The sequence below is a fragment of the Pseudomonas batumici genome (assembly GCF_000820515.1).
Lineage (GTDB): Bacteria > Pseudomonadota > Gammaproteobacteria > Pseudomonadales > Pseudomonadaceae > Aquipseudomonas > Aquipseudomonas batumici.
The window spans coordinates 1-57,485 of sequence record NZ_JXDG01000039.1; the positions used below are offsets into that span (position 1 = coordinate 1).

The 57,485-nt window shown below is 60.8% G+C and carries 51 protein-coding genes and 1 pseudogene (1 of these 52 running past the window's edge); 26 read left to right on the forward strand and 26 right to left on the reverse strand.

Translation table 11 applies throughout. From position 1 onward, the window contains the following. The 5 genes from UCMB321_RS14890 to UCMB321_RS14910 form a co-directional block, all read right to left on the reverse strand. The coding region (locus UCMB321_RS14890) for a methyl-accepting chemotaxis protein (RefSeq protein ID WP_040068084.1) at window positions 1–1,367 on the reverse strand (1,367 nt) is incomplete at its 3' end. Window positions 1,368–1,537: 170 nt separating this feature from the next. Beyond that, window positions 1,538–2,167, reverse strand: coding sequence for a response regulator (locus UCMB321_RS14895; protein ID WP_040068086.1), 630 nt, complete (start codon window positions 2,165–2,167; stop codon window positions 1,538–1,540). A gap of 59 nt (window positions 2,168–2,226) precedes the next feature. Further along, the gene (locus UCMB321_RS14900) at window positions 2,227–4,722 is read right to left on the reverse strand and encodes a sensor domain-containing protein (RefSeq protein ID WP_052451236.1); all 2,496 of its coding nucleotides are present in this window, start codon (window positions 4,720–4,722) and stop codon (window positions 2,227–2,229) included. 339 nt (window positions 4,723–5,061) lie between these two features. Further along, a complete protein-coding gene (locus UCMB321_RS14905) occupies window positions 5,062–5,694 on the reverse strand; it encodes a response regulator (protein WP_040068088.1) in 633 nt (210 codons plus the stop codon). A 30-nt stretch (window positions 5,695–5,724) separates the two neighbouring features. Further along, window positions 5,725–7,086 carry a cache domain-containing protein gene (locus UCMB321_RS14910; RefSeq protein WP_040068091.1) on the reverse strand — a complete coding sequence of 454 codons (1,362 nt, stop codon included), beginning with the start codon at window positions 7,084–7,086 and terminating at the stop codon, window positions 5,725–5,727. A 163-nt stretch (window positions 7,087–7,249) separates the two neighbouring features. Here UCMB321_RS14910 and UCMB321_RS14915 point away from each other — a divergent pair, with 163 nt between their 5' ends. Both UCMB321_RS14915 and UCMB321_RS14920 read left to right on the forward strand, forming a co-directional pair. Beyond that, complete coding sequence (locus UCMB321_RS14915) at window positions 7,250–9,307, forward strand: carbon starvation CstA family protein (RefSeq protein ID WP_040068092.1); 2,058 nt, start codon at window positions 7,250–7,252, stop codon at window positions 9,305–9,307. Between the two features lie 148 nt (window positions 9,308–9,455). Next, entirely contained in the window at window positions 9,456–10,274 is an 819-nt protein-coding gene (locus UCMB321_RS14920; RefSeq protein WP_040068093.1) for a DeoR/GlpR family DNA-binding transcription regulator, read from the forward strand. Window positions 10,275–10,320: 46 nt separating this feature from the next. Here UCMB321_RS14920 and otnI read toward each other — a convergent pair whose 3' ends face one another. From otnI to UCMB321_RS14955, 7 genes are all read right to left on the reverse strand, one after another. Continuing rightward, complete coding sequence (gene otnI, locus UCMB321_RS14925) at window positions 10,321–11,103, reverse strand: 2-oxo-tetronate isomerase (protein ID WP_040068094.1); 783 nt, start codon at window positions 11,101–11,103, stop codon at window positions 10,321–10,323. Window positions 11,104–11,124: 21 nt separating this feature from the next. Beyond that, complete coding sequence (locus tag UCMB321_RS14930) at window positions 11,125–12,585, reverse strand: GntT/GntP/DsdX family permease (protein WP_040068096.1); 1,461 nt, start codon at window positions 12,583–12,585, stop codon at window positions 11,125–11,127. A gap of 188 nt (window positions 12,586–12,773) precedes the next feature. Next, window positions 12,774–13,412, reverse strand: coding sequence for a 3-oxo-tetronate 4-phosphate decarboxylase (gene otnC / locus UCMB321_RS14935; RefSeq protein ID WP_040068098.1), 639 nt, complete (start codon window positions 13,410–13,412; stop codon window positions 12,774–12,776). Continuing rightward, window positions 13,409–14,698 carry a 3-oxo-tetronate kinase gene (gene otnK, locus UCMB321_RS14940; protein WP_040068100.1) on the reverse strand — a complete coding sequence of 430 codons (1,290 nt, stop codon included), beginning with the start codon at window positions 14,696–14,698 and terminating at the stop codon, window positions 13,409–13,411. The genes otnC and otnK overlap by 4 nt, the downstream gene beginning before the upstream one ends. 10 nt (window positions 14,699–14,708) lie before the next feature. Beyond that, entirely contained in the window at window positions 14,709–15,614 is a 906-nt protein-coding gene (ltnD, locus tag UCMB321_RS14945) for an L-threonate dehydrogenase (RefSeq protein ID WP_040068102.1), read from the reverse strand. Between the two features lie 288 nt (window positions 15,615–15,902). Next, the gene (locus UCMB321_RS14950) at window positions 15,903–17,522 is read right to left on the reverse strand and encodes a methyl-accepting chemotaxis protein (protein WP_040068103.1); all 1,620 of its coding nucleotides are present in this window, start codon (window positions 17,520–17,522) and stop codon (window positions 15,903–15,905) included. A gap of 94 nt (window positions 17,523–17,616) precedes the next feature. Continuing rightward, entirely contained in the window at window positions 17,617–18,057 is a 441-nt protein-coding gene (locus UCMB321_RS14955; protein WP_040068105.1) for a CBS domain-containing protein, read from the reverse strand. Window positions 18,058–18,500: 443 nt separating this feature from the next. Between UCMB321_RS14955 and UCMB321_RS14960 the strand changes: the two genes are divergently transcribed. From UCMB321_RS14960 to UCMB321_RS31775, 6 genes and pseudogenes are all read left to right on the forward strand, one after another. Beyond that, window positions 18,501–19,439 (forward strand): LysR substrate-binding domain-containing protein, encoded by a 939-nt coding sequence (locus UCMB321_RS14960; protein WP_040068107.1) that lies wholly within the window; start codon window positions 18,501–18,503, stop codon window positions 19,437–19,439. 303 nt (window positions 19,440–19,742) lie between these two features. Continuing rightward, the gene (locus UCMB321_RS14965) at window positions 19,743–21,053 is read left to right on the forward strand and encodes an MFS transporter (RefSeq protein WP_040068109.1); all 1,311 of its coding nucleotides are present in this window, start codon (window positions 19,743–19,745) and stop codon (window positions 21,051–21,053) included. A 98-nt stretch (window positions 21,054–21,151) separates the two neighbouring features. Beyond that, window positions 21,152–22,141 (forward strand): M14 family metallopeptidase, encoded by a 990-nt coding sequence (locus UCMB321_RS14970; RefSeq protein ID WP_040068111.1) that lies wholly within the window; start codon window positions 21,152–21,154, stop codon window positions 22,139–22,141. A gap of 62 nt (window positions 22,142–22,203) precedes the next feature. Then, the gene (locus UCMB321_RS14975) at window positions 22,204–23,550 is read left to right on the forward strand and encodes an OprD family porin (RefSeq protein ID WP_040068114.1); all 1,347 of its coding nucleotides are present in this window, start codon (window positions 22,204–22,206) and stop codon (window positions 23,548–23,550) included. A gap of 101 nt (window positions 23,551–23,651) precedes the next feature. Then, window positions 23,652–24,668: pseudogene (locus UCMB321_RS31770) on the forward strand (HAMP domain-containing protein); the annotation flags it as partial. A 105-nt stretch (window positions 24,669–24,773) separates the two neighbouring features. Next, window positions 24,774–25,538: a methyl-accepting chemotaxis protein gene (locus UCMB321_RS31775; protein ID WP_425338571.1), complete on the forward strand. Its 765-nt coding sequence runs from the start codon at window positions 24,774–24,776 to the stop codon at window positions 25,536–25,538. A gap of 48 nt (window positions 25,539–25,586) precedes the next feature. Here UCMB321_RS31775 and UCMB321_RS14985 read toward each other — a convergent pair whose 3' ends face one another. Both UCMB321_RS14985 and UCMB321_RS14990 read right to left on the reverse strand, forming a co-directional pair. Beyond that, window positions 25,587–26,756, reverse strand: a complete 1,170-nt coding sequence (locus UCMB321_RS14985) for a Gfo/Idh/MocA family protein (protein ID WP_040068119.1) — start codon at window positions 26,754–26,756, stop codon at window positions 25,587–25,589. Between the two features lie 25 nt (window positions 26,757–26,781). After that, complete coding sequence (locus UCMB321_RS14990) at window positions 26,782–27,705, reverse strand: sugar phosphate isomerase/epimerase family protein (protein WP_040068122.1); 924 nt, start codon at window positions 27,703–27,705, stop codon at window positions 26,782–26,784. 136 nt (window positions 27,706–27,841) lie between these two features. Between UCMB321_RS14990 and UCMB321_RS14995 the strand changes: the two genes are divergently transcribed. The 5 genes from UCMB321_RS14995 to UCMB321_RS15010 all read left to right on the forward strand — a co-directional run bounded on the left by UCMB321_RS14995 (window position 27,842) and on the right by UCMB321_RS15010 (window position 33,035). Then, window positions 27,842–28,903 (forward strand): LacI family DNA-binding transcriptional regulator, encoded by a 1,062-nt coding sequence (locus UCMB321_RS14995; RefSeq protein ID WP_157015956.1) that lies wholly within the window; start codon window positions 27,842–27,844, stop codon window positions 28,901–28,903. 164 nt (window positions 28,904–29,067) lie between these two features. Continuing rightward, window positions 29,068–29,541: a (2Fe-2S)-binding protein gene (locus UCMB321_RS15000; protein WP_040068126.1), complete on the forward strand. Its 474-nt coding sequence runs from the start codon at window positions 29,068–29,070 to the stop codon at window positions 29,539–29,541. A 12-nt stretch (window positions 29,542–29,553) separates the two neighbouring features. Further along, the gene (locus UCMB321_RS15005) at window positions 29,554–31,794 is read left to right on the forward strand and encodes a xanthine dehydrogenase family protein molybdopterin-binding subunit (protein WP_040068128.1); all 2,241 of its coding nucleotides are present in this window, start codon (window positions 29,554–29,556) and stop codon (window positions 31,792–31,794) included. 171 nt (window positions 31,795–31,965) lie between these two features. Next, the gene (locus UCMB321_RS30105; protein ID WP_084615039.1) at window positions 31,966–32,349 is read left to right on the forward strand and encodes a c-type cytochrome; all 384 of its coding nucleotides are present in this window, start codon (window positions 31,966–31,968) and stop codon (window positions 32,347–32,349) included. Window positions 32,350–32,534: 185 nt separating this feature from the next. Continuing rightward, a complete protein-coding gene (locus UCMB321_RS15010; RefSeq protein WP_040068131.1) occupies window positions 32,535–33,035 on the forward strand; it encodes a heme-degrading domain-containing protein in 501 nt (166 codons plus the stop codon). 26 nt (window positions 33,036–33,061) lie between these two features. Here UCMB321_RS15010 and UCMB321_RS15015 read toward each other — a convergent pair whose 3' ends face one another. Both UCMB321_RS15015 and UCMB321_RS15020 read right to left on the reverse strand, forming a co-directional pair. Then, window positions 33,062–34,060, reverse strand: coding sequence for an NADP-dependent oxidoreductase (locus UCMB321_RS15015; protein WP_040068134.1), 999 nt, complete (start codon window positions 34,058–34,060; stop codon window positions 33,062–33,064). A 24-nt stretch (window positions 34,061–34,084) separates the two neighbouring features. Beyond that, entirely contained in the window at window positions 34,085–34,954 is an 870-nt protein-coding gene (locus tag UCMB321_RS15020; protein WP_040068136.1) for an alpha/beta fold hydrolase, read from the reverse strand. Window positions 34,955–35,113: 159 nt separating this feature from the next. On the opposite strand from UCMB321_RS15020, the gene UCMB321_RS15025 reads away from it, so the two are divergent. Further along, window positions 35,114–35,704, forward strand: coding sequence for a TetR/AcrR family transcriptional regulator (locus tag UCMB321_RS15025; RefSeq protein WP_040068138.1), 591 nt, complete (start codon window positions 35,114–35,116; stop codon window positions 35,702–35,704). 78 nt (window positions 35,705–35,782) lie between these two features. On the opposite strand, the gene UCMB321_RS15030 is transcribed toward UCMB321_RS15025, so the two are convergent. Genes UCMB321_RS15030 through UCMB321_RS15050 form a run of 5 tightly spaced genes read right to left on the reverse strand, consistent with a single transcriptional unit; the run spans window position 35,783 to window position 40,635 of the window. Continuing rightward, complete coding sequence (locus UCMB321_RS15030; protein WP_040068142.1) at window positions 35,783–37,099, reverse strand: dicarboxylate/amino acid:cation symporter; 1,317 nt, start codon at window positions 37,097–37,099, stop codon at window positions 35,783–35,785. A gap of 31 nt (window positions 37,100–37,130) precedes the next feature. Further along, on the reverse strand, window positions 37,131–38,072 hold the full coding sequence (locus tag UCMB321_RS15035) for a D-2-hydroxyacid dehydrogenase (RefSeq protein ID WP_040068145.1): 942 nt from the start codon (window positions 38,070–38,072) through the stop codon (window positions 37,131–37,133). Continuing rightward, window positions 38,069–38,464, reverse strand: a complete 396-nt coding sequence (locus UCMB321_RS15040) for a VOC family protein (protein ID WP_040068148.1) — start codon at window positions 38,462–38,464, stop codon at window positions 38,069–38,071. Before UCMB321_RS15040 ends, UCMB321_RS15035 begins: the two co-directional genes overlap by 4 nt. Then, on the reverse strand, window positions 38,461–39,429 hold the full coding sequence (locus tag UCMB321_RS15045) for a hydroxymethylglutaryl-CoA lyase (RefSeq protein WP_040068150.1): 969 nt from the start codon (window positions 39,427–39,429) through the stop codon (window positions 38,461–38,463). The genes UCMB321_RS15040 and UCMB321_RS15045 overlap by 4 nt, the downstream gene beginning before the upstream one ends. A 15-nt stretch (window positions 39,430–39,444) precedes the next feature. Beyond that, window positions 39,445–40,635, reverse strand: a complete 1,191-nt coding sequence (locus UCMB321_RS15050) for a CaiB/BaiF CoA transferase family protein (RefSeq protein WP_040068151.1) — start codon at window positions 40,633–40,635, stop codon at window positions 39,445–39,447. Window positions 40,636–40,752: 117 nt separating this feature from the next. On the opposite strand from UCMB321_RS15050, the gene UCMB321_RS15055 reads away from it, so the two are divergent. The 3 genes from UCMB321_RS15055 (at window position 40,753) to UCMB321_RS15065 (ending at window position 43,643) form a co-directional block, all read left to right on the forward strand. After that, entirely contained in the window at window positions 40,753–41,655 is a 903-nt protein-coding gene (locus UCMB321_RS15055) for a LysR family transcriptional regulator (protein WP_040068153.1), read from the forward strand. A gap of 538 nt (window positions 41,656–42,193) precedes the next feature. Further along, entirely contained in the window at window positions 42,194–42,499 is a 306-nt protein-coding gene (locus UCMB321_RS15060; protein ID WP_040068155.1) for a metal-sensing transcriptional repressor, read from the forward strand. Between the two features lie 7 nt (window positions 42,500–42,506). Next, the gene (locus UCMB321_RS15065) at window positions 42,507–43,643 is read left to right on the forward strand and encodes a nickel/cobalt efflux protein RcnA (protein ID WP_040068157.1); all 1,137 of its coding nucleotides are present in this window, start codon (window positions 42,507–42,509) and stop codon (window positions 43,641–43,643) included. A 73-nt stretch (window positions 43,644–43,716) separates the two neighbouring features. On the opposite strand, the gene chrA is transcribed toward UCMB321_RS15065, so the two are convergent. The 4 genes from chrA to UCMB321_RS15085 form a co-directional block, all read right to left on the reverse strand. Continuing rightward, window positions 43,717–45,075: a chromate efflux transporter gene (gene chrA / locus UCMB321_RS15070; RefSeq protein WP_040068158.1), complete on the reverse strand. Its 1,359-nt coding sequence runs from the start codon at window positions 45,073–45,075 to the stop codon at window positions 43,717–43,719. After that, complete coding sequence (locus UCMB321_RS15075; protein WP_040068160.1) at window positions 45,068–46,012, reverse strand: chromate resistance protein ChrB domain-containing protein; 945 nt, start codon at window positions 46,010–46,012, stop codon at window positions 45,068–45,070. Before UCMB321_RS15075 ends, chrA begins: the two co-directional genes overlap by 8 nt. Window positions 46,013–46,140: 128 nt before the next feature. Continuing rightward, window positions 46,141–46,959 (reverse strand): alpha/beta fold hydrolase, encoded by an 819-nt coding sequence (locus tag UCMB321_RS15080; RefSeq protein ID WP_040068163.1) that lies wholly within the window; start codon window positions 46,957–46,959, stop codon window positions 46,141–46,143. Window positions 46,960–47,103: 144 nt separating this feature from the next. Further along, the gene (locus tag UCMB321_RS15085; protein WP_040068165.1) at window positions 47,104–47,997 is read right to left on the reverse strand and encodes a LysR family transcriptional regulator; all 894 of its coding nucleotides are present in this window, start codon (window positions 47,995–47,997) and stop codon (window positions 47,104–47,106) included. 105 nt (window positions 47,998–48,102) lie between these two features. Between UCMB321_RS15085 and UCMB321_RS15090 the strand changes: the two genes are divergently transcribed. From UCMB321_RS15090 to UCMB321_RS15120, 7 genes are all read left to right on the forward strand, one after another. Next, on the forward strand, window positions 48,103–48,771 hold the full coding sequence (locus UCMB321_RS15090; RefSeq protein WP_040068167.1) for an RraA family protein: 669 nt from the start codon (window positions 48,103–48,105) through the stop codon (window positions 48,769–48,771). Beyond that, complete coding sequence (locus UCMB321_RS15095) at window positions 48,768–49,430, forward strand: RraA family protein (RefSeq protein ID WP_040068170.1); 663 nt, start codon at window positions 48,768–48,770, stop codon at window positions 49,428–49,430. The genes UCMB321_RS15090 and UCMB321_RS15095 overlap by 4 nt, the downstream gene beginning before the upstream one ends. Continuing rightward, window positions 49,427–50,641 (forward strand): pyridoxal phosphate-dependent aminotransferase, encoded by a 1,215-nt coding sequence (locus UCMB321_RS15100; protein ID WP_040068172.1) that lies wholly within the window; start codon window positions 49,427–49,429, stop codon window positions 50,639–50,641. The genes UCMB321_RS15095 and UCMB321_RS15100 overlap by 4 nt, the downstream gene beginning before the upstream one ends. Before the next feature lie 111 nt (window positions 50,642–50,752). Next, window positions 50,753–51,649 carry a LysR family transcriptional regulator gene (locus UCMB321_RS15105; RefSeq protein WP_040068175.1) on the forward strand — a complete coding sequence of 299 codons (897 nt, stop codon included), beginning with the start codon at window positions 50,753–50,755 and terminating at the stop codon, window positions 51,647–51,649. Between the two features lie 125 nt (window positions 51,650–51,774). Continuing rightward, window positions 51,775–52,440 carry an RraA family protein gene (locus UCMB321_RS15110; protein WP_040068176.1) on the forward strand — a complete coding sequence of 222 codons (666 nt, stop codon included), beginning with the start codon at window positions 51,775–51,777 and terminating at the stop codon, window positions 52,438–52,440. 220 nt (window positions 52,441–52,660) lie between these two features. Next, the gene (locus tag UCMB321_RS15115) at window positions 52,661–54,010 is read left to right on the forward strand and encodes an MFS transporter (protein WP_245220803.1); all 1,350 of its coding nucleotides are present in this window, start codon (window positions 52,661–52,663) and stop codon (window positions 54,008–54,010) included. Between the two features lie 69 nt (window positions 54,011–54,079). Then, window positions 54,080–54,742: an RraA family protein gene (locus UCMB321_RS15120; protein WP_040068178.1), complete on the forward strand. Its 663-nt coding sequence runs from the start codon at window positions 54,080–54,082 to the stop codon at window positions 54,740–54,742. A 194-nt stretch (window positions 54,743–54,936) separates the two neighbouring features. On the opposite strand, the gene UCMB321_RS15125 is transcribed toward UCMB321_RS15120, so the two are convergent. Continuing rightward, window positions 54,937–56,241 (reverse strand): dicarboxylate/amino acid:cation symporter, encoded by a 1,305-nt coding sequence (locus tag UCMB321_RS15125; protein ID WP_040068179.1) that lies wholly within the window; start codon window positions 56,239–56,241, stop codon window positions 54,937–54,939. Between the two features lie 483 nt (window positions 56,242–56,724). On the opposite strand from UCMB321_RS15125, the gene UCMB321_RS15130 reads away from it, so the two are divergent. Together UCMB321_RS15130 and UCMB321_RS15135 are read left to right on the forward strand one after the other, a co-directional pair. After that, window positions 56,725–57,264, forward strand: coding sequence for a thiamine pyrophosphate-binding protein (locus UCMB321_RS15130; protein ID WP_040068180.1), 540 nt, complete (start codon window positions 56,725–56,727; stop codon window positions 57,262–57,264). Continuing rightward, a protein-coding gene (locus tag UCMB321_RS15135; RefSeq protein WP_040068184.1) for a thiamine pyrophosphate-dependent enzyme crosses the window boundary here: on the forward strand, window positions 57,252–57,485 show its start. It continues 363 nt past the right edge of the window; only the first 234 of its 597 coding nucleotides appear in the window; it begins with the start codon at window positions 57,252–57,254; its stop codon lies beyond the right edge, outside the window. Before UCMB321_RS15130 ends, UCMB321_RS15135 begins: the two co-directional genes overlap by 13 nt.

Genomic DNA, 57,485 nt, shown 5'->3' on the forward strand with positions numbered 1-57,485 from the left:
GAACGAGCGACTTCAGTGGCCAGGCGTTCGATCTGCGCAATGGCTTCGGCCACCACTTTGTCACCGGCGCGGGCCTCGCCGTCAGCATCGGCGGCGGCTTGCGAGGCTTGCTCGGCGTTACGCGCGACCTCCTGGACGGTGGCGGTCATCTGGTGCATGGCGGTGGCGACCTGATCGGTCTCGGTCTTCTGGTTGTTAACCCCGACGCTGGTTTGTTCGGTGACCGCCGACAACCCTTCGCCGGCGTTGGCGATTTGCGTAACGCCCTCGCGAACGCCGCTGATCAGGTCGCGCAAGGCCTCACTCATGTGCTGGATGCCTCGCTGCAGCACGCCCAGTTCATCGCGACGGGTGACCAGCAGGTTGCGGGTAAGGTCGCCCGCCGTAATGCATTCGACAACGTCCAGGGTTTCGCGGATCGGACGGGTGATCTGGCGACTGATGATGACGGCGGCCAGGATGCCCAACAGCAAGGCCAATAAGGTACTGCCCAACTGCAAGGTACGCGTCTGGGCGACTTCTCTGTCGCGGCTATCCAGTTGAATCTGGTAGATCGCATCGCTGCGCGTAAAGATCTCACTCCCTTGCTCGGTCAAGTCCTTGCGTATCAAGGCAGTGACGTTGATAGCCGTCTTGTAGGCCTGTAAGGCGGCGCGGTAGTTGCCCAGGGCCGTTTCCAGCTGGCGCAACGCATCCGACTGAGACGAGCTGAGATACTCGCCAAGCTGTCTCAGGCCATCGACGGTTTCATTTACCTGGTTGAAGGCCTTCTTCTCGGTATCCGGGGTGCTGTCAGCGCTGTAACCGCGAACCTCGAAACGACTCTGCAGGAACTGCTCCTTGACATGGCCGATGGCCTGGAGACGTTCGGAACGGCCCGCGTCGCCTGGATTCATTTGCAACGCGCTAGTGCGAATCTCGTCGATCAACTTGGAGGTCGATTCGCCGATGCCAGCGATAGTTTGTTGTGCACTGCGGCGAGTGTGATACGCATCGCGCAATTTATTCAGCGATTGCTGGTAGTTATTGATGATAACCGCTTGTTCTTTGGCCAGCTTGAGGCTTTCCGGATTTTTGAAACTACCCAGCAGTTTTTGCAACTGGGCGATGAACGTATCCATATGGGCCTGCATGTTCTGTGCGGCGGTTTCATCCCCGTTGCTCAACATGTATTCCAGGCGGCTCACCTTCAGGTTATACAGCGATGTACTTAACTGGGTAACCTCCCCCGTTCGGTTGCTGCGGAAGATCAGGTTGTCCATGCTGTTCCAACTGATCAGGGCCAGTAGGGTAGTCAAGAGCAGAACCAATCCGAATCCCAGGCCCAGTTTGAGGCTGACGCTGATATTGCCGAACACTTTATTCATTCAATCTCTCTCAGGGCACGCTTTCACCAAAAGACTGGCGACAGAACATTGGCACAATGCATTGTGCAAACCCTGTGAAGCACTATCCATCAGTGCATGCTGGTTCTTTACTAGGATTCCCCTTACCCCGTCTGCGCACGCCTTCGAGTTTGAGTGCCGCCAGGCCCTGTCTAGAGCAATCGTTGTGTCATGGCATAGCGAACGATATCGGCGGTGCTGGAAAATCCCATTTTTTCCATCAGGCGGCCTTTATGGGTACTGACGGTCTTGTGGCTGATCGCCAGGTCAGCGGCAATCCGCATGACGCTGAGTCCACCTGCGAGCAGGCGCATGATCTGCAATTCACGGTCGGTCAGGACATCGTGCTCACAGTGCGATTCCAGGCCGCCAGCGGCGAAGGCTATCTGTTCAGCTAGCCGACTATCGATATAGCGTCCGCCGGTGGCCACTCGGCGAATGGCCAGGAGCAGCGTTTCAGGGTCGCTGTCCTTGGTCAGGTAGCCTAATGCGCCCGTTCTGAGCGCGCGCAGGACGATGGGGACTTCGTTGTACATGCTCAATACCAGGATCGGCAGTAACGGATAGTGCGCGTGGATGCGAAACAGTAAATCCTCACCGCTGATGCCGGGCATGCTCATGTCGAGCAGCAGCAGGTCGATGCCGCCCTGGCGCAGTCGTTCGAGCAGCACCAGGCCGTTTTCCGCTTCGGCGACAACCTGCAGGTCGTCGTCCAGGGCGAACAGCCGCTTCAATCCTTCGCGCATGATGGCGTGATCATCGGCGATCATCAGTCGGATCATGGTGTTTCTCTACCTGTCTTAATGAGAGTGCGTACACGGGTACGTCGACCGGGGACAAGTCATCGGATACCGGCCTTGTAGAGCAGCAGTTGTTCGAAGTCTTCCCGCGGCATGGCCTTGCCGTACAGATAGCCCTGCGCGCTGTGGCAACCGGAGCCTTGCAGAAAGGCTTCCTGAGAGGGCTCTTCGACACCTTCGGCCACCAGCGCCATGCCCAGGGCATGGGCCATGGAGATAATGGCCTTGACCAACTCGACGCTCTCACGGTGGTGGTCGATACCACGGATAAAGGAGCGGTCAATCTTCAGGACTTCAACCGGAAAGCGACTCAGGTAACCGAGTGCCGAATAGCCAGTGCCAAAGTCGTCAATGGCGATGGTGAGTCCCATGGCGAACAGCCGCTCAAGGATCTCGCGCACGGCTATATTGTTGTCCAGCAACAGACCTTCGGTGATTTCCAGCGTCAACCATCCTGGCTCGCAGCCGGTGTCCTGCAAGATGACGCGGATCGAGTTGGCCAGATCGTTCATCCTGAACTGCCGAGGCGAGAGATTCACGGATACCTTCAGCGCCGGATGTCGGTCATCGCGATTCCAGGCTACCGCGACCTGGCAGGCTTTACGCAACACCCATTCACCGATACCGACGATCAGCCCGGTTTCCTCGGCGATCGGAATGAACGTGTCTGGAGGTACCGGCCCGTGCCGGGGGTGGTTCCATCGTAACAAGGCTTCGGCACCAATCAAACGCCCGCTGGCCAAGTCGACCTGCGGTTGGTAATGCACTTCCAACTCTCCGTTGGGCTGAGCATCGCGCAGGCTGGCCGCGAGCGCCATGCGCTCTGTCGTCGTTTGGATGAGCTGTGCCGAATAGACCTGTACGTTGTTACGCCCTTGCTCCTTGGCATGATACATCGCCGAGTCGGCGTACTGCAGCAGTTCACTGATCGTGCTGGCATCGCCTGGGTAGCAGGCAATACCGATACTACCGGAGATGAACAGCTCCCGCTCCCGGATCGGGTAGATCCCACTGATCGCCTGTAGCAGCTTGCCGGCCAAGGCGTTCAAGCTGACGCCTGTCGCCAGAGGCAGGATCAGGGCGAACTCGTCGCCGCCCAGGCGGGCGACCGTGTCGCTGTCGCGCACCGCACGCTGCAAGCGCCTGGCGGTTTCCTGCAGCAAATCATCGCCCGCACTGTGACCCAACGTGTCGTTGATCACTTTGAAATTGTCGAGATCGAGAATGGCTACCGCCACCTGGCGGTTGTATCGGCTCGCGTGGGTTATTGCTTGATGCAGTCGGTCCTTGAAGAGTTCGCGATTGGGCAGCGCGGTCAGAGAGTCGTAAAAGGCCATGGTATGCAACTGCTGCTGGTAGGCTTTGATCTCGCTGATGTCGCGCGCGATGGTCAATACGCTGGCGACTTGGCCGTGCGAGTCGAACTCAGGCACCGCCCGGACATGCTGGACGACCTGCTCGCCATTCGCCCTGGTCCAGGTGGCCTCCAGGGCGACGGGCCGGGCGCTCTGCATGACATCCATGATGCCCTTTTGGTAGCGGCTCGTCAGTTCCTCCGACAACGGGCCTCTGTGACTGATCGGTGTACCCACGACATCGCTGAGCGCAATACCATACAACTGCTCATAGGCGGGGTTGACGTAGACACGCCGGCCTTCGAGGTCATAGCGCACAATGACATCCGGCGAGTTCTCCACCAGCGTGCGGAATTCCTGCTCCTTGAGCCTCAGTGCCTGTTCGGCACGGCGCAGTCCGGTGATATCACGCCCCACCGCCAGCACGCTGGTCACCTCGCCGTCGGCCGCTCGTTCCGGCACGACGCGGATATGGCTGATGAGCTGCCGACCATCGAAGCCCTGCCAGACCAACTCGTGTTCGTCGGGATGCCCGCTACGCAGCACCCCCAACAGCGTTGCTTCATAGGCCAGTATCTCGGGAGTGTTGGAAGCGTGACTGGGTTTCTTGCCGAGTACCGCCGTCTCGGGCAACCCGATCATGTGCACGAATACGGGATTGGCATAGGTACGCAGGAGATTGCGGTCGTAGCGAGCGATGGTGTCGGGGGTATGCTCCGCCAGCGTGCGGAATGCCTGCTTGTCGCTCAGCAGTTGTTGCTCAGGGTGCCTGCTCTGCGTGATGTCTCGCACAAAGCACAGGAAGTTCGTGATGCGCCCGCTCGCATTGCGCAAGGGAATCAGGCTCTGCAAGAAGAGACGACGACCGATGGGCAGTTGGAGTTCGTATTCATCGTTCAATAAGCTGCCGGTGGCGATGCAGGCCTGGCTGCTGCTCGCTATTCGACTCGTGATAGCCTCAGGCAATCGCTCGTCTGGACACTGGCCGAGCAACTCGCTTTTGGACAGGCCCAATAGCCTCTCCATCGTAGGATTGACGTCGATAAAGCGCAGACGAGCGTCTTCACAGATGGCAAACAGCGCCAGGCAAGCGGTACTGTTCGCGAATGCCGTCTGATAGAGGTCGACGCAGGTAGAGGCCAGCTCCCCGGGTGGGCTGCAAAAAGGCAGCTTCTCGGTCATGCTCGCCACCTTGTCTTACACGTGCGGGAGTCACCATTTTTCATCGGCCTATCTCTGACTGAGGCGCCCGACCGGAGCCGGGATTTATCGCCGTGTGTGGGGAGCAGAGAGGATGGTCATGCTTCGCGCCTGCCAGTCATGCCCTCTAATACGCCGCAAGGCAAATGGCATCATGCCAGTACAGATAAATGATGCAGGTCATGTGGATTACCTGACCATCGGACCTTGCTGATTTTCAAGTAGGCATAATTGTCGACAAGGTAGGCATTCCCTTACCCCGCATTGCGTGGACGATCACTAACGCGCAACAGCATCCAAGGCGATCGGGCCAATCGAGCCTCAATGCGAAATGATTCCGTGGTCAATCGCGTACTTCACCAAGGCCGCGGGCTTGTCGATGTTGAGCTTGCGGCGGATGCTCAAACGATGGGTTTCCACCGTGCGCACGCTGATGTCCAGCTCGCGGGCCATTTCCTTGTTGTTCAGGCCCTCGACCATCTTGCGCAGCACCTGGCTCTCGCGCGGCGTCAGCTCGTTATCGGTGTTCTTGTCGGCGATCAGCCGCTGTGCGATCGCCGCACTGTAAAACGTCCCGCCGCTGGCGATGGCCTCAATGGCCGCAATGATTTCCCGCGAAGGTGAATTCTTCAGCACATAACCGCTGGCGCCGGAACGCACCGACTCACTCACATACTCATGGTTGTCGTACATGCTGAGCACCAGAATCTTGAGCAGCGGGTACTGCTTGCTCAACACGCGGGTCAACTCAAGTCCATTCATGTCCTTCAGCCCGATATCCACCAGCAGCAGATCCGGCTGGCAGCGCTTCACCATCTCCAGCGCTTCGGCGCCATTCTCGGCTTCGCCCACCACTTCCAGGGGGGGCATCACCGCCAGCAAGGCCTTGATCCCATCCCGGACCAGGGAGTGATCGTCGACCAGGGCGACGCGGATTGGATGGAGCAGATTCATCAGGGGCGTTCGCTCTTGTTGTGGGCTGAGTCAGGACTTTGCAGCGGCAATTTTAAGCGGCAGCAGAACATCCAGTACACTCCTTCCCGGCATGGAGGCCAGTTCGAGTCGTCCGCCAAAATGCTCGACACGCTCGCGGATATTGCGCAGGCCGATACCCGAGTGACGACGCTCGACCTGGGCGACGTTGAAACCGATACCGTCGTCGACCACCGTCAGGCGCACAAATTCTGCGGCCCCCTGCAGGGTAATCGAGACGTGGTGCGCCTGTGCATGCCGTTCGATATTGGTCAGACCTTCCTGCACAATCCGAAACAACGCGACTGGCAGCCCATCGACCAGCTCGCACTCGAACGCGTTGTTGTCGTAGGTCACCACCAGCCCGCTGCGCTGCTCGAACTCGGCAGCGAGCTGACCGATCGCCGCCGGCAGGCCCAGGGTGTCGAGCAGCGACGAGCGCAGATCGTGAGAGAGGCTGCGGACCTCGCCAATCGCTTCCCCCAGGCGCTCGATGGCTTCTCTTAAAATGCCCAGGCCCCTGTCCTGCCCTTTCTCCAGCACATGGCTGGCCAGCTCGAACTGAAACTTGATGGACACCAGGACCTGGCTGATACCGTCATGCAGCTCACGGGAAACCCGTGAGCGCTCTTCCTCCTGCAAGCTGACGATTCGCTGGGTCAAACGCTGGAGTTTCCTGTCGGCCAGGCGATGTTCGCTGACGTTCAGGGTCATGCCGCCGGCAAAGACCAGGAGCACCGCCACGAGGGCGACCCCGGCAATCGCCAGCATCGTCTTGCGGATGCCCAGGGCCACCTCGTCACGGGCCTGCTGTGTCGCGCGCTCGACGTCCTCGAGGTAGATGCCGGTACCGAGCATCCAACCCCAGCGGTCCAGCATGACCACATAGGCGAGCTTGTCGGTCACCTGGCCGGTCGAGGGTTTGTTCCAGGCGTAGCGTTGAAAGCCTTCCCCTGATTCGGCACTTTTCAGCAACGCCTGGATCACCGGCAGACCGTGGGGGTCCTTCATGTCCCACAGGTATTGGCCCACCAGTTCCGACTGGCGCGAGTGCATCAGGCTGCGGCCCTCGCGGTCGTAGACGAAGAAGTAGCCATTGACCCCGAAGCTGAGCTTGCGCAGTTCTTCCAGCACCTGTTGCTGGGCGTGCTCGTCACCCTTGCCGTCGTCGTAGAGCGGCGCGATCAGGCTTTGCGCCATGGCGACGTAGTTTTTCAGCTCGGCGCGCTTGCTGGCCAGAATGCTGTCTTCGATCAGTTGCGCCTGTTGATCGCCCAGTTGGCGGTTCAGGGAAATCACCAGCGCGCAGATGACAGCGATGGCCATGACCAGCGGCAAGATTCCCAGGGCGACGATTTTGTGCTTGAGCTGCATGACGGATTACCGGGGCTCTCAGTAGAACTACGTAGACGCTGCGTACGTAGTCGTGCGGATACTTTTGTTGACGGTATACACGGATATTGGGCCAGCTCCGCACAGCGGACACAATTATAAAAATTACCGCCGCAGTCTACCGACTGTCGGCAGGAGACACGCAATGACCCGTCTGGCTAAACACCTCGCCTGGTTTGCCGTGGCTGTCCTGGGAGCGTTTGCGCTGAGTGTCGTGGCCCTGCGCCGCGGCGAAGCCATCAATGCCCTCTGGATCGTAGTCGCCGCAGTCGCTATCTACCTCGTCGCTTACCGCTATTACAGCCTGTTCATCGCCAACAAGGTGATGCAACTCGACCCCATGCGCGCCACTCCCGCCGTCGTCAACAACGATGGCCTGGACTACGTGCCGACGAACAAACATATTCTCTTCGGCCATCACTTCGCCGCCATTGCCGGCGCCGGACCACTGGTCGGCCCGGTATTGGCGGCGCAGATGGGCTACCTGCCCGGCACCCTGTGGCTGATTGCCGGGGTGGTGCTGGCCGGTGCGGTGCAGGACTTCATGGTCTTGTTCCTCTCCACTCGTCGCAACGGTCGTTCCCTGGGCGACATGGTCCGCGAGGAAATGGGCCGCATCCCGGGGACCATCGCCCTGTTCGGCTGTTTCCTGATCATGATCATCATCCTCGCCGTGTTGGCGCTGATCGTGGTCAAGGCCCTGGCCGAGAGCCCATGGGGGATCTTCACGGTGATGGCGACCATCCCGATCGCGATGTTCATGGGCGTCTACATGCGCTACATCCGCCCGGGCCGCATCGGTGAAATCTCCATTGTCGGTGTGCTCCTGCTGCTCGGCTCGATCTGGCTGGGCGGGCAGATCGCCGCCGACCCGGTGTGGGCCAAGGCCTTCACCTTCACCGGGATCCAGATCACCTGGATGCTGATCGGCTACGGCTTCGTGGCCGCCGTGTTGCCGGTGTGGCTGATCCTGGCCCCGCGCGACTACCTGTCGACCTTCCTCAAGATCGGCACCATCATGGCCCTGGCGATCGGCATCCTGATCACCATGCCCGTGCTGAAAATGCCGGCGTTGACCCAGTTCGTCGACGGCACCGGCCCGGTCTGGAAAGGCGGTCTGTTCCCGTTCCTGTTCATCACCATCGCCTGCGGCGCGGTGTCCGGCTTCCATGCGCTGATCGCGTCCGGGACCACGCCCAAGCTACTGGCCAGCGAAGGCCATGCCCGTTATATCGGTTACGGCGGCATGCTGATGGAATCCTTCGTGGCCATCATGGCGATGGTCGCCGCCTCGGTCATCGATCCGGGCGTGTACTTCGCCATGAACAGCCCGGCCGCCGTGGTCGGTGCTGATGCAGTAGCCGTGGCGCAGACCGTCAGCAGCTGGGGCTTCACCATCACCCCGGACGCCCTACTGGCAGTGGCCAAGGACATCGGCGAAACCACCGTGCTGGCCCGTGCCGGCGGTGCGCCGACCCTGGCGGTCGGTATCGCGCAGATCCTCCACCATGTGCTGCCTGGTGAGAACACCATGGCGTTCTGGTACCACTTCGCGATCCTGTTCGAAGCGCTGTTCATCCTGACCGCCGTGGATGCCGGTACCCGTGCCGGGCGTTTCATGCTGCAGGATCTGCTCGGTTCCTTCGTTCCGGCGCTCAAGCGTACCGAATCCTGGACCGCCAACCTGATCGCCACTGCCGGTTGCGTGGCGATGTGGGGTTACCTGCTGTACCAGGGCGTGATCGACCCGCTGGGTGGCATCAACACCTTGTGGCCGCTGTTCGGTATCTCCAACCAGATGCTCGCCGGTATCGCGCTGATGCTCGGCACCGTTGTGCTGATCAAGATGAAGCGCCAGCAATACATCTGGGTCACCTTGCTGCCCGCCGCCTGGCTGCTGATCTGCACCACCAGCGCCGGCTTCATCAAGCTGTTCGATGCCAACCCGGCCATCGGTTTCCTCGCCCTGGCGAAGAAGTACAGCGTCGCATTGGAAGCCGGACAGGTGATCGCCCCGGCCAAGGACATCACCCAGATGCAGCACGTGATCTTCAACGCCTACACCAACGCCACGCTGACGGCGCTGTTCCTGTTCGTGGTCTTCAGCATCCTGTTCTATGCGATCAAGGTCGGTGTCTCGGCCTGGGGTAGCCAGGAGCGTACGGATAAGGAGTCGCCCTTCCAGGCCGTTCCAGAGGCGTAATCGAAGCTAGATGAAAAAAATGCCCCGTATCGAAAGCTACGGGGCATTTTTCGTTGGTGAGCCGCAACACCTCGTTCCTTTGACGCGGATTCGCTACTATGTTTGCTCCGCTTTCCTTGTCGGCGGATTTCTTCATTGTGGAGCCCGAATGCCTAGTCAAAAGGACATCGCCGCCGAAAGCGGCGCACCGATGATTCCTGAACAGCGCCGTGAGTTGATGCTGCGACAGTTGCGCAAGCACCAGGTGCTGAGCGTTCATCAGTTGATGGAAATGTTCGAGTGCTCGCACATGACGGTGCGCCGCGACATTGCGCTGCTGGAGCAGGAAGGTCGGGCCTATTCGGTCACCGGTGGCGTTCGGATCGCCAGCCAACTGCACAGCGAGCCCAGCCACCAGCTCAAGGCCGTGGTCGAGTTGCCGCAGAAACAGGCGATGGCGAAACTCGCGGCCCGGTTGCTGCACGCCGACATGACGATTTACCTGGATGCGGGCACCAGCACCCTGGAGATCGTCCCCTACGTCAAGGCGCTTTCCGGCATGACCGTGGTGACCAACGACTTCGGTATCGCCCAGGCCTTGATGGACGCGCCCCAGGTCACGGTCATTCATACCGGCGGCCAGCTGGATCACTCCAACCATTCCTGCGTGGGCGGGTTGGCGGTCGCCACCTTGCGCCAGGTGGTCACCGATATCGCGTTCATCTCCACCAGCTCCTGGGACTTGCGTCGCGGCCTGACCACGCCTTCGGCGCTGAAGGTGGAGGTCAAGCAGGTGGCGATGCAGTCGGCGTCCCAGGTGGTGCTGGTGGCCAGCAGCTCCAAGTACGGCACCTTCAGCATGTACAAGATCGCCGGACTGGAACAGTTCGACATCATCATCAGCGACGATGCGCTGGCCACTGCGGCGGCCGACGGTATTCGAAAACAAGGCGTCGAACTGATGTTGCCCTCCGGCGTGACGCCTTAAGGTCTATCGAGTAGGAGGCGGATTTACATCCGCCGCCCTCTCAAACCTAGCGCGCCTTCCAGTCGCGTAGCCACTGCAAGCCCGCCGAGGTGTCGCCGCGCGGCCGGTATTCGCAACCAACCCAGCCGTCATAGCCCAACTGGTCAATCAGCTCGAACAGATAGGGATAGTTGACCTCCCCCAAGTCCGGCTCGTGGCGGTCCGGCACGCCGGCAATCTGGATATGGCCGATCCCGTCGAAGTCCCGGCGCAATTTGCTGGCCAGGTCACCCTCGACGATCTGGCAGTGGTAGCAGTCGAACTGGACCTTCAGGTTGCTGGCGCCCACTTCCTTGCAGATGGCCTGGGCCTGATCCTGCCGGTTGAGGAAAAATCCCGGCATGTCCCGTGTATTGATCGGCTCCAGCAACACCGTCACCCCGACCTTGGCCGCTTCGGCCGTCGCATAGGCGAGGTTTTCCAGGTAGATGCCATGATGCCGTGCCCGCTCGCTCTCGGAGGGCAACAGGCCGGCCATGACATGGATACGTGAATTGCCCAGCACCGCCGCATAGTCCAGGGCGCGGTCGAAACCACTGCGAAACTCACCCTCGCGACCCGGCAACGACACGGTGCCCCGCTCCCCCGCTGCCCAATCGCCCGGCGGCGCATTGAACAGCGCTTGCACCAGGCCGTTGTCGCTCAGGCGCTGCTTCAGCTCCTGGGCGCTGTAGTCGTAGGGAAACAGGTACTCCACCGCCTCGAAACCATCGGCGGCGGCCGCGGCGAAGCGCTCCAGAAAGCCCTTTTCCGGATAAAGCATGCTGAGGTTTGCAGCAAAACGAGGCATGGTAGCTCCCAGGATAAAGGCTCAGACAAACGGCCAGATCAGCAAGGTAATACAGAAACCCAGCGTACCGAGCAAGGTGGTCAGCACCGTCCAGGTGCGCAGACCGTCACCCACATTCAGCCCGGCCAGCTTGGTGAAGATCCAGTAGCCGGCATCATTGATATGGGACATCGCCAGGCCGCCACCGCCCATGGCCAGGCACAGCAGGGCCAGGTGGTTTGGGGTGAGGTTGAGGGTCGCGATCAACGGGCTGATGATCCCGGCAGTGGTCACCAGCGCCACCGTGGTCGAGCCCTGTACCGCGCGCAGCAGCAGGGTCAGCAGAAAGCCCAGGGCGAGCACCGGCAGACCGGTGGTGCGCAACAGATCGGAGACCACGGCGCCGATGCCGGTATCCACCAGGACCTTGCCGAAGACACCGCCGGCACCGGCAATCAGGATCACCATCGCCACACCGGGCAAGGCCGAGCCGATCACATCGGACACCTGGGTGCGACTCCAGCCCCGCCGCGAACCCAGCAGCCAGGCACACAGCAAGGTGTCGATCAGCAGCGCGACCAGCGGCGCACCGAGTACGGTCATGATACCGCGCAGGGTCGAGTCGGCAGGCAGCAGCGAGGTGGCCAGGGTGCCCAGCAGAATCAGGATGATCGGCAACAGGATCAGCCCGACAATCAGGCCGAAACCCGGTGGCGGCGCCGGCGGCAGCTTGGCGACGAGGCTGCCGGTGGACTCTTCCAGGCCCATGTGCGAGACAGCCACCGCCGCCTGCGCTGTGCTGATGTCGTTGCCATTGCCCCAGGCGACCAGGTCTTCATGGGTGACATGCGGACCGTAGACCTCGGCACGAATATCGTCGGTCATCGGGTACACCCGACGGGTCATGCGTCCGGCCACGCGGTAGCCGACATAGCACAGCAGCGCGGTGATCGGCAGGCCGAACATCAGCACCCGGCCAAGGTCGGCACCCAGCTGGCTGGCAGCGGCGACGGCGCCCGGGTGTGGCGGCAGGAAGGCATGCACGGTCAGCAAGGCCGCGCACATCGGCAGCGCGAACACCAGCAACGGCTTGCGCGCACTGCGAGCGACGCCATAGGCCAGCGGCATCAGGATGATCACCCCGACCTCGAAGAACACCGGCACCCCGACCATGAAACCGGCAATCGTCAGCGCCAGCGGTGTACGCCGGTTGCCGAAACGGCTGATCAGCGTCCTGGCCAGGGCCTCGGCACCGCCAGAGAGTTCGATGATCCGCCCGATCATCGCGCCCAGGGCAATGATGATCGCGATATGGCCCAGGGTCTTGCCCATGCCGCCTTCAATGGTGGCGACCAGCTCCGCCGGCTTCACCCCGGCGACCAGGGCCACCAGGATGCTCACCAGCATCAAGGCGACGAAGGGTTGGAATTTGTACTTGAGCACCAGGAACAGCAACAGCGCGATGCCCAGCCCGGCGGTCACCATCAGGATCAACGGGCTCATTTCGGCAGCCCTCCGCGCCGGGTGAACGCAGCGGTTGCGCCGCTGGACCTGCAAGTGCCTTGGTGAAGGTAAGTCATGCTTGGATTTCCTGTTGTTATTGTTTTTTCAGGCAAGCCGGGGCCATCGAGAGTCGCTGTGCGTCTCCCGGACAGGGCCTGCGTTATCGATCTGTGCTGCTAATCCGTGCTCTACCAGTGCGCCCCGAAGGTCTCGCGCAGCTCGTCCAGCGCCGCTTGATCGAGCGGTTCGGGCCTGGGGTTGCTCATCAACCAGAGTCGTGCGGTTTCCTCGAGTTCTTCCAGGGCGTAGCTGGCCTTGGAAACCGAACTTTCCCAGACCACCGGCCCCAGCCGTTCGAGCATCACGCCGCGAACGCTGTTGGCCAGTTGGGCGACCTGTTCGGCGACCTTCGGCGAGCCGGGTCGCTGATAGCCGATCAGCGGAATATGCCCGACTTTCATGACCTGATACGGCGTCAGCGGTGGCAGGATGTCGTTGGGTTGCCAGACACCGGCCAGGGTCAAGGCCACCAGGTGGGTGGAATGGGTGTGAACCACGCCGCCAACCCCCGGGTTGCGGTCATAGACCTGGCGATGCAGCGCCAGGGTCTTCGAGGGTTTGTCACCGGACACCCATTCGCCGGCCAGGTTGACCTTGGCAATGGTCGCCGGGTCGAGGCGCCCGAGGCAGACGTCAGTCGGGGTGATCAACCAGCCATCGTCCAGGCGCGCACTGATATTGCCGGCGCTGCCGACGGTATAACCGCGCTGGTAAAGGCTGCGGCCGACCTCGCAGATTTCTTCGCGCAAGGCGTTTTCATTGCTCATTGCGCCTCTCCAGCCTGGGCCAGTTGCTTCAAGGCCTTGTCGAAGAAGTCGCGACCACCGAAGTTGCCGGACTTGAGGGCCAATGCCAGCGGCTCATCGGTCGTGCTGACCGTCGCCGGCACCCCCGGATCGATCTGCGCACCGATCCGCAGCAGTTGCACACCCAAGGCCTGAACCACGGCGCCCGAGGTTTCGCCACCGGCAATCACGAAGCGCCGCACGCCGCTCTGACGCAGCCCCCGGGCGATTTCGCCGAAGGCGTTTTCCACCAGGCTACCGGCCTGTTCGACACCCAACTGCTGTTGCACCGCCTTGACCTCTTCCGGCGAACTGGTGGCATAGATCAGGACGGTTTCACTGTTATTTCGGGCGAAGGCCAAAGCTTGCGCCACGACCGGCTCACCGGCGGCCAAGGCCAGCGGATCGATACGCAGTGCCGGTCGACCGGCTTCGAGCCAGGCGGCCACTTGCCCGTTGGTCGCCACTGAAGCGCTACCGGCCAACACCACTTCATCACCGTAGACCGGCGGCAGCTCCGACGCATCGAGCTCGCGCAACTTGCCGGCGCGGCGGAAGTTGTCCGGCAAGCCCAGGGCCAGTCCCGAGCCGCCGGTCAGCAACGGCAAGTCCGCACAGGCCGCGCCCAGGGTGTACAGATCATGGTTCGACAAGGCATCGGCGATCGCGATGCCGACACCCTGCCCGCGCAATTCGGCGATTCGCGCGCGCACCTGTTCGACCCCTTGGGCAATGCTGTCGTAACGCAACAAGCCGACATCCAGGTCAGTCTGCGATTGCAGCACCCGGATCAGGTTGGCATCGGTCATCGGCGTCAAGGGATGATGCTGCATGCCCGACTCGTTGAGCAGTTGATCCTGGACAAACAAGTGGCCACGAAAGATCGTCCGGCCATTTTCCGGAAACGCCGGGCACGCCAGGGTGAAGTCACTGCCCAGGGCCGCCAGCAGCGCTTCGCTGACCTGACCGATATTGCCGGCCGCCGTGGAGTCGAACGTTGAACAGTATTTGAAAAAGATCTGCTCGCAACCTTGTTCACGCAGCCAGGTCAGTGCCGCGAGGGACGCTTCGACCGCCTCGGCAACCGGTGTGGTACGTGACTTCAGGGCAATGACAATCGCATCGGCGTCGATCCCGGCGGCGACTTCGCGGCTCGGGATACCGATGCTCTGTACGGTGCGCATACCGCCGCGCACCAGCATGTTGGCAAGGTCAGTGGCGCCGGTGAAATCGTCGGCGATGCAGCCCAGTAATGGACGGGAGTTCATGGTGCGGTCCTCAAACAGGCTCGGTCTTGGCCGTCGGCAACTGGATGCCCGGGAAAATCTTGATCACTGCCGAGTCGTCCTCGCGGCCGAAACCGGCGCTGGAAGCCTGCATGAACATCTGGTGGGCCGTGGCCGACAGCGGCAGCGGGAATTTGCTGGCGCGCGCGGTATCCAGCACCAGGCCCAGGTCCTTGACGAAAATATCCACCGCGGACAACGGCGTGTAGTCGGCCTTGAGAATGTGCGGCACGCGGTTTTCGAACATCCAGGAGTTACCGGCGCTATGGGTGATCACTTCGTAGAGCGCGTCGGCATCGACCCCTTCACGCAGCCCCAACGCCATGGCCTCGGCGGAGGCCGCGATGTGCACGCCGGCCAGGAGCTGGTTGATGATCTTGACCTTCGAGCCCAGGCCATGGGCGTCACCCAGGCGATAGACCTTGCCGGCCATGCCCGCGAGAATCGCCTCGGCCTTGGCGTAAGCCGCCTGCGGGCCCGAGGTCATCATGGTCATCTCGCCGGCGGCGGCCTTGGCCGCGCCGCCGGAGATCGGCGCATCCAGGTACAGCAGGCCCTTCTCGGCCAGGCGCTGGCCAAGATCGACCGCATAGGTAGGCGCCACGGTGGCACAGCCGATGACCAGGCTGCCAGGACGCAGCGCGGCCACGGCGCCGCCTTCGCCAAACAGTACGGTCTCGGTCTGCTCGGCATTCACCACCACCGTGATGATCACCTCGCACTCGCCGGCCATGTGTGCGGGCGAAGTGCATGCCACCCCACCCTCACCGGCAAACTGCTCCGTCACCGCCGCCCGCACATCACAGGCATGCACCTGGAAACCACTGCGCAACAGCGAGCGGGCAATGCCCAGCCCCATCGCGCCCAAACCGACCACACCGACATTCTTGTTATTCATGAGGGGACTCCATCAAGTTGAGCGGATAATCCCCCAATGAACAGAATATGTGAAGTATTTTTTCAAAATAACATTTTTTAACATCGTTTTTGAAAGACCGCCCAAGGGGCAAGGACCCGCCCCCTGCCCCCTGCCCCCTGCCGGCCTGGGGTCTGTACGAGAACTCGCCGAGCGGCGATCAGGCAAGGCAAAAACAGGCGAGGAAGCGGAGTGTAGGGGCCTACATGAGCATTCCGAGCCTGTTTTTAACGCAGCATGGTCGTCGCGCAGGCAGTTATCGTACAGAGCCTAGGTCCTGAAGCGCCCCACGGTCTGATGCAGGCTGCCGGCCATCCGGGCCAATTCCAGACCGGCGGTGTGAGTCTGCCGGGCCCCCAGCGAGACCTGCTCGGACAGGTTGCGAATGCCCACCAGGTTGCGATCCACCTCGCGCGCCACCAGGGCCTGCTGCTCCGTGGCACTGGCGATCATCAGGTTGCGTTCATTGATCTGCGAGATCGACCGGGTGATCTCTTCCAGTGCCTCGCCGGAGCGTTGCGCAACCTCCAGGGTGGTCTGCACCAGGTGGCTGCTGCTCTGCATGGCGCTCACCGCGTGCCCGGTGTCGAGCCGCACGTTGCCGATCATCTGCTCGATTTCCTCGGTCGACACCCGGGTACGATGGGCCAGCGCCCGCACCTCATCGGCGACCACCGCGAAACCCCGTCCGGCATCACCGGCACGGGCCGCTTCAATCGCCGCGTTGAGGGCCAGCAGATTGGTCTGCTCGGCAATGCTGCGAATCACCTCCAGCACCGTGCTGATGTCCTGCACACGTCCGGCCAGATGCTGGATACGCTGCGAGGTATCCGTCATGCCGTCCGCCAGCATCCCTATCGAGGCCACCGTTTCCTGCACCTGCTCACGGCCACGCTGCGCGGTTTGCTCCGACACCCGGGACGCCTCGCTGGTGCTGACCGCATTGCGGGCGACCTCGTCGACGGCGGCGCTCATCTGATTGACCGCGGCAGCGGCCTGCTCGATCTCCTGGCCCTGCAACTGCAAACTGCTACTGGTCTGGCTGCTGACCGCGCTCAACTCTTCGGACGAACTGGCCACCTGATCGACCGACACGGCGATGTGCCGGACCATCGTGTTCAGGCTTTGCTGCATCTGCTGCATGCTTATCATCATGTTGTCGCCAGCATTGGCACTCACGGGCACGTGAATCGTCAGGTCGCCTTGCGCGATCTGACTCAATACCCGCGCCGCATCATCGGGCTCGCCCCCCAAGGGCCGGGTGACACTGCGCGTGACGATCACCGCGGCGGCGATGACCGAGACCAGGCAGAACACGAACAAGCCCAGCATGTTCAGGCGGGCATCGCTGTACAGCGCCTGCGCCGACCGCTCACGATCGACGAAGATCTGCCCTTGCAGAGCCATCAGGGCGTCCAGGCTTTGATAGACCTGCTGTTCGGCAGGGACGACTTGCTGTTTGAGCTGTGTCATCGCGGCCTCGAAAGCCCCTTGCCGGATCAACACCTGCACCTGGGTGAACGCGGCGACGTAGGCCTCGCGATGTTTTTTCAGGACCGCATAGGCGGCCTTGCCTTCTGGCAGGTAGAACAGCGGCTCGAGGGTTTCAAGTGCCTGGGTGATCCGTTTCCTGGTGGTATCGATCGACTGTTGGGCTTGCTGATTATCCTTGTCGATCAGCAGATCCCGGGTGTTCCTGGCGTTGTCCCGCACACCGGTGGCAATGACCATGATCGGATCGATCTTCGGCCAGTCCTGTTTGACGATCACTATTGCCTGTTCCTTGAGCGTCGCCAGATCGTGCAACGCATACAACGCCTGTCCTGTCAGTAACAACGGCGCAATGGCAAAGCCGATGACGATACGCTGTGCCGTGCTTAGCTTGGCCATCTCAAATGCTCCCCGATTAATACCTGCCCGATGGGCAGCGCATTTGAAAACTTCATGCCCCATAAGCCCCGGACTCACTGTGCCCCGGGTCGTTTCAATGGCCGCGAATGTAGTGCTCCAGTTGCCGGATCAGGTCGGCCTGCTCGGCGATGGCTTCCTTGACCAGATCGCCGATCGACAACAGGCCAATCAGTTGATCGCCGTCCATCACCGGCAGATGGCGCAGATGACTGTCGGTCATGACCGCCATGCAACGCTCGATGCTCTGCTGACTGTCTGCCGTCACCACCGGCGCACTCATGATGTCCCTAACCTGCGTCCCGACCGAAGAGCGCCCCTGCAAAATGACCTTGCGTGCATAGTCGCGCTCACTGATCACGCCGATCACCTGCCCCGCCTCTATGACGGGCAGAGCGCCGACGTTCTTTTCGGCCATCATCTTCAGCGCTTCCAGCACCATCTGGTCTGGCGCGATGCTATGCACCTGCTGGTTTTGCACGACCTTGAGCTTGAGCAGTTGCGCGGCTGTTTTCATAGGGGCCTCCAATACTGTTCACGGTTAAAAAGGCAAAAAAAAGCGCCTGAAACCTTGCGGTTCCAGGCGCCTTTGCCTGTTCTTTCTCGGTGCTGAAACCAGGCGTTCATGCCTGGTCACCAAGGTTGCCCTGACCTGTTCGGCCAATCGATCGTCGTTGACCGAGGGGGCTGTTCCCAGAAATATGTGCAGCCTTTGTGCCAGTCGGCAACGCAGAGACGCCAAGGCGAATTGACGGGACAATCACTCGGAACGCTTGGGCTGGCGGAGGCGAAAGCTCATTGCTCCGCCTCCGACTGGTGCAAGTCATGCCCCATGACGCATTATAAAAGTGCATGGATCGAGACTGGCCTGATGACTGCTTCCACGGCCAAGTAGTTGAACAGCAAATCCGTTAGTATTTCTTTGCGCTCGCCCCCATTGCCTCCCAGCAGGAAATCACCATGCAACTCGAATGGCTCGAAGACTTTATCGAACTGGCTCGCACTCGCAGCCTGTCTCGTGCCGCCGAGATCCGTTGCGTGACACATCCCGCATTCGGCCGGCGTATTCGCGCGTTGGAGGAATGGGTCGGCACTTCGCTGATCGAACGCAAGCAACCGCTGTCCTTGACGCCCGGCGGCCTGCTGTTCCTGGAAGCCGCAACGCAATCGGTGGAGTTGCTGGCCGCGGTGCGGGCACAGTTCCAGGGGGGCGGATTGAGCCGCGATGAGCCGGTGCGCATTGCCACGGGACGAACCCTGGCCAGTGATTTCTTCCCCGACTGGTACGCGTCTCTGAACCCACAGTTCGGCTGCTTCCCCGTCTCCCTGGTGACCAGCGGTGCGCAGGAAGCGATCATGAAGTTGTCGGCCGGCGACGTGGACTTGCTGTTGAGCTTTTCCAGCCCGCTGACCCAGGTCCTGATCGATCCGGAGCGTTTCGACTCGTTGGTGCTCGCCAACGAAGAGCTGCTACCGGTCAGTGCCCCGGACGCCCATGGACAACCCCTGTTCCATATTTCCGCCCACAGCAGCGCGCAGACCATCCCCTGGCTGGCGTTCTCGCCGACCCTCGCCCTGCGCGGAGTACTCGCCCAGCACTTGGCACGCCTGCCCCAGCGGTTGGCGTTGCGCATGATCTATCAAGCGGACTCCTACGAGGCCATTCTGGAAATGGCCAAGCGCGGCAGTGGCCTCGCCTGGCTGCCACGAATGGTCGCCAAAGGTGCCCTGGCATCCGGCGAGTTGCTGATCGCCGGCGGTCCGGAGTTTCAGATCAGCTTCGACGTGTCCTTGCATCGCCTGCGCTCCAATCAGAGCGAACGGGCGATGAAGATATGGCAGGGTCTGCTGTTGCGGCATGCGGGGCACGGATCGAATCACGACACCAACCTGGCATGACCGCCCTCTCAAACGTGCACTGATTACGGGCACACGAAAAAAAGATCAGCGCTCCGATGATCCTGAAAAGGCCATGCCGACAGGCGTGTGCGCAATCAGCTCAAGGATGTGCCGAAACAGCAATTGCCATCACCCAAGGCTTGATTCAATTTCGACTCCGGGCCGGACAGCCATGAAGGCGCAGATCTTCACCCGCTGTCCGGTTGTTTTCACCCATAACAATGACTGCCATCGATGTCATCGAACCGCACCGCGGCTCGCTGAATACGATAGACAACTGTGAAACAGACCCGGAACTCTCTCATGACCACTCAATCATCCATCGTGCATTCGGCACAGGTTTCAACCCAGCGAGGCCCTTGGAAGGAAATCGTCGCCGCCAGTATCGGCAATGCCCTGGAATTCTATGACTTGTTGATCTATGGCTATTTCGCGGTGGTGATCGGGAAGCTGTTTTTCCCGTCGAACAACGAAACCACTTCACTCCTGCTCAGCGTCGGTTCCTTCGGCATCTCCTTTTTGATGCGCCCGCTGGGTGCCATCGTGCTGGGCACCTATGCCGACCGGGTGGGGCGCAAGGCCTCGCTGACGATGTCGATCCTGATCATGATGCTCGGCACCGCACTGATCACCTTTGTCCCCTCCTATGAGCAGATCGGCCTGACCGCGCCGCTGCTGATTATCGTTGCGCGCATGCTGCAGGGTTTTTCCACCGGCGGGGAGTTCGGCGCCGCGACCGCCTTCATGATCGAGCACGCCGATGCCAAACGACGTGGTTTCTTCGCCAGCTGGCAGTTGTCGACCCAGGGCCTGGCGACGGTGTTGGCGGCCGGGGTCAGCGCGTTGCTCAGCTACCTGTTGTCGGATGTGCAATTGAATGCCTGGGGCTGGCGCGTCGCTTTCGCCGTGGGCCTGCTGATCGGGCCAGTGGGTTTCTACATCCGCAGCCAGATCGATGAAACCCCGGATTTCCAGAAGACCGTGGCGAACGTGCAGAAGAAAACCCCACTGCGCGATGTGTTGATCAAAGGTCATGTCAGCCTGCTGCTGGCCATCGGGGTGGTCGCGGGTGCAACGGCATTCAACTACGTACACAAGCTTTACATGCCGACCTATGCCTTGAAGCAATTGCACATCGCGGCCACGTCCTCGTACCTCGGGGCGCTGGTGACCGGAGCTACCCTGATGATCATGGCGCCGGTGTTCGGCGGCCTCTCGGATCGCCATGGTCGGTTTCGGGTGCTGAGCGTCGCCCTGCTGATTACCGGTTTGTCGTCCTACCCGATGTTTCTGCTGCTCAACACCTTTCCCAGTGTCTCGGTCCTGCTGTTGGTGCAGGCCATCGTTGGCATCTTGATCGCCGCGTGCCTGGGACCGATCCCGGCGATGCTGGCCGACATATTCCCCACCAGCATCCGGGGTACTGGCCTCGCGCTCAGCTACAACTTTTCGATCACCCTGTTTGGTGGTTTCGCCCCACTGATCGTGACCTGGATGATCGATGCCACCGGCAACAAGCTGGCGCCCAGCTTCTACGTCATGGCGACTGCGCTGATCAGCGTCATCGCCGTGGTCAGCCTTGGCCGCCGCATGCAGCGCAACACCTCGAGCTGACCTTCAGCCGCTCCCTTCCTTTTTCAGTAAAAACCATCGTCCATGCCGCGCCTGCAGGTTGCACGGCAAGCGAAAGCTATTGTCTGTCGGAGACCGAAATGAAGACCCTTGAACAAGTTCGTGCGTCCCTGAAACCGTACCCGGTGGAGGTTGAATTCCCCGATATCCGCCCATGGAAAACCGGTAACTGCGGGGTCGACTACGTCCACAGCTTCGACAGTGGCGTACCCGGACCGCACGTGATGATCATGGCGCTGACCCATGGCAACGAAGTCAGCGGCGCTATTGCCGTGGACGCGTTCCTACGCAGTGGCTTGCGCCCTCGCCAGGGCCGCTTGAGCCTGGGCTTCGGCAACGTCGAGGCTTATCACCGCTTCGACCCACAGGACATCGATGCGACCCGTTACCTCGACGAAGACATGAATCGCGTCTGGCTACCCGCGAAGCTCGACAGTGAGCAGCAGTCCCTCGAACTGCGCCGGGCCCGCGAACTGCGCCCCTTCATTGACAGCGTCGACCTGTTGCTTGACATCCACTCGATGCATGAAGAGTCCGCGCCGCTGATGATGTGCGGTGCACGCACCAAGGGCCTGGAGTTCGCCGCAACGCTGGGAGTGCCGGCAACCGTCGTCGTCGATGCCGGTCACGCCAACGGTCGTCGCCTGCGTGATTACGCTGATTTCAACGATGCCGCCAGCAGGAAGAACGCATTGCTGGTCGAGACCGGCCAGCACTTTTCGCAACGCAGCCGGCAGGTCGCACTGGATGTGGCGGCGCGCTTTCTGATCACCACCCAGGCGGTGTCCGAAGAAGACGTCGCAGCGTTTCTCAGCCCCCGTGAACCCGGACCTCAGCGCTTCCTCCAGGTCACTGAGCCGGTGGTCGCCAACAGCATGGACTTTAACTTTGTCGAGGACTTCCGCGGACTGGAGCTGATCGCCCGTGCTGGAACGGTCATCGCTCGGGACGGTGATCAGGAGATCGTCACGCCCTATGACAACTGCGTGCTGGTCCAGCCGTCGCTCAGGCATCTCAGCCCTGGCGTCACCGTCGTAAGACTGGCCAAGGTGCTGGATATCCCGCACTAGCACCCGTCCTCGCAAATCCCACTCTCCCCCCTTCCCCCTTGCTACGACTGGAGATGCGTTGAATGAAAAAAATGCCATGGATCATCATGATGGGCGCAGGCACCGTCAGCCCGCTCATGAGTGGATGGGTGCAAGCCGCCGGGTTCATCGAGGACAGTCACGCCGACCTGACCTTGCGCAACTTTTACATCAGTAACGATACCCGCAACAGCACGACGCCGAACATCAAGGAGTGGGCACAGGGCTTCATGCTCAATTATCAGTCCGGTTTCACCCAGGGCACCCTCGGCTTCGGCGTCGATGCCCTTGGTTTGTTGGGCATGAAACTGGATTCGGGTGGCAATGCAACCAAGGCCGGCCGCGACCGCACCCCAGGTGTATTGGAGCCTCTGAGCAACGGCAGCCCGGTAGATGAATACGCCAGCCTCGGGTTGGCGGCCAAGATGAAACTCTCCAAAACCGAATTTCGCTACGGAACGCTACAACCGAAACTACCGGTCATCTATGCCAACGACGGTCGTTTGCTGCCACAAACGTTCGAGGGCGGCCAGGTTACCAGCAAGGAAATCGACAATCTCACGTTGGTCGGCGGGCGCCTGGAGCACGCCAAGGCCCGGGCGTCCACCGATAATCAGGCGCTGTCGATCGGTGGCGCGGGTAATGTGCCCGGCACCAGCAACCTGCGCCGCAGCAACGCCTTCTACTACGCAGGTGGCGATTACCAGGTCAGCAAAAACCTGCTCGCCCAGTACTACTACGGCGAACTGGATAATTTTTACCAACAACACTTTTTTGGCCTCACTCACACGCTACCGCTGCCGGTGGGCTCGTTCAAATCGGACCTGCGCTATTTCGTGAGTGATTCGGATGGCAAGAACGGCAGCACCGCTGGCCGCGCCGAGGGTTACACCAGTACCGGCTACTACGGTAACGGCGTCACTCACGGCAAGGTCGATAACGACCTGTTCAGCTCGTTGTTCACCTACAGCCTTTCCGGCCACGCGTTCAGCCTCGGTTACCAGAAATCCTCGGGGGATAGCGCCATGCCGTTCATCAACCAAGGCGATGGCGCCAGCGTTTATCTCAACACCGATCGCCTGGTCAGCAACTTCACCCGTGCTGGCGAACGCACCTGGATCGGCCAGTACGCTTATGACTTTGCCGCCCTTGGCGTGCCAGGGCTGACCAGTACAGTGTCCTACTACAAGGGCGACCAGATCGCTTCGGCGACCGGTGGACTCCGGGAGTGGGAGCGTGACCTGATCATCGCCTACGTACTGCCCGATGGTCCGCTCAAGGGGTTGGGCGTGACCTGGCGCAACGCCACCTATCGCAGCCAGGCGGCGATCGGTACCGCCGATGCCGACCATAACCGACTGATGATCAGCTATAGCTTGCCGCTGTTCTGATTCCCCCCTGATTTCAAAATACCCAATGCCTGCGGACGGTACCCGGCTGCCCGCAGGTTTCATCGGCTCGTTCGTAGCCGATTTATCGAGGAGGTGTGCCGATGAAAGGCCTGGGTTTCAGTCGCAAAATATTGATCGCCGCCGCCCTGATCGTCATCGTGGTCTTCAGTGCTTTCATCTACGTCAGCGACTATCGGCAGCGGCAAACCTTGCGCGGCGATGTTGACGCGAAGTTACAGCAGTTGGGCAGGCTGACCGCCCACGATATTCAGGCCTGGCTGGAAAGCCGCATGCAGTTGATCCAGACACTGGGCCAACGACTCAACGTCGAGGGGACTGACAAGGCCACCCTGCTCAAGGCCATCGACTTGCCGGTCTATGCAGAAAACTTCCAGCTGATTTCATACGGTGGTAGCGACGGCTCGATGTTTTCATTGCCGGAAAGTGTGCGCGCCGCAGACTATGACCCCAGGGTGCGCAGTTGGTACAAGGCGGCGCAGGACAAGCAACAGACCGTATTTACCGAACCCTACGTCGCGGCTTCTTCGGGAAAGCTGGTGATGACCGTGGCGACGCCTGTGAAGTATCAAGACCGCTCCGGCGTGGCCTGTGCCAACCTGTCCCTCGACGCCTTGAGCAAGATGATCAACACCCTGGATTTCGGCGGGCATGGTTACGCCTTCATCGTCAGCGCCGACGGCAAGGTGCTGGTCCATCCGGACAACCAGTACATCCTCAAGGGCCTCAAGGAGGTCTTCCCACAGGGCACGCCGGCACCCACTTCAGGCGTCCGTGAAATCCGCAGCGGCAGCGGCTCGCAGTTCGTCTCCTTCACCCCTGTCGAGGGAGTGCCTTCGGCCAATTGGTACGTGGTGATGGTCATCGACCAACAGGCGGCGTTCTCGATGCTGGGTGAGTTACGCACCCTGGCGATCACCGCCACCTTGATAGCGGTCGCCATCATCATCCTGTTGCTCGGTGTGTTGATCCGTTGGCTGATGCGGCCGCTGCACACCATGGGACGAGCCTTGGAAGACATCGCCAATGGCGAAGGCGACCTGACCCAGCGCCTGCCGATCAACTCCCGTGATGAGTTCGGGACACTGGCACAGTCGTTCAATCGCTTTCTGGCATTCATTCAAGGCTCCATTCGCGAGGTGGCGAGCACCAGTGCCAGCCTCAATCACGTCGCGACGTTGGTGACCCGGGTGTCGAGCACTTCGATGAGCCATTCCGATGAGCAGGCGGCACGCACCGAGAGCGTGGTATCGGCGATCCATCAACTGGGCGCGGCATCTTCTGAGATCGCCCGCAATGCGGCGCTGGCGTCGCAAAGCTCCAATGACGCTCGGCAGTTGGCCGATGACGGTCAAAACGTTGTCGAAACGACCATCGAGGCGATCAATCGGCTGTCGAGAAATATCGACAAGTCGCGTATTACCATCGAGCAGCTCGCCACCCAGACTGCCGACATCGGGCAGATTCTCGAGGTCATCACCAGCATATCGCGGCAAACCAACCTGCTGGCGTTGAACGCGGCCATTGAGGCGGCACGTGCCGGGGAAGCCGGCAGAGGCTTTGCCGTGGTCGCCGATGAAGTGCGCAACCTGGCACATCGCACCCAGGACTCGGCGCAACAAGTGCACACCTTGATCGAGCAGTTGCAAATCGGCGCACAAGCCGCCGTGGTGACCATGACCGAGAGCCAGCGCGAAAGCGAGACCAGCGTGACGGTAGCCAACCAGGCGGGGGAACGCCTGGGTCGGGTTGCCCGGCGCATCGGTGAAATAGATGCGATGAACCAGTCTGTCGCGGCCGCCACGGAGGAGCAGACGGCGGTGGTGCTCTCGATCAACGACGACATGGCGCAGATAGATGTCTTGAACCATCACGGCGTGACGAACTTGCATTCGACGCTCAATGCCTGCGTTGATCTGGAGCGTGAGGCCGTCAGGCTGCAGCACCTGGTGACACACTTCAAGATATGACGGTTTGCCGGGGTGCTGCCATGCGGGTGACACCTCGTTGAACGCGTCTCAGTAGTCGACCCAGACCCCACCGCCATTGGCCGACTGGACACAGCGCTCGACCCAACGGACGCCTTCGACACCGGCATGGATATCCGGGTAACGCAGTGTCGCCAGCCGTTGCTGATCGCCACGGTCGGCAGCGTCCATGGCCAGGGCGAAACGGTAGTAGAGGTTGGCCCAGGCCTCGAAGAGCCCTTCCGGGTGCCCGGCGCCGATCCGGTCATCGAGCAATGCCTGCGGATGCAGGTAGCCCATCCCGCGCTCCAGCACCTGGGCGGGTTTGCCCTGGACTTCGAAGGACAGTTGGTTCGGCCGCTCGTCCCACCATTCAAGGCTGGCCCTGGAACCGATCACGCGAATCTTCTGGCCATGCATGGAGCCGGCGTTCACCGCGCTTGACCAGACACTGCCCGTGGCCCCGCCTTCGTACTCCATCAGTGTGTAGGCGTTGTCCTCGAGCGGCGCGCGGCTTTTGACAAAGCTCTGGCGCGTGCACAGCAACCTTATGATCTTGAGCTCGGGCAGCATCACTTCCGACAGGTACAGCGGATGGGTGCCGACATCGCCCAACACATAGCTGGGGCCGGCAAGGCGCGGATCGACTCGCCATTGAGCGGCCTGGCTTTGCGTCTCCACCGGCTCGCAATGGAAACCATGGGCAAACTGCAGGTGCACCATGCGGATGTCGCCCAGTTCGCCCGCGGCAATCATTTCCCGGGCCTGCTCGATCAGTTGATGCCCTGCGTAGCCGTAGGTCACCCCGACAATCCGGTTTCTGGACAGGGCGATTTCCCGCAGGGTCTGCGCCTCTTCAAGGGTGAAGCACAACGGTTTTTCGCAGACCACATGCAGCCCCGCTTCCAGAGCCGCTTTGGTGATCGCGAAATGGGTACCGTTGGGGGTCGCCACGGAAACCGCCTGGATGCCATCGGGCCGCCCGGCCTCCCCGGCAAACAGGCTGCGATAGTCGGTATAGCAGCGTTCGGGGTCGACCCCCAGCTCGATACCGAAGGCCCGACCTCGCTGCGGATCCAGGTCGAAGGCGCCGGCCACCAGCGCGAACGACTGGTCACGCAATGCCGCGCTGCGGTGGATGTAGCCGATCTGACTGTCGCGTCCGCCGCCTACCATGGCCCAACGCAGAGGTTGGGAAATACGCTTGCTGCCATTGATCATCGATAAGTCCTTCGCGTGGGAGAAATCAGAAACCGACCTGGGCAAGGTAGGCGCGGCTGGCTGCAACATCGCGCAGGCTGCCATGGGCATTACGCGGATCGCGTTCCTGCTCGACCGTGATGTAGCCCTGGTAACCGAGCTCGGTAATCAGCTCACGCAAGGCGTGATAGTCGATGACACCTTGGCCGATCGGGCACATCACGCCCTTGGCGCAGGCGGCGAAAAAGCTGATGTGTTCGCCCAGCACCTGATCGAACACGGCCTGGTCGATGTCCTTGAAATGCAGGTAATCGAGGCGATCGGCGTATTGGCGCAAGGTCTGCACCGGGTCCATGCCGGCGTAATAAAGATGACCGGTGTCCAGGCACAACCCGGCGACTTCATGGGGAATGTCGGCGACCAGTTGCGCCAGTTCGTCGGCGAATTCGATGTAGCCGCCGGCATGGGGGTGGATCACCGTGCGCACGCCGAACGCCGACCAGGCCAGATCGGCAATGGCCCGGATATGGCTCATCATGCCCGCCCAGGCGGCGGGCGCCAGGCGCGGCGCACGCGCGGAGTGTCCGGCCGCGTAGTCGCGCACTTCATGCCCCCAATCGATGACCACCAGGCAGGGCATGGCGAAGCGCTGCCCCGGCTCCTTGGGAATCTCCGGCAACTGCTTGAGCAAGGTACAGATATTTCGGGTCTGCTCCAGCAGATTCGGCAGGTTGGCCGGATCGACCAGATTGTCGAAGATCGTACCGGCCACCACCCGCAGCCCCTGCTCGGCGAGCTCTGCGCCCACCACGGTGGCATCGAGCGGCAGGTAACCGTACGGTCCCAGCTCGATGCCGCGATAGCCGGCTTGCGCGGCTTCGCCGAGGACCTGTTGCCACTCGGGCAGATGCGGGTTGTTGACGTCGTCTACGCCCCAGCAACAAGGGGCAGTGGAGATATGAAGGGACATGTCAGGCTCCTGGGATTGTTGTTATGAGGGGCTGTTTGGCTCAGGGAAATCCTAAGTGGCCGGCGTACTCGGCTGCTATAGTCCGTCGGCCATACCTGTCATAACCTGTCAAAACCAACAAGGAAGCTTTCATTTCATGTCAGAGCCCAACCACCCGAGCACTCGCCGTCCGACCATGGAGGATGTCGCCGAGGCCGCGGGCGTCAGCCTGTCCACGGTGGATCGGGTGATGAACCTGCGGGCCAATGTGCGCGCCGATACCGCCCGGCGTATCGCCGAGGCGGCTGCCCGGCTGGGCTTCTACGGTCGCAATGTGATCGAGCAACGCCTGCTTCAGCAGCGCCCGACCGTGCGCCTGGGGTTTCTGCTGCAAAAGCGCGGCGTGGCGTTCTACCAGGGTTTGGCCCGGGCCCTGGGCGAGGCCGCCGCGTCCAGCGTCCGAGCGCAGGTGCGGGTGATGATCCATTACATCGATGACCTCGCCCCGGACGCCACCGCGCAACGCATCCTCAAGCTGCAAGGCGAGGTCGACGCCCTCGGTGTGGTGGCGGCCGATCATCCGGACGTGCGCGAAGCCATGGCGCAGTTGCGGGCCGCCGGCATACCCACTGTTGCCCTGGTGTCGGAACTCAGTGCCTCGGCCCAGGCCAGCTATGTCGGGGTCGACAACCGCTCAATGGGTCGCACCGCGGGCTGGTTCATCAAGCATCTGGCGGCCCAGGCGGGGCCTGTCGCAGTGATGGTGGGCACCCAGCGTTTCCAGTGCCAGGAACTTTGCGAAATGAGCTTCCGCTCCTTCCTTGCCGAGCAATCCCAGGACTGGGAGCTACTGGCGACACGCCTCACCCTGGAGGATGAGGAATTCGCCTATGCCGGCACGCTCGACCTGCTGAGCAGCCAGCCCGACCTGGTCGGCCTGTATGTGGCCGGCGGCGGCATCGAGGGGGTCATCGGCGCCCTGCGCGAACTGCAAGCCCGGAAGATCGCGTTGCCCAGCGTGGTGTGCCACGACCTGACAACGCTCACCCGGGCAGCCCTGCGTGATGGTGTCGTTCAAGCCGTGCTTTCCCATCCGGTCATGGCGCTGGCGCAGACCGCCGTCAAGGCCATGGTGGAGGCGGCGATAGATCCCGCCGCGGATGTCGCCACGAAGTTCACGCTTGCGCTGCAGATCGACGTGCCGGAAAGCCTCTGCTGAATGGCAACACGTGATTAATTAACTCAGCTTATGACTCTATCCCGATTTCAGCGTTCGGCAATCAAGGAAAACTCATCCTACAATCACCGGTGGCGATCATTCTTCCTTCGACACACGTCATTTCGAAATACTGATCCAACTCATTCCCGGAGAGCTATCCCATTATGAGTGCCCTCAACATCAATGGCCGTGACTACACGGTTGATATAGACCCAGGCACCCCCATTCTTTGGGCCTTGCGCGACACGCTGGGCATGACCGGCACCAAGTTCGGCTGCGGCGCCGCCCTGTGCGGTGCGTGCACCGTTCACCTGGATGGTCAGGCCATTCGCTCCTGCGTCACGCCTATCGCAGCCGCCGAGGGTAGGAAGATCACGACGATCGAAGCGACCACCAATGGCAGCGACCCGGTCGGTACCGCCGTACGTGAGGCATGGGTCAAGCACGACGTGGCGCAATGCGGTTACTGCCAGAGCGGTCAGATCATGAGCGCGACGGCCTTCCTCAAGGCCCACCCCAAGGGCAAGCAGCCCTCGGTGGCCGAGATCGACTCGGCCATGGCCGGCAACATCTGCCGCTGCGGCACCTACGCCCGTATCCGAGCTGCGGTGGCTGATGCCGCTAAAGCCCTCGCCTGACCGGAGTTCGCCATGTTCAACGACACCTACCCGGACGAGCTCCCTCACGCGTTGCAACACATGCTTGAGCGTGATCAGGCCGACGGTCCCGCCACACTCCCCCGCCGCAGCTTCCTCAAGATCCTTGGCGTCGGCGGCCTTGCGCTGGGTGCCTTTCCTCACTTGGCCCTGGCGCAACAGGACAGCGGCGTCGCCGCAGGCCCCCTCAAGCCGAATGAGCAACCCTCCGCCTTCGTGCAAATCGCGCCCAATGGAGAGGTCACGGTGACCATCAACCGCTTGGAGTTCGGCCAGGGTGTGCAGACAGGCCTGCCGATGATCCTTGCCGAAGAGCTCGATGCCGACTGGAGCCTCGTGCGCAGTCGCAACGGCACCAGCGATATCGCCTACCAGGACCCGCTCTATGGCATGCATCTCACCGGCGGCTCCAACTCGATCAAGAACAGCTATACCCAGTATCGCGAACTCGGCGCTCGTGCTCGCGCCATGCTGCTTGCCGCGGCTGCAGCACGCTGGAACCTGGACGTGGCGAGCCTGAGCACCCATGCCGGTATGGTGCTCGGCCCGGCGGACCGCAAAGCCAGCTATGGCGAACTGGCCGAGGCCGCGATGGCGCTGCCCGTGCCCGAGAAGATCACGCTCAAGGATCCCAAAAATTTCCGCATCATTGGCCATGCCACCACGCGCATCGATGCCAAGGCCAAGAGCAGTGGCCAGCAGAATTTCGGTATCGATGTGCGCCTGCCAGGGCAACTCACCGCCGTGGTGGCCCGCCCACCGGTGTTCGGCGCCAGGCTCTCCTCTGTAGACGACAGCGCGGCCCGCGCCGTCAAAGGCGTGAAGGCAGTGCTGCGTGTCCCGCTTGATGGGGGGGCTGAAGGCGTGGCAGTCGTGGCCGACGGCTACTGGCAGGCCAAACAAGGGCGTGATGCACTCAAGCTGCAATGGGACACATCGACCGTAGAGAAGGTCGACAGCGAGAAGCAGTTGGCCGACTACCGGGAGCTGGCAGGCCACCCCGGCCCACGCCACTTCGAGGCGGACATGGCGCCGCTGGCAACAGCACCGCATCAACTGGAAGCCGAGTTCGTGTTCCCGTACCTGGCCCATGCGCCCATGGAACCGTTGAACTGTACGGTCCAGCTTTCCGAGGGCCGCGCCGAGTTGTGGGTGGGTACCCAGCTTCCCGGCACCGACAGCGTGGCCGCCGCCCGCGTACTCAATCTCAAGCCCGAGCAGGTTCAGATCAACGTGCAGACGGCTGGCGGCGGCTTTGGTCGGCGTGGCGTAGCCACTAGCGACTTTGTGGTGCTGGCCTGCGAGGTGGCCAAGGCAGCACGAACGGCCGGTTTGAATGTACCGGTGCGCACGCTATGGAGCCGCGAGGACGACATCAAGGGCGGCTATTACCGCCCCATGCACCTGCACCGCGCGCGCATCGGTTTCGACGACAGCGGCAAGGTGCTGGCCTGGGACCACGTATTGGTCGGACAGTCCATCATCACGGGCACCATGTTCGGGGGACGGGTGAAGAACGGCATCGATCCCACGGCGACGGAAGGAATGCGTGATCCCTACCCGCTGCCGATGCGCCTGACCGTGCATCACCCGAAACTCAACGTACCGGTGTTGTGGTGGCGCAGTGTGGGCTCCACCCACACCGCCTTCGTGATGGAGACGTTGATCGATGAGATCGCCCGAACCACGAAGCAGGATCCAGTGGCTTACCGGATGAAACTGTTTGCCGATCAGAGTCCGCGCCATCGCGCGGCGCTGCAATTGGCCGTGGACAAGAGCCAGTATGGTAAACGTGAGCTGCCTGCCGGCCGGGCCTGGGGCGTTGCGGTACACGAGTCTTTCAGTTCGGTGGTGGCCTACGTCGTGGAAGCCTCGGTGCAGAACGGCCGTCCGGTGCTGCACCATGTGACCGCCGGCGTACACTGCAACCTGGCGGTCAACCCGCGCAGCGTTGAAGCCCAGGTGCAAGGTGCTGCCCTTATGGGCTTGTCGATGTGCCTGCCGGGCGGTGCTATCACCCTGAAAGAGGGTGTCGTGCAACAGAGTAATTTTGCTGACTTCAGCGTTCCGCGTATCACCGACATGCCCGAGTTTGCCATCCACATCGTACCCAGCGCCGAGCCACCCACCGGGATGGGCGAGCCCGGCCTGCCCCCCTTGGCCCCCGCCTTTGCGAATGCGATCGCGAGTCTCACGGGTAAGCCGGTGCGTCAGTTGCCCTTCAAACTGGTGTAACGGCACTTGCTCATAGGGTTCTACCTTGACGGACCGTTCGATGATCAGAGGGTCGCTCCCATTCAAAGCTTGGGAGCGACCTCGCTTCGTCAAACCTTGAAATGTTACAGTGGCACTTCCGGGGTTTGCCCTCGATTCAGATCTGATTTATACAACAAGGCCACATGGAAAGTGAAAATAAAAATATTATTCATCGCTTCGCTAGGAGTTTTATCGCTAATTCAAGCATCACTATCCTTCGCGGACAATGTCAATGGGAAAAATCTCTATTCACAGAGATGTGTCATGTGCCACGGAATAGATCTCAAAGGAACAGGACCATTGGCTAATAAAAGCAATCCTCCTACACCTGACCTTACAACATCTACCTTCAAAAAACGACTAAATGATTATCCGGGCGTTATTGTATCATCGATAATACTTCGCCCAAATGGAGATTTGATTCCAAGAACTTTGCAAGAGAATGGTGTAAAGCTATCGCCACACTCTTGGAGCATCAAGGATCTACGCGATTTAAATCAATACATGGGTGGTATGATTTCAAAAAATCGATGAGTTTGAGATAAGCGGCGGGCACAAAAATCCAAGAGCCATTTCAGGGTTCGTTAGAAACAAATTATTCAGAGAAAAGCTGATGAGATATAAGACATGACCAGTGGCTCTCGCTGAATCCTCTTCAAACTTTATAACTTAGAGGGCGACGAGCATTCCCCCAACCCAGTGTTTATGAGTAAGAGAACATGGACCTAAAAAACGATCTGCAGCGAATCGAACTTCAAGAGCAAGCCCTGAAGTTCGAACGCTTCGATAAAACCACGGCTTGGGACCTGGGTACTCGTTTGAAGGCTGCCTGCGAGAAGCAAGGCGTGTCCGCCACCATCGAGGTCAGGCTGGCCCGGGAGACGGTGTTTTTCTACGCGATGCCGGGCACCGCTGCGAGCAACACCGACTGGGCGCGACGCAAGCGCAATGTGGTCGAACTGATGGAACTCAGTTCCTACCGGGTTGGCCGCACCTTTGAGCTGCAGGGAGAGTCACTCGAAAGCTCGATGGGCCTGCCGCTGCGTGATTACGCCGACCACGGCGGCAGCTTCCCGATAGTAGTCCGCACCGTGGGATGCGTGGGGGCAGTCACTGTTTCCGGGCTCCCCCAGCGCGAAGATCATGCACTGGTCGTCCAGGTACTGGCTCAGATGTGTGGCGTTGACCCACGCCAGTTGGCAATGGACAGCCACGAATAACGAAAGCCCGGCGGAGTGACGCGTCATTACCTGACCTTGATGATCACCTTGCCTTTCGCTCTCCCCTGTTCGACATAGTTCAGGGCATCGGCTGTCGACTCGAATGGAAAGGTTCGATCCACTACCGGCTTGATCGCGCCGGACTCGATAAGGGCGCTGATCTCACGCAGTTGAGCACCACTGGCCCGCATGAAGACGAATACATAGCGGATACCGAGTTTGCGCGCTTTCCTCCGGATGCCGTAGCTCAAGAGCCCCATGACCTGCTTCAGTCCCCAGGACAGTCCCTGCTCTTCGGCAAATTGCGGGGTCGGTGGACCGGAGATGGAAATCAGCTGGCCACCCGGCTTCAGGACCTTGAGTGATTTCTCAAGGACATCTGCGCCCAGGCTGTTCAGTACGACGTCGTAGTCCTGCAGCACGCTCTCGAAGTTCTGCTTCCTGTAGTCGATCACAACGTCCGCGCCCAGCGCTTTTACCCACTCGACATTGCTTGTGCTGGTGGTCGTCGCCACGAACGCCCCCAGATGCTTGGCGAGCTGGATGGCGATCGTGCCCACCCCACCCGAGCCGGCATGGATAAGCACCTTCTGCCCCTGCTTCAGCTTGGCGGTCTCCACCAGCACCTGCCAGGCCGTCAGCGCAACCAGGGGAACGGCAGCGGCTTCGTCCATGCCGAGGTTCCGGGGTTTCAGCGCAAGCGCGTCTTCCGTCACGCCAATCAGCTCGGCGAAGGTGCCGATACGATCCTCGCGAGGGCGGGCATAGACCTCATCGCCCGGCTTGAACCGAGTCACGCCAGGCCCCACCCGGACCACGACACCCGCCAGGTCATTGCCCAGGATCAGTGGAAAGCGATACGGCAGGATCAGTTTGAACTCTCCCGTCCTGATCTTGGAATCCAACAGGTTGACGCTGGAGGTATGGACCTGGACCAGCACGTCGTTGTCCCGAATCTCAGGGTCGGGCAACTGGCCAATACGTCCATGACGCTTGCCATAGCGATCGATAAAAAATGCCTTCATGGTGATTCAGCTCTCTGGAGGGTGTCAGGCGTCGAGGAAGGACAAGGCCTTGGGCACGAAGTCGGCATGGTGCTGGAAAATCCCGCCATGCCCGGCGTCCTGGTAAATGATCAGTTGCGCATCAGGAATGCGACGCGCCATATCGGTAGAGTTGACGGTAGGAACCATGATGTCGTTATCGCCGTTGGCGATCAGTACCGGGATCCGAAGGCTGCCCAGATCCTGGGGCGCCTGCCGGCCCCAGGCTTCGATCGCCCTCAACTGCCGCAGGAAGGTCGCAGGCGTGGGAGCCTTGTCCCGATTTTCCTTGCGTTCCTTCAATCGTTTCAGGAAGTCCTTCGCGGCCTGGCGACCATTGGCCGTGGCGGTGAAGAACAGGTAGAACTTGGGATCGCGCAGCGTCAGCAAGCCCTTGATCATCAAGGGCCAGGACGTGGCCCCTACCCTGTCGATACCTTTGCCGCCGGCGGGTCCCGTACCGGTCAGAATCAGCTTGCGGACCAGCTCGGGGGCTCTCAACGCCATGTCCTGCGCCACGAATCCGCCAAGGGAAAAGCCGAGCAGGTCGACCTTCTCGAAGCCCAGCGCGTGAATCAGGGCGATTGCATCCTGTGCCATGGCGCCGATGGTCACGGGGGCCGTTCCACCCGACGCGCCGATACCCCGGTAGTCAGTGGCGATAACCCGGCGCCTGCTGGCGAGGCCATCGATGATCCGCGGGTCGAAATTGTCCAATACCGCCCCCCAATGATTGAGAAGAATCAATGGCACACCGCTGCGAGGGCCCAGGTCACGGTAGGCAAAAGCCGTCCCGCCGACATTGATCGAGCGGTTCGCAGCCTGTCCATACGGTGTATCGGGCCCTGGGTGAAGCTGTTTGTGGGCATGGCTCATGCTTGACTCCGCGCGTCTCGTAGGGGTGTCGCTTATGACAGGTATTGGCGCATCTTTATGATGATGATCATAATCCAAACCGTCAACATCTTTGATGATGATCGACATCTATGTATAGTGACCACCTGACGGTTGGCAGACGCAAAGAGGCATTGGGATATGAAAGTCACCAAAGCGCAGGCCCAGGCGAACCGGGCGCGCATCGTCGAGACGGCCTCCGTCCTGTTTCGCGAACGTGGCTATGACGGTGTGGGGGTGGCAGACCTGATGGCGGCTGCCGGGTTCACCCATGGCGGGTTCTACAAGCATTTCCGCTCAAAAGCCGATTTGATGGCCGAAGCCGCCGCGTGCGGGCTGTCCCAGACCCTGGCCAATAGCGCCGGCCTTGACCTCGCCGAGTTCGTCAACCTTTACGTGTCACGGGAGCACCGTGATGCCCGCAGCCTTGGCTGCACGATGGCGGCCCTCTGCGGGGACGCCGCGCGTCAGCCGGAAGAGATCAGGACGACCTTTGCCGACGGGATCGAAAACACGCTGGCCGTCCTTGAGCGCGAAGGTACGGCGCCGGGCGACATGGATCAGCACAACGTGCGCGCAAAGATGATCAACCTGCTGGCCCAGGCGATCGGTGCCATCGTGTTGTCGCGCGCCTGTCCGGATGACTCGCCACTGGCGGATGAGATTCTCGAGGCCTGCCGCACGGAAATGCTCGCGCCCCTGTTGCCCGCCACGCCAAGAGCTACGGTTTGAGACAAGCCGTCTCGGAAACCTAGGACCGTCCAGTGTTCGTGGACTGAGCGGTCCTGGGGCTGTCTCACGACAACTCGTTCAGGGCTGCACCTCTGGCTCGCGGGCACAACCCTTGTGCAATTCGGCCGCCAGCTTCTCTTCGTCCAGCGCCCCTTCCCACTTGGCAATGAACAACGTGGCCACACCGTTGCCAATCACGTTGATCAACGCCCCGCCCTCGGAAATGAAGCGGTAGACCCCAAGCACCAGCACCAACCCCGCCGCCGGGATCACATCCAGGCTACCGAGGGTGGCCGCCAGGGTAATGAACGCCCCGCCGGTGATACTGGCCGCGCCCTTGGAGGTGAGCAGCAGAATCAACAACAAGGTGACCTGGTGCCACAGGTCGAGGGGGATATCCAGCGCCTGGGCGATGAAGATCGCCAGCACCGTCATGTTGATGCAACTGCCGTCGAGGTTGAAGCAGTAACCCGAAGGCACCACCAGCCCCACCACCGACTTCTCGCAGCCCAGACGCTCCAGCTTGCCCATCAGGCGTGGCAAGGCCGACTCCGAAGACGAGGTGCCCAGCACCAGAAACAGCTCGTCGCGGATGTACTTGAGGAACCGCCACAGGCTGAAACCCGCCAGGCGCGCCACCAGGTTGAGTATCACCAGCACAAAGAACAGCGCCGTCACGTAGTAGCAGATCAGCAAGTGGCCATACGCCCCGAGGGAGCCGACGCCGTACTTGCCAACCGTAAAGGCCATGCCGCCGAAGGCCCCCAGCGGCGAGACATACATCACCATCCTGACCATGCGGAAAAACGCCTGGGCCACCAGGTCGATCAGGTGCAGCAGCGGCTTGCCGGCGGCACCCAGCATCTGCAAGGCGAAGGCAAACAGAATGGAAATGAACAGCACCTGGAGGATGTCACCCTCGGCAAACGCGCCCAACACGGTACTGGGCACGATATGGGTGAGAAAGCCCACCACGCTCTGTTCATGGGCCAGCTTGCTGTAGCTGTCGATGGCATGGACATCGAGGCTCGCCGGGTTGATGTGCATGCCCGCGCCGGGCTGCATCAGGTTCACGCCGATCAGCCCGACCACCAGCGCCAGCGTAGTCAGCACCTCGAAGTACAGCAACGACTTGAAGCCGACCCGGCCGATGCGCTTGAGACTCTGCATACTGGCAATGCCGCTGACGACGGTGCAGAAGATGATCGGCGCGATCAGCATCTTGATCAGCTTGATGAACGTGTCACCCAGCGGTTTCATTTCCTCACCGAGACCGGGGTAGAAATGACCGAAGAGGATGCCCAGCGCGATCGCCAGCAGCACCTGCACATACAGATGGCGGAACACGCCGCGCAGCCGTGAATGGCGCGGTTCTCTTATTGTTATGGTTGTCATGGGCGGACCTTCTTGTTGGGTGGTGAAGCCTTTACGACACGAGGTTGATCGGGTTCCCCGAGTAGTAGCCGTGCAGGTTGCTGAGGATCCCGTCGGCCAGCCGTTGCAGGCTGCTCTGGCTGGCCCAGGCGACATGGGGCGTGACGATCAGGTTGGCATGGCGACTGGTGAGCAATGGCTGGTCGGCCGTCGGTGGTTCCTGACCCAGCACATCGAGGGCCGCGCCGCCGAGGCGGCCGCTGTCCAGTGCCGCGAGCAGCGCGCTTTCATCCACCAACGGCCCGCGCGCGGTATTGATCAGCAAGGCACCGGGCTTCATCTGCGCCAGTTCCGCGGCACCGATCAGGTGGCGGGTGTGCTCGCTCAGCGGACAGTGCAGCGAGATCACGTCGCTTTGCGCCAGCACCGTTTCAAAGGTCTGGTAGCCCTTGCGCACAGGGATCACGCCACGGTGTTCGGCATAGAGCAACTGCATGCCCAGGGCACTCGCCAGGCGTGCGGCGGCCAGGCCGATAGCGCCCCGGCCGATGATGCCCAGCACGCTGCCCTGCACATCCTGGATCGGCGCGCGATGGACGCAGAAATGCCGCGAAGTCGGCCAGTCCCGCTGTGCGGCGGCCTGGTAGGCGAACAGCTGTCGCCGCAAGGCGAAGATCGAGGCGATCACCGACTCGGCGACGCTTTGCGCCGAATAGGCCGGGACATTGCTTACCGTCACACCGAAATCACGGCAGGCCGCCAGGTCAATGCAGTCGTAACCGGTGGCCGCAACGCAGATAAAGCGCAGGTTGGGCAACTGTTCAAGTTCGGCCCGGCCAATGCGGACCTTGTTGGTGATCAGCGCATCGGCATTGCGGGCCGCGTCCACCACCTGGTCCGGTGGCGTGTCGGAACGGTCCTGCCAGTCGCTGACCCAGGCCGGACGCGCAAGGCCCACCGGCAGGCTGGCGCTGTCGAGAAACACCACCCTCATGCTGCACGCTCCGGTTCTACGGGCTCGGAAATCTCGATCAGGTTCAGGTCCGGATCACGCACATACACCGAACGGATCGGCCCGGTGGCCCCGGTGCGCAACACCGGGCCTTCGATGATGGGCCAGTCGACACGGGCCAGGTGGGCAATCACCTGATCGAGGGGGATCGAGGCGATAAAACACAGGTCCAGCGCCCCCGGCACCGGCAGGTGCGCCTTGGGCTCGAACTCGTGGCCGCGCACGTGCAGGTTGATCTTCTGCTGGCCGAAGGCGAACGCCTTGCGCCCACCGGCAAAGGTCTGCACCTGCATGCCCATGACCCGCACGTAGAAATCCTCGGCAGCCACGGGGTCGATGGTGGTCAGTACCAGGTGGTCAAGATGGTCGATCATGGTTGCAGCTCCTGGGTTCGGGTCGACGGCACCTGCTTTTCCAGGTTGGCGACATGGGCGGGAATCGGGTGCAGGTCCAGGCGTTTGCCGGCCTTGAGGATCTGGCTGGGAATGTCGTGGCCGACCAGCCCCGGCAACTGCGCGGCAATCGCCAGCACGCGGTCCAGGTCGACCCCGGTGTCGAAACCCATCAACTGCAGCATGTGCAGCAGGTCTTCGGTGCAGACATTGCCGCTGGCCCCCGGCGCGTAAGGGCAACCGCCCAGGCCACCGAGGGAGGCATCGAAACGCTCGACACCGGCGTCGATGGCCGCCAGGGCATTGGCCAGGGCCATGCCACGGGTGTTGTGGAAATGCAGGGTCAGTTGCAGCGCCGGAAAGCGCTCGCGCACGGCCCGGGACAGTGCCTCGACCTGGCTCGGATAGGCCATGCCGGTGGTGTCGCACAAGGTCACGCCACGGGCGCCCCGTTCGGCAAAGCGCTCGACCCAGTGCAACACCTCGCCCACCGGTACATCGCCCTGCATCGGGCAGCCGAACACCGTCGACAACGACACATTGATCGCCACCGGCGCCTGGCCGATCACGCGGAACACTTCGCTGAGCTGGGCGAACGACTGCTCGCGGCTCATGCGCAGGTTGGAGCGGTTGTGCGGTTCGCTGACCGACATCACCAGGTTGGCTTCATCGATGTTGCACGCCAGCGCCCGTTCGGCGCCGCGCACGTTGGGCACCAGCACGGTGTACTCCACCGCCGGATTGCGCCGGATGCCCTGCATCACCGCCTCGGCATCGCGCAGCGCGGTAATGGCCTTGGGCGAGGTGAATGAGGTGACCTCGATCTTGGCGAAACCACACTGGCTGAGGGCATCGATCATGGCGATCTTGTCGGCGGTTTCGATAAACCGCGCTTCGTTCTGGAAGCCGTCACGGGTGGCGACTTCCTGCAAAAACAGACGTTGCATGGACATTCCTCGGGTTCAAATGATGCCGCGTTGGCGCCAGTCGGCCTGCTGCGCGGGGTCGATACCCAGCTCGCCGAGAATCTCGGCGGTATGCTGGCCCAGGGTCGGCGCCGAGTGCGCCACGCGCCCCGGCGTGCTGCCCAGCTTGGGCACGATGCCGGGCAAGGTCACCGCAGTGCCGTCGTCCAGCCGGCTGTCGAGCAGCATGTCGCGCGCCCGGTAGTGCGGGTCCTGGGCGATGTCGGCGGCGTTGTAGATCTTGCCGGCGGGGATACGCGCCTCGGTCAGGATCGACAGGACTTCATCGAGGCCGAGCCGCGCGGTCCATTGGGCGATGGCGGCGTCGATGCGCTCGACCTGCAATACCCGGCCATCGTTCTGCGCAAGGTCGGGATCGCTCGCCAGGTCACGGCGGCCGATCACCTCCATCAGGCGTTGATAGATGCTGTCGCCATTGCCGGCGATCAGGGCAAAGCCACCGTCGCGGCAACGATAGGCATTGGTCGGCGCGATCCCCGGCAAGCTGCTGCCGGCGGGCTCGCGAATGGCGTTGAACACCGAGTATTCGGGCAACAGGCTTTCCATCATGTTGAACACCGACTCGTACAGCGCCACGTCGACCTGCTGCCCTTGCCCGCCGTTCTGTTCGCGGTGACGCAAGGCCAGCAGAATGCCGATCACCCCGTGCAAGGCCGACAACGAGTCGCCAATGGAAACGCCGACCCTGACCGGCGTACGCCCGGGCTCGCCGGAGAGATGGCGCAGCCCGCCCATGGCTTCGCCGATCACGCCAAATCCGGGACGGTCGCGGTAAGGCCCGGTCTGACCATAACCGGAGACCCGGAGCATGATGAGCTTCGGGTTCAGCGCGTGCAGCGTGTCCCAGCCCAGCCCCCAACCTTCCAGGGTCCCCGGGCGAAAATTCTCGATCAGCACATCGGCATCCGCCACCAACTGACGCACCACCTGTTGTGCCTCGGGCTGGCGTAAATCGAGGGTCAGCGAGCGTTTGTTACGCGACTGCGCGGCCCACCAGACGGAAGTCCCGTCGTGCAGCAGGCGCCATTTACGCAGCGGGTCCCCGGTGACCGGCGGCTCGATCTTGATCACCTGCGCACCGAATTCACCGAGCATTTTCGCCGCAAAGGGTCCGGCAATCAGTTGACCGAGCTCCACGACCTTGACACCTTGCAGAGGTAATTCCATGACGTTTACCGTTCTTGTCGAGTACTTGTGACCTGGATAATCGACAGAAACCGGGCAGATGAAAATTTCATATTTCGCCACTACCCTTTCCAGAATGGAAAACCTCGGACCCCCTTGATGATCAATCCCCTGCATTTCGATCTGTTGTCCTTGCGCCTGCTGATCTTCGCCGCCGAGTCCGGCAACCTGACCCGGGCCGCCGAGAAGGCCAACATGACGGTCTCGGCGGCCAGCAAACGCCTGGCCGAGCTGGAACGCACGACCCAGTGCCCGTTGTTCGTGCGCCTGCCGAGGGGACTTGAACTGACGGCGGCGGGACAAGGGATGGTCGAGCACGCCAGGACCATTCTCGAAGGTGTGAACCGCATGGCGTGTGACGCCAGTGATTACGCGGTGGGGGTGCGCGGGCATGTACGCTTGTGCGCCAACACTTCCGCCGTGGTCCAGTTCCTGCCAGATGACCTGGCGCAGTTCCTCCAGGCCAACCCGAACGTGCGTATCGGGCTGGAAGAAGCCCTCAGCGAACCGATCATTCAAGCAGTGGAAAGCGGGCGTGCCGATATCGGTATTTTTGCCGACAACGTACCGGCCGAAGGGCTCTACACCCTGCCCTATCGTGACGACCGCCTGGTGTTGCTGGTACCCGTCGGCCATGAACTGGCCAATGTGCGTAGCGTGTCCTTCACGGACACGCTCGGTTTCGATTATGTGGCGCTCAACCAGGGCAGCTCGTTGCTGCGCCGCATCACCGACGCCGCCGTGGGTGCGGGCAAGATCCTCAAGGTGCGCATCCAGGTCAGCAGCTTCGACGGTATCTGCCGCATGATCGAAGCCGGCCTGGGTATCGGGATCTTGCCGCTGCAAGCGGTACGCAGCGAATTGCTCGGTTCTCGACTGATGGCCGTCGACTTGAGCGATGACTGGGCGCAGCGCACCTTGTTCGTCGGGGTCAAAGATGCGGCGCAACTGGCTCCGGAGGCGGCCAAGTTATTTGAATATCTAAGCAGCGTGCGCGGCTGATATGTGCCCCACACACAGTTCGGCGGCGCTCAATCAACAGGCGAAATGGCCTGCATACCAACCCGGTCGAGAGGGTGCCGTTCTGGGGCATGCTGCATTCGGTGGAGGTAGCGCGCGCGGTGGTGGATGCCCTGCTTGAGGGTGCGCCCCCGTCTCATCAGGTACCGTCCGAGTTGGACAGCCAGCCGATTGATTGAGGCGAAACAGGCCATGGCTGGGTTCTGATCGGCAGGCTGGGCAATGTCTGTCCGTTAAGAACTGCATTCAGTTAAGGCCGAACACCGTCCCTGTAGGAGCTGGCTTGCCGGCGATGGCGTCCGCATGGGCGCTGCAAGGCTCAATGGCCTCATCGCTGGCAATCGAGCGTCGACCGGCGCTCCTACAGGTTACGCGGCGTTTTCAATATCCCATTTCCTTGACTGAATAGCCGGGATCAAGGGCCGCAACGCGGCCATGGCCAGTTTTTGAGCCTTGATGCGTTTGACCGCATCCTATAGTGGGGGATAGTATATTTACGCCACTCATCGAGACCCAAGCCATGAGCAAGCATGAACATGAACACGAACACAGCCACCCTCACATCCACCAAAGCCATGAAGCGATCATCAAGCGCCTAAAACGGGCGGATGGCCATCTGCGCAGCATCATCACCATGATCGAAGAAGGTCGTGAGTGCGTGGACATCGCCCAGCAGTTGCATGCCGTGGAGAAGGCGGTGTGCCAGGCCAAGCGCACGCTCATCCAGGATCACATCGATCACTGCCTGGAAGACACCGTTTCGGCGTTGAACACTGGCGAGCGCGCACCGCTGGAAGCCTTTAAACAAATCACCAAGTACCTCTAGGTCTGACATGCCAAACCTCGCTGAACTCTTGCAACAAGGCGGTTCACACGCCTGGCTGTATTTCCCGAGCGCTATCCTGCTTGGCGCCCTGCATGGCCTGGAACCGGGTCATTCAAAAACCATGATGGCCGCCTTCATCATCGCCATCCGTGGCACGCTGAAACAGGCCGTGTTACTGGGCCTGGCCGCTACGCTTTCGCACACGGCGGTGGTGTGGCTGGTTGCCATCGGCGGTATGTACCTGGGCAAAGGTCTGGATGCCCAAACCACCGAGCCTTACTTTCAGCTCGCCTCCTCCGCGCTGATCATCGTGATTGCGCTCTGGATGCTGTGGCGTACCTGGAACGGTGAGCGGATGGCCAGGTTCGAGCAGGATGATCACCACCATCATGGAGAGCATGACCATGGTCACCCTGATGAAACCCATCGAATCGATACTGGCCATGGCCGCATCGAACTGTCGATCTTCGAAGAAGGCATGCCACCGCACTGGCGCTTCAAGACCTTGACCGGCCATGCCTGGTCCGCCTCGGATGTTCGCCTGACGACTACCCGTCCGGACGGTAGCACTCAGTCGTTCGCTTTCATCGAGCGCGAGGGCTTCCTGGAATCAACGGTCGATATCCCGGAACCGCATGAGTTCAGTGCACGCTTGAGCCTTGGACATGCGGGGCACTCCCACGATTACGACCTGGAGTACCAGGAACATGATCACGGGCACGTGCATTCCGAGCTGGAAGGCCTGGAGTTGTCGATTGATGGCTATCAGGATGCGCACGAGCGTGCGCACGCCAATGACATCCGCAAGCGCTTCACCAACCGCAAAGTCACCACGGGACAGATCGTCATGTTTGGTCTGACCGGCGGCCTGATTCCATGCCCTGCCGCCATTACCGTCCTGCTGTTGTGTCTTCAGGTTAAAGAGGTGGCACTGGGAGGGATGCTCGTCCTGTGCTTCAGCATCGGCTTGGCAATCACTTTGGTGACTGTAGGTGCTGCCGCGGCCATTGGCGCCAGGCAGGCATCCAACCGTTGGCCCTGGTTGGGCAGCGTTGCTCGTCGAGCACCCTACCTGTCCAGCGTGTTGATCATCGGCGTCGGCCTGTACGTGGGTATCCATGGCTGGATCGGCTTGAACGCATAAGGCGACACTTGAGTGTTTCAACTCACCCGCTACGTGGCGGCATTCGGTGCCGCCACGTAGCTGCCCATGCAGCCTAGCGCAGCAGATGCACCGCCAAACCAACGACGGCACAGGCCAGCAATACCTGAATCACCCCACGCTTGAAGCGAAACAAGGCAATCGCTGCCGCAATCGCGATCAACGCAGAGGGCCAATCCAGGGTGCCGCTGAACCCTTTGGGCCACAGCACGTGATAGCCGAAGAACACCGCCAGATTGAGAATGACCCCGACCACGGCGGCGGTAATGCCGGTCAGCGGCGCGGTGAACCTGAGTTCGTTTTGAGTCGCCTCCACCAACGGACCACCCACGAGAATGAACAGGAACGAAGGCAGGAAGGTGAACCAGGTCACCAACGTGGCAGCAAGGGCCCCCGCCAGGAACAGCTGATCGGCACCGAACACCTTGGAGACATAGGCGCCGACAAAACCGACAAAAGCCACCACCATGATCAGCGGCCCGGGAGTGGTTTCTCCCAAGGCCAGGCCATCGATCATTTGCGTTGGCGTCAGCCATCCATAGTGGCCGACCGCGCCCTGATAGACATAAGGCAGTACCGCATAGGCACCGCCAAATGTCAGCAGCGCCGCCTTGGTAAAGAACCAGCCCATCTGGGTCAAGGTACCTTCCCAGCCAAAGAGTGCGGTCAGGATGCCCATGGGTAACGCCCACAACGCAGCGCCGACGAGTACCACCAGAACCAGTTTTACCCCACTGAATCGGGCATGCTCAGGGGACGGGGTGTCGTCATCGATCAAGGCTGGGCCATAGGATTTCCTGGCCGCGCCGTGCCCCCCGATTCTGAATTTCTCGGGAGCAAGGCGCCCGCCCAGGTAACCGAGCAACGCCGCACTCAGTACGATCAGCGGGAAGGGAACATCAAATGCAAATATCGCCGCGAATGAAGCGGTCGCAATGGCCCACAGCCAACCGCTCTTCAGGGCTCGGGAACCGATCCGATGAGCCGCCTGCACCACGATGGCCGTGACGGCGGGCTTGATGCCATAGAAGAGACCCGCCACCAGCGGTACGTCACCCAACGCGATATACATCCAGGACAGGGCAATCAGGATGAACAGCGAGGGTAATATAAAGAGCCCCCCGGCAATCACGCCGCCCCAGGTTCTATGCATCAGCCAGCCGATGTAGGTCGCCAGTTGCTGAGCCTCCGGCCCTGGGAGCAGCATGCAGAAGTTGAGGGCATGCAGGAATCGCCGTTCGGATAGCCAGCGCCGTCGTTCCACCAACTCCTGGTGCATGATCGAGATCTGCCCCGCCGGCCCGCCGAAGCTGATGAAGCCGAGCTTCAGCCAGAACCAGAACGCCTCGCGCAAACTGATCGCTTCCGGCCTCGACAGTTCCTCTTCAACCGCTGGTGCCAAGACTTTACTCATTGGGCTGTTCCTCTTTCACAAACGCTGCAAGCAGGCCGTCGAAGATGGCGCTCGCAGCCGCCAGCAGAGGGTCGTCATGGGTGATGGTTTCACGCAGCCCTGCCAGCACCCGTTCGATGCCTGCTGCCTCTACCGGCTGAATACCGCCGATGTCGAGGTAGTGCACCAGGGCAGCTAGGCGATCCAGACCGGGTTCCCGGATGTCAAAACTGGCTTGCAAGGTTTCAAAGGTCACGCGGTTGCCGACATGACTGAAGGTCGCCTCATCGAAATCAAACCCCAGCGCATCGGCTGGACAGTCCTGAGGGCTGTTCAACCAGAGGATCTGGGCGGTGGGGTCAATGAACCGGCGGATCAACCAGGCACAAGCCAGGCGGTCGACCCAGGGACGCCTGCGGGTTGCCCAGACACGCCCCTGATAGTCGCCAAGACTGAGTGCCGTTATGGGCAGGTCCCGGCTATGCGGTTCGTCAGCCGACAAGGCCCGGCTGACCGCTGTCTCAAGCTCCTGCAAAGCCGCGTCGACTTGCTGCTTCGACTTGCCTGGAAAGTAATCGATGCTGACCAGCTGTTCGTAGCCTTTGCGCAGCTTGCGAATCTGCCTGGTGGTGGACAGCGCATTCTCGGCCGTGAGCTGTCCCCGGCACTCCTCGATTTCAGTGCGCAGTCTGCTGTAGTCCTCGCTGCGGTCGAACAACCCGATAAAGCGTTCACCATCCGGGTCGACTACAGGCAGGACATAGGCGGTGCCATTGATGGCCAGGATATCGCGCTCAACCGAGGCCAGCGCTTCTCGACAGGCCCCGGTATCTGGCAACAGATAGGCACCATCGCGTAAAACTGCGGCCCCGCAAGCTTTCAGCGCGCGCCAGGCACGCATGCGCTCGGTGGCATTTGCGGTCGGTAACCCCAGGATCAGCGCCAACCAATTTTTCATGTAGTGATAGATCGAAAAAATGTAGATACATCTACATTATTCCAGCACATGGAAATTGGAAAGCTGTTTCGGCAGCCAAGGATGTGCCCACTCACCCTTTTGCTCCATTCGGCCCTCCTCCAGTTGTCTCAGCCTGAATGACCGCTGCTCAGAAAATCGGCGATCTGCTGCCACATCGCAATCGGATTGGAATACATGGGGAAATGCCCACACTGCGCGATGGGCGCCAGTCGCACGCCTTCGGCCTGAATGTGCGAAAGGTAGGACAGTGAGGCGTTCTGCTCGCCGTACATGAACATGCGCGGGCATTTCAGTCCGAGGAATTTGCCCATCAGGTTGGCGTTATCGGAAAGATCGACCATCGACTGGAAGATCCCGCGCACCGCCCCGGCCCGCACCTTATGCCGCAAGCTTGCCGAGTAAAGCGCGCTGGCATAAGCCGGTGCCTGTCGGGTACGGGCGATGAACGCCGCAAAAAACACCTCGGGATCATCCGTCGGATAGTCGACGATCTGACGACTGAGAAAACAGTCTTCCGGGGCAATATTGCCCTCGATATCGACGAAGCTGAGCACCCGCTCCGGAAACTGATGGGCGAGCATCAGCGCGGTGAGTCCGCCCATGGAGTGGCCGACCAGATGGAAGCGCTCGATACCGAAATGCTCCAGCACCTGCAACGCGGTGTTAAGCAGAAAGGGGATGGAGATCTTCGACAGATCACCGCACTGGCTCTCGCCACACCCCGGAGCGTCATAAGCGACAAAGGGATGACCGGCAAATGCAGCCTGCTGCACGATGTCGGCGTAATCCTCTTTAGTCGAGCCAAAACCATGCAGGAATACAATGGGCGCCAAGGCCCCCTGGCGATAAATAGCGGCGACGTTCAGTTGAACACCCTCTACCGTCAGCGGAAGTTGCGTATAAATGAACGTTTCTGGCGAAGACACGTGAATAACTCCTTGAACGAACACGTTGTCGCCGAGACAAGGGTTGCCGGCGGCACAGGCAGCAATTTCAAGGGGACCAGGCCGTCTGTAAATGACCGATTTCGGAAGGCTTTCATACGCCAAACCTATCAGCCTGCCCCTCTGTCACGCCTTGGCCCTGAACCGGGCGACCAATGCCTCCACCAACGGATTGGACCGGCTTTCATTCCAGGCCACCGCGGTAGTGACGACGTTGAGCTTCTGGCCAAGCGCTCGAAACACAACATTGTCGGGGGCCAACTTCTTTAGCGATGCCGGTACCAGCGCGATGCCTTGCCCGCAGCTGACAAAGGCAATCTGCGAAGCGACAGAACGCACTTCATGCAGCACGCGCGGGGAAAAACCGCTGGCCCGGCAGGTTGCAATCAAGTTATCGAAATACACCGGGCTGACCTTTCGAGAGAACATCACCAAGGGCTCGCTGGCCAGGCTCGACAGGCTGATGCGCGTGCGCGAAGCCAAAGGGTGATCATTGGGCAACGCCACCATCAGACGATCCTCAGTCAACGGTAGCGACTTGATCGAAGCCCCCAGATCACCGTCCAGACGGGCAAACGCCAGGTCGATATCCCCGGCCTCCAGTGCCGGGACGGCTTCAACGCTGTCGATTTCCCGCACCGACACGGTGAGGTGCGGATACTCGCTCTTCAGTTGTTCGATCAGGCCCGGCAACACGTCAAACATGGCCGTTGAGATCGCACCGATGGTCAACAGGGCCGACTGCCCCGCCACCGCCTCCTCCACGGCCAGTTCAAGGCGCTCCAGTTGCTCGGCGAACTTGCGTACCGCCGGCAGGATCGCGGCCCCGACCGGAGTCAGTTTCGCCCCACGCCGCGAACGCTCGAAGAGCGTGACCTTGAGCGCCTGCTCCAGGACCTGGATCTGCTCGCTCAGCGGTGGCTGGGACATTCCCAGGCGCTTGGCGGCACGGCCGAAATTCTGTTCCTCGGCAACCGCCAGGAACAACCAGAGGTGACGAATCAGGCGGAAATTGATCATGGCTAATCCATAGGTTCAGCGTATCTAACGCTTCTGTGATTAGTAATATACCTATCGAATGACCTCACCGACACTGGGAACCTCCGTCACCACAAGGGCTCTCCCATGACTAACAAGAGTTTGCTGGATCGCTTGGCGGCGCTGGATACCAACACGGTCTCCGACGCGCTCGACTTCCTCGGTCTGCCCGGCGCCACCGTGGGGCTACGCCCCTTGTGGAACTGTCCGAAAATCGTCGGACGGGCCAGCACCGTACTGCTGGCGCCCAAGTCCGGCAGCGCTCCCACCGTGCACCTGATCACGCCGGTGGTCGAGCAGATCCACAGCGATGACCGTGTGCTGGTGATTGCCGGCGGTATCGAAGGTATTTCCTGCTGGGGCGATATCCTGGCCAATGCCGCGTCCGGCAAGCAGGTGCGCGGTACGGTGATCGACGGTTTCAGTCGCGACATCGATGGCAGCGAGGCAATTGGTTACCCGGTCTACGGCCGTGGAGTGACGATGATCAGTGCGCGCAATCGTGTGGTACAGATCGATGCTGCCGTGACGATCAACGTGGCCGGTGTCGACGTCAGTGAAGACGACTATGTCATCGCCGATAGCTGCGGCACGGTCTTCGTGCCCCAAGCTGAAATCGAGAAGGTGCTCGACCTTGGCGAGCGTATCGCCCACCGTCAGGACGGCATGGTCGAGGCAGTTCGCAGCGGCCGCTCGGTGGCCGAGGTAATGCATGACACCCAGTTTGAAGCCATCCAGGTGGAGCACACTCGATGAACCTTGAAGATCAAACACTGGTCGCCTTGTTTGAAGGCCTGGACACCCCGGGCGTATCCGATGCCATGGACAAGCTCGGCCTACCCGGCCAATGCCTCGGGATTGCGCCCCTGGACAACTACAGCAAGGTGATTGTCGGCCCGGCGTTCACCGTGCAGTACGTCTCGGCCAGCGTACCGCCAGGCACCGTGGGCGACTTCATCGAAGACGTGGCGCCCGGCGATGTGGTGGTCATCGACAACGGTGGCCGTACCGACTGCACCGTCTGGGGCGACATCATGACCCAGTACGCCGGCACACGAGGGATTGCCGGCACCGTCATCGACGGTGTTTGCCGAGACGTGAACAAGGCCCTGGGTGACGGCTACCCGATCTTCAGCAAAGGCCGGTTCATGCGTACCGGAAAGGACCGCGTACAGGTTCAGTCGGTCAAACAGCCGGTGTCCATCGGCACGGCGCGGGTCTGTACCCGCGACATCGTGGTGGCCGACGCCAATGGCGTGGTCATCGTGCCGAGGGACCGTGCCGCCGAAGTGGCGGCCTGTGCCCGCCAGATCGAAGCGGTCGAAGCCGACATCCGCGCCCTGCTCACCCAGGGCAAAACCCTCAAGCAAGCCCGGGACGCACTGGGCTACCACAGCCTGCAGAGGAAAGCATGAGTAGCGATATCCAACGTCTCAACCAACGCCTGGCCAGTGCGCAACCGTCGGCGACCTACCGGATCATGGATCGGGTCGCGGAACGGCGGGCGCAAGGCGCAACGATCATTTCACTGTGCGCGGGCGAACCTGACTTCGATACGCCCAAACATGTGCGTGAAGCGGCCATTCATGCCATCGAGCACGGCCACACCCGCTACACCCAGGTCGCCGGTGTACGTTCATTGCGTGAAGCTGTGGCCGCCAAGTTCCGCCGCGAGAACGGCCTGGACGTCACCTGGCAGGACACGCTGATCTGCAACGGCGGCAAACAGGTGATCTACAACGCACTGGCCGCCACCCTCAACGAGGGCGATCAGGTCATCGTGCCGGCACCGTACTGGGTCAGTTACCCGGAGATGGTTCAACTGTGCGGCGGTGAAGCCAGGATCGTCACCTGCGAGGCCGACACAGGCTTCAAGTTGACCGCCCAGGCATTGAATGCCGCGATCACGCCGCAGACCCGCTGGCTGATTCTCAATTCGCCATCCAACCCGACCGGCGCGGTGTACAGCCGGGAGGAACTGCAGGCCCTGGCCGAGGTGTTGCTGGCTCACCCTCACGTGTTGATTCTGGCCGATGACATTTATGAGCACCTGATCTTCGACGATCAGCCATTTCATACCCTGGCCCAGGTTGAACCACGGCTGGCGCCACGCACACTGACCATGAACGGTGTGTCCAAGGCCTATGCCATGACCGGTTGGCGCATCGGCTTCGCCACGGGGCCACGTTGGCTGCTGGACGCCATGGAAAAGCTGCAAGGGCAACAGACCTCGGGAGCCAGTTCGGTCTCGCAACAAGCGGCACTCGCTGCCTTGGAGGGGCCCAAGGATTTCATCCACGAAAGCCGGGCGGTTTTCCAGCGCCGCCGGGACTTGATGGTGACACTGCTGAACGACATACCCGGACTTGAATGCGTCAGTCCAGCCGGGGCGTTTTACGCCTTCGCCTCCTGCGCCGGCCTGATAGGCCGCACCTCCCCAGGCGGGCGAGTGCTGCACAGCGATGAAGAGGTCGCCCATGCACTGCTCGACGAAGCGAATGTAGCGGTGGTTCATGGCAGCGCCTTTGGCCTTGGCCCGTACATTCGCATTGCCTATGCCCTGGATGACGCGTCATTACGCCAAGCTTGCGAAGCCATCCGCACGCTCTGTACCGCCTTGCGCTGACCCAATTGTGCTTGAACGAACCCGGCAATCGCCGGGTTTCGTTTTTATGGTCAAGCGGACTCGATGCATTTCGTCAATAATGGATCACTTTTTTTCAATCGAGCCTGAGCAATGATCACGTTCAAGCAACTGGAAGCGATCTACTGGATTGTGGAGCTGGGTAGCTTTGAATCCGCAGCCATGAAACTGAACATGTCCCAGTCAGCCATCTCCAAGCGTATCCAGGAGCTGGAGGAGGCCTTTGACATGCCCATTTTTGATCGATCCAAACGCAGTGCACGCCTCACGGAAAAAGGCACGGAACTGTTCGAGCAGGCCTCGGAGATCTTGCGCCAACGCGATTACCTGCTTGAACGCGTCAGCTCCAAGGAGGTGCTGGTCAGGCGCTTTCGCATCGGCGTCACCGAACTGACCGCCATGACCTGGCTACCGGTACTGATCGAGGGTATACGCAGTGCTTATCCCAAAGTGGTGCTAGAACCCTCGATCGAGCTCAGCACCGAACTGGTAGCAAAATTGGAGAGCGATCAGCTCGACCTGATCATCGTTCCCGATATTTTTGCCGACGCACGTTTCGTCAGCACTCCGCTGAGTTCGGTGGAGAACGCCTGGATGTGCGCGCCTTCGCTGCACCAGGGCAACGGGATAATGGACATGCAGGCCATTTCCTCGTACACCGTTCTGACTCAGGGAGGTGGCTCCGGTACCGGGTTGATCTACGAGCGCTGGCTTGCCCAGAACGACGTCCGGGTCAACCGTACGATCAAAAGCAACTACCTGATCGCCCAACTGGGGCTGACCCTGTCCGGCATCGGCATCAGCTACCTGCCTCGCCAATGCCTCTCGCCGCTGGTGGAGCAGGGCCGGCTGCAGATCATCGAAACCGAACCCGCGTTGCCTCCCATCCACTACATCGCCGTACACCGTGCCGATCGCCTTCAGGGCCTTAGCGTCGAAGTGGCGCGCCTGGCAGCGCACTGCTGCGATTTCAGCCACATGGTGTTGTAGTTCAGCGCTGGATTCGAGAAGAAAAGCGATGCTTTTGCATAGATAAATATCGCTAATAGTACCGATCGACCTTTCTTAAGATGAACTCATAACCCACAAAGGTTCATCCGTTCATGGAGGTCGCTATGTCATTGCCCGGTTCACGCATCTACCCTTCTCCTCCCCAAGCGCCACGTTCACTTCTGGAAGCCTTTCAGAACGTCGTCACGCCGCATATCAGCGACAACCTCGGGCGTCACATCGGTGCTCGGGGTCTAACGCGCTATAACCACACCGGCAAATTGGTGGGCACCGCCTTGACGGTGAAGACTCGCCCCGGCGACAACCTTTATATCTACAAGGCACTGACGCTGATCGAACCGGGGCATGTTCTGGTAATCGACGCTCAAGGGGACGAGACCAATGCGGTCATCGGTGAGTTGATCAAGCTCTATGCGCAACAACGTGGCTGTGTCGGTTTTGTCGTCGACGGAGCCATCCGCGATGTCGCCAGTTTTGAAGACACACCGTGCTATGCCCGCAGCGTAGTGCATTGCGGCCCCTACAAGAGCGGCCCCGGCGAGATCAATGTGCCGGTGTCCATTGGCGGGATGATCGTCAACCCTGGCGACATCATCGTCGGTGACGAAGATGGCCTGATTGCATTCGCCCCTGAGCACGCCGAACAAGTTCTGCTCAAGGCGCGCGAACATGAGGCCCACGAACAGCAGGTCAAGGCCGAAATCGCCACCGGCGCCATTGATCAGTCATGGCTGGACAAGGTTCTGGAGAAGGCCGGTCTGGCGAACTGAGTCGATCCAGAATCACCTTATGCGCGCGCCTCACCGTGCAATCCAACCGGGCCTCCTGCCCGGTTTTTTTAGGCCCGCGCATTCTGTAAAGCGCGCATTCGATGGGGGCACTCCCATCAATAAAAGTGATTTATTGCCAGGAGTATTTGTCGCTTTTTTTGCAGATTCACACTCATTACTTTGACCGGACAACACCGATAGAAAAATAAGGTCTACCCCCATGTCTATGCCTGAAGTCATAAAACCTGCTGTGCGCAGCAATTACCGCTGGGTGGTTGCGGCCCTGATTTTTCTGATTTACACCATCGCTGCCGCTGACAGGGCCAACCTGGGTGTCGCTTTGCCGTTTATTCGTAAAGAGTTCGACATGAGCAACACCGAGGCCGGTGGTTTGATGAGCCTGTTTCTGCTGGCCTATGCCTTGATACAGATTCCTTGCGGATTTGCCTTCGGGCGTTTCGGCGTCAGCCGGATCTTGCCTGGCGCCATGCTACTGACCTCATTGCTAACCGGCCTGGTGGGTACAGCCGGGTCGCTGCTTGCGCTTAAACTCTATCGCCTGGGCCTTGGCGTCGCTGAAGGTCCACTGCCGATCAGCATGACCACGACCATCAACAATTGGTTTCCCCCACGAGAAAAGGGCACGGCATCGGGGATCTTCCTGTCCGCCGTCAAGTTCGGCCCGGTGATCGTGCCACCACTCTGTGCAGTGATTATCTCTGTCTGGGGCTGGCGAGAAATTTTCTACTTTTTCGCCGTACCAGGCATCGTACTCGCGGTGGTCTGGTACTTCGTTGTCACCGACCATCCCTCCCGTAGTCGGTTCGTCAATGAAGCCGAGCTCAACTACATCACCGAAGCAACCGGCAGCACTCAGACGGTTCAGCAAACCCGCCCCCAGAAGCCCCCTGCCTGGTTGGGAAAACTTGATCGCGTCATACGCGCTCGTCATGAAGCGCCCCTGGAAACCAACAAGCAGGTGTTCACGTCCTGGAACATCTGGGGCTGCGCCACCAGCTACTGCTTCCAACTGGGTGTATCCAGCGTATTGCTGGCCTGGATTCCAACCTACCTGATGACCGTCAAACAATTCTCGATCATGAACATGGGGCTGGTGTCGGCAGCGCCATGGGTGGGTGCCGTGCTCGGCAACCTGATTGGCGGCCTCTGCTCGGATCGGCTGCTGGGTGGACGGCGCAAACCCGGCATGCTGCTGTCTGCGCTGGGCACATCGCTGATGATGTACCTGCTGATCAACTCGCCTGCCGAACCGCTGCCCTATGGGTTGTTGCTGATGTTGACCGGCGTCGTCCTCAGCCTGGGCTTCTCTTCTTACATGGTCTACCCGATGGGATTGGCCAGCAAAAAGACGTTCCCCATCTCCAACGCCATCGTGAACATGATCGGTCAGTTAGGCGCCGCGGCCACGCCCTTCATTACCGGGATGCTGCTGGACAACTATGGCTGGAACTATGTGTTTGCCTGGCTGGCGATCGGGTCATTTCTCAGTTTCATCCTCTTGCTGACCATTTCCGAGCCACGGCCGCGATCGGCTACTCCTGCCCCCTGAATAAAACCGAGCCGCTCGTTTGAGCGGCTTTTGTATGAACGATTCTGTCATCGCTGTGAGGTGTTATGCATGTCCCCCCAAGACAAAGAATTGGTTGCGCTGTTTGAAGGCCTGGATACGCCAGGAGTGTCCGACGCCCTGGACAAACTGGGCCTGCCTGGCCAGTGCCTGGGCGTCATGCCCTTGGATAACTATCGCCAGGTAGTCGTTGGCCCGGCCTTCACCGTACGTTACGTCACCGCCAGTTGCCCACCTGGAACGGTTGGCGACTTCATCGATGATGTGGCGGAAGGCGATGTGGTGGTCATCGACAACGACGGGCGCACCGACTGCACCGTCTGGGGTGACATCATGACCCAATATGCCGGGAGCAAGCGGATTGCGGCGACCGTGATCGACGGCGTCTGCCGGGATGTCAGCAAGGCACTCGGTGACGGCTATCCGCTCTTCAGCAAAGGCCGGTTCATGCGCACCGGCAAGGATCGGGTCGAAGTAGAATCCATCAATCAGCCGGTTTCCATCGGCCAAGCCCGCGTCTGCGCCAGAGATATCGTGATCGCCGATGCCAACGGCGTGGTGATCGTGCCCCGGGATCGAGCCCATGAAGTGGCGGCCCACGCACACTCGATCGAAGCGGTGGAAGCCGATATCCGGGCCTTGATCGCTGAAGGAAAATCCCTCAGGGAAGCCCGGTCGGTGCTGGGCTATCACACCCTGCAACGTAAGCCCTGATCGTCTCCCCCTTTTGCCCTCACAGCCTGCCCACGACAGCGCTGTGAGGGCTTTTTATTCCTGCGAGTGTATCCAGAGCCTTTGCCAATGACCGGCGTGTATGACCATCCCCCCCTTTCGGAAAAACGAAAAAGGGTGAGCAACCACCTTTGTGAATGCTCACCCTTCGATCTTGAACCCGCCCAGCGAACGGGTCAGACCGTCAGCGGTTTCTCCCCTGTGCGATCCGATGTATCTCGCCCGTCGGCAACGCGCCCGGCTTCATCCTCGCTCACCAATTCCCCTTCCCACTTGGCCACCACCGCCGTTGCAATCGAGTTGCCCACAGCGTTGGTCGCCGAGCGGCCCATATCGAGGAACGTGTCGACCCCCAGAATCAACAACAAGCCGGCTTCCGGAATATCGAACTGGGTCAGGGTCGCGGCGATGACTACCAGCGAAGCACGCGGCACGCCAGCCATGCCTTTGGAGGTGAGCATCAGCGTCAACAGCATGCTGATCTGCGTGCCGATGGACATCTCGATGCCATACGCCTGCGCAATGAACAACACGGCAAACGTGCAGTACATCATCGAGCCGTCCAGATTGAAGGAATAGCCCATGGGCATGACGAAACTCGAGATTCTGCGCTTGACTCCAAAACGATCCAGCGCATGGAGAATCTTCGGGTAAGCCGACTCGGAACTGGCCGTGGCGAAAGACAGAAGGAAAGCCTCTCTGATCAGCACCACCAATTTGAATACACGCCGCCCCAGGAACATCCAGCCGGCAAATATCAGCATCGTCCAGAGCACGATCAACCCAAAATAGAAGTCGCGCATGAAGACCGCGAACTTGACCAGAATGTAGAGCCCGTTGACCGCCACGGTCGCTGCCATAGCTGCCATCACCGCCAGCGGTGCAAGTTTCATCACATAGCCGGTGACCTTCAACATCGCGTGGGACAGGTCCTCGATGACATTCACCAACCGCTCGGTTTTCTTGCCCAAGGAGGCCAGAGCGACACCGAAAAATATCGAGAACACCACGATCTGCAAGATTTCATTGGTGGCCATGGCCTCCGCGAACGACCTGGGCACCAAGTGCGTGGCGAAATCCTTGAGGGTGAACACCGAGGTTTGCAAGTTGGTCACGCTGGTCACATCTGGCAATGGCAAGCCCAGGTTGTGCCCCGGCTGCAGCAGGTTGGCCATGACCAGCCCCACCGACAGCGAAAGCAATGAAGCGGTGACAAACCAGGCCAGCGCTTTGCCGAATACCCGGCCGACAGCACTTGCATCACCCATATGCGCGATACCCACCACCAGTGTCGAGAACACCAGGGGGCCGATGAGCATTTTGATCAGGCGTAGAAAGACGTCGGAGACGATCGAGATGTAACTGGCAACCTTGGTCGCCATCGCTTTGTCCGGGAAGTTGAGGAAAATCATGTAGCCGATAAGGATCCCCAGCAGCATGGCGATCAGAATGCCTGCCGCAGCCGGTAGCCTGTTTTTCATAGAGCACCTGTTGTCGTGTTTCTGGAAATAGCCGGGAACAACATCCCCTTGATCAGGCAATGGCCATCAAAGGACGGTGTGCTACCGACGTACTAAGGAATGAACAAGGCAAGTGCAAAATGCCGATACCGGCAGGCCGAGGGTGGATGCGAGCGAAACAGATCATGGACAGATGACAGGACGGGACAAGCCAACTGCAGGAGGCTGTTATACATAGGTGCAACCCTCGGATCTTATAGTTGTAGTTGCGTCAGTTACGCGCCGTAACGACGTTGCCGGAAAACTACCCTAGTCCTGCCCCCTCAATAAGAGCGGATCTCGCTCTAGCTGTTATGCCCAAATGTTATGGCGCAACGGCCACCCCTCCACCGCACAGCTATACAAAATGGGCATATCTCAAAGACAAAAACGGTAGTCGTCGTTCGCTTCATGCCCTTCCAGAATGAGGCACAACACAAAAACTGCTGTGCTTGGGAGACTGGCATGTCAACAGAAGCTGAACAAACCGTGGGGCAGGATTGGCAGGAGGACGTATTCCGCGTACTCAAGGCCCATGACGTTAAACATGTGGTCTTCGTACCGGATGCAGGTCACTCGGCGGCCATCCGCATGTCGTATGCAGACCCGGACATCAAGGCCGTCGTCCTCACCACAGAAGAGGAAGGTATCGGCTACCTCGCCGGTGCCTGGCTCGGCGGTGAACGTGGTGCGCTGCTGATGCAATCCAGCGGTGTCGGCAACTGCATCAACACCCTGGCACTTCAGGTCTGCGCAGGCTTCCCGCTGCTGATGGTGGTCACCATGCGCGGCGACTGGGCCGAATTCAACGCCTGGCAGAACCCCATGGGTCAGGCTACCGAGGCCTCCCTGAACCTGATGAAGGTCATGACTTGGCGCGCCGATGATCCGAAAGACGTCGCCCCACTGCTGCACGGTGCCGCCACCATGGCATTCAACGGTGATTCTTCCTGTGCCCTGCTGCTCGGTCAGCGTCTGATTGGAGAAAAGAAATGGGTCAAGTAAGCGCAAACCACGCCCTGTGCCGTCGCGAAGTGGTCAAGGCCTTGCTGGCCGACCGCAAGGACGTGCTGGTCGTGACCGGCCTGGGATCGGCGTCCTACGACGTCATGGCGGCCGGTGACCATGATCTGAATTACTACCTCTGGGCCGCCATGGGCAGTGCAATCACCGTCGGCCTGGGCCTGGCCAACGCCCAGCCGGACAAATCGGTAGTCGTGATCACC

Bases quoted from the DNA above. Each gene is read 5' to 3' on its own strand.
- UCMB321_RS14895 (WP_040068086.1), bottom strand. From the start codon at position 2,167: ATGATCCGACTGATGATCGCCGATGATCACGCCATCATGCGCGAAGGA.
- UCMB321_RS14900 (WP_052451236.1), bottom strand. From the start codon at position 4,722: ATGACCGAGAAGCTGCCTTTTTGCAGCCCACCCGGGGAGCTGGCCTCT.
- UCMB321_RS14905 (WP_040068088.1), bottom strand. From the start codon at position 5,694: ATGAATCTGCTCCATCCAATCCGCGTCGCCCTGGTCGACGATCACTCC.
- UCMB321_RS14910 (WP_040068091.1), bottom strand. From the start codon at position 7,086: ATGCAGCTCAAGCACAAAATCGTCGCCCTGGGAATCTTGCCGCTGGTC.
- UCMB321_RS14915 (WP_040068092.1), top strand. From the start codon at position 7,250: ATGACCCGTCTGGCTAAACACCTCGCCTGGTTTGCCGTGGCTGTCCTG.
- UCMB321_RS14920 (WP_040068093.1), top strand. From the start codon at position 9,456: ATGCCTAGTCAAAAGGACATCGCCGCCGAAAGCGGCGCACCGATGATT.
- otnI (WP_040068094.1), bottom strand. From the start codon at position 11,103: ATGCCTCGTTTTGCTGCAAACCTCAGCATGCTTTATCCGGAAAAGGGC.
- UCMB321_RS14930 (WP_040068096.1), bottom strand. From the start codon at position 12,585: ATGAGCCCGTTGATCCTGATGGTGACCGCCGGGCTGGGCATCGCGCTG.
- otnC (WP_040068098.1), bottom strand. From the start codon at position 13,412: ATGAGCAATGAAAACGCCTTGCGCGAAGAAATCTGCGAGGTCGGCCGC.
- otnK (WP_040068100.1), bottom strand. From the start codon at position 14,698: ATGAACTCCCGTCCATTACTGGGCTGCATCGCCGACGATTTCACCGGC.
- ltnD (WP_040068102.1), bottom strand. From the start codon at position 15,614: ATGAATAACAAGAATGTCGGTGTGGTCGGTTTGGGCGCGATGGGGCTG.
- UCMB321_RS14950 (WP_040068103.1), bottom strand. From the start codon at position 17,522: ATGGCCAAGCTAAGCACGGCACAGCGTATCGTCATCGGCTTTGCCATT.
- UCMB321_RS14955 (WP_040068105.1), bottom strand. From the start codon at position 18,057: ATGAAAACAGCCGCGCAACTGCTCAAGCTCAAGGTCGTGCAAAACCAG.
- UCMB321_RS14960 (WP_040068107.1), top strand. From the start codon at position 18,501: ATGCAACTCGAATGGCTCGAAGACTTTATCGAACTGGCTCGCACTCGC.
- UCMB321_RS14965 (WP_040068109.1), top strand. From the start codon at position 19,743: ATGACCACTCAATCATCCATCGTGCATTCGGCACAGGTTTCAACCCAG.
- UCMB321_RS14970 (WP_040068111.1), top strand. From the start codon at position 21,152: ATGAAGACCCTTGAACAAGTTCGTGCGTCCCTGAAACCGTACCCGGTG.
- UCMB321_RS14975 (WP_040068114.1), top strand. From the start codon at position 22,204: ATGAAAAAAATGCCATGGATCATCATGATGGGCGCAGGCACCGTCAGC.
- UCMB321_RS31775 (WP_425338571.1), top strand. From the start codon at position 24,774: ATGAGCCATTCCGATGAGCAGGCGGCACGCACCGAGAGCGTGGTATCG.
- UCMB321_RS14985 (WP_040068119.1), bottom strand. From the start codon at position 26,756: ATGATCAATGGCAGCAAGCGTATTTCCCAACCTCTGCGTTGGGCCATG.
- UCMB321_RS14990 (WP_040068122.1), bottom strand. From the start codon at position 27,705: ATGTCCCTTCATATCTCCACTGCCCCTTGTTGCTGGGGCGTAGACGAC.
- UCMB321_RS14995 (WP_157015956.1), top strand. From the start codon at position 27,842: ATGTCAGAGCCCAACCACCCGAGCACTCGCCGTCCGACCATGGAGGAT.
- UCMB321_RS15000 (WP_040068126.1), top strand. From the start codon at position 29,068: ATGAGTGCCCTCAACATCAATGGCCGTGACTACACGGTTGATATAGAC.
- UCMB321_RS15005 (WP_040068128.1), top strand. From the start codon at position 29,554: ATGTTCAACGACACCTACCCGGACGAGCTCCCTCACGCGTTGCAACAC.
- UCMB321_RS15010 (WP_040068131.1), top strand. From the start codon at position 32,535: ATGGACCTAAAAAACGATCTGCAGCGAATCGAACTTCAAGAGCAAGCC.
- UCMB321_RS15015 (WP_040068134.1), bottom strand. From the start codon at position 34,060: ATGAAGGCATTTTTTATCGATCGCTATGGCAAGCGTCATGGACGTATT.
- UCMB321_RS15020 (WP_040068136.1), bottom strand. From the start codon at position 34,954: ATGAGCCATGCCCACAAACAGCTTCACCCAGGGCCCGATACACCGTAT.
- UCMB321_RS15025 (WP_040068138.1), top strand. From the start codon at position 35,114: ATGAAAGTCACCAAAGCGCAGGCCCAGGCGAACCGGGCGCGCATCGTC.
- UCMB321_RS15030 (WP_040068142.1), bottom strand. From the start codon at position 37,099: ATGACAACCATAACAATAAGAGAACCGCGCCATTCACGGCTGCGCGGC.
- UCMB321_RS15035 (WP_040068145.1), bottom strand. From the start codon at position 38,072: ATGAGGGTGGTGTTTCTCGACAGCGCCAGCCTGCCGGTGGGCCTTGCG.
- UCMB321_RS15040 (WP_040068148.1), bottom strand. From the start codon at position 38,464: ATGATCGACCATCTTGACCACCTGGTACTGACCACCATCGACCCCGTG.
- UCMB321_RS15045 (WP_040068150.1), bottom strand. From the start codon at position 39,429: ATGCAACGTCTGTTTTTGCAGGAAGTCGCCACCCGTGACGGCTTCCAG.
- UCMB321_RS15050 (WP_040068151.1), bottom strand. From the start codon at position 40,635: ATGGAATTACCTCTGCAAGGTGTCAAGGTCGTGGAGCTCGGTCAACTG.
- UCMB321_RS15055 (WP_040068153.1), top strand. From the start codon at position 40,753: ATGATCAATCCCCTGCATTTCGATCTGTTGTCCTTGCGCCTGCTGATC.
- UCMB321_RS15060 (WP_040068155.1), top strand. From the start codon at position 42,194: ATGAGCAAGCATGAACATGAACACGAACACAGCCACCCTCACATCCAC.
- UCMB321_RS15065 (WP_040068157.1), top strand. From the start codon at position 42,507: ATGCCAAACCTCGCTGAACTCTTGCAACAAGGCGGTTCACACGCCTGG.
- chrA (WP_040068158.1), bottom strand. From the start codon at position 45,075: ATGAGTAAAGTCTTGGCACCAGCGGTTGAAGAGGAACTGTCGAGGCCG.
- UCMB321_RS15075 (WP_040068160.1), bottom strand. From the start codon at position 46,012: ATGAAAAATTGGTTGGCGCTGATCCTGGGGTTACCGACCGCAAATGCC.
- UCMB321_RS15085 (WP_040068165.1), bottom strand. From the start codon at position 47,997: ATGATCAATTTCCGCCTGATTCGTCACCTCTGGTTGTTCCTGGCGGTT.
- UCMB321_RS15090 (WP_040068167.1), top strand. From the start codon at position 48,103: ATGACTAACAAGAGTTTGCTGGATCGCTTGGCGGCGCTGGATACCAAC.
- UCMB321_RS15095 (WP_040068170.1), top strand. From the start codon at position 48,768: ATGAACCTTGAAGATCAAACACTGGTCGCCTTGTTTGAAGGCCTGGAC.
- UCMB321_RS15100 (WP_040068172.1), top strand. From the start codon at position 49,427: ATGAGTAGCGATATCCAACGTCTCAACCAACGCCTGGCCAGTGCGCAA.
- UCMB321_RS15105 (WP_040068175.1), top strand. From the start codon at position 50,753: ATGATCACGTTCAAGCAACTGGAAGCGATCTACTGGATTGTGGAGCTG.
- UCMB321_RS15110 (WP_040068176.1), top strand. From the start codon at position 51,775: ATGTCATTGCCCGGTTCACGCATCTACCCTTCTCCTCCCCAAGCGCCA.
- UCMB321_RS15115 (WP_245220803.1), top strand. From the start codon at position 52,661: ATGTCTATGCCTGAAGTCATAAAACCTGCTGTGCGCAGCAATTACCGC.
- UCMB321_RS15120 (WP_040068178.1), top strand. From the start codon at position 54,080: ATGTCCCCCCAAGACAAAGAATTGGTTGCGCTGTTTGAAGGCCTGGAT.
- UCMB321_RS15125 (WP_040068179.1), bottom strand. From the start codon at position 56,241: ATGAAAAACAGGCTACCGGCTGCGGCAGGCATTCTGATCGCCATGCTG.
- UCMB321_RS15130 (WP_040068180.1), top strand. From the start codon at position 56,725: ATGTCAACAGAAGCTGAACAAACCGTGGGGCAGGATTGGCAGGAGGAC.